At 69.2% G+C, this 54,795-nt stretch carries 57 protein-coding genes and 1 pseudogene (1 of these 58 cut by a window edge); 38 read left to right on the top strand and 20 right to left on the bottom strand.

The annotated features are described in order from the left end of the window. A protein-coding gene (locus ACWGO6_RS08470) for a glycosyltransferase (protein WP_452326440.1) crosses the window boundary here: on the top strand, positions 1 to 1,121 show its 3' portion. 193 nt of this gene lie to the left of the window's left edge; only the last 1,121 of its 1,314 coding nucleotides appear in the window; its start codon lies off the left edge, out of view; the stop codon is at positions 1,119 to 1,121. A gap of 237 nt (positions 1,122 to 1,358) precedes the next feature. On the opposite strand, the gene ACWGO6_RS08465 is transcribed toward ACWGO6_RS08470, so the two are convergent. After that, complete coding sequence (locus ACWGO6_RS08465; protein ID WP_452326439.1) at positions 1,359 to 2,462, bottom strand: hypothetical protein; 1,104 nt, start codon at positions 2,460 to 2,462, stop codon at positions 1,359 to 1,361. Further along, the gene (locus tag ACWGO6_RS08460) at positions 2,459 to 3,427 is read right to left on the bottom strand and encodes a hypothetical protein (RefSeq protein ID WP_452326438.1); all 969 of its coding nucleotides are present in this window, start codon (positions 3,425 to 3,427) and stop codon (positions 2,459 to 2,461) included. The genes ACWGO6_RS08465 and ACWGO6_RS08460 overlap by 4 nt, the downstream gene beginning before the upstream one ends. Positions 3,428 to 3,488: 61 nt before the next feature. Here ACWGO6_RS08460 and ACWGO6_RS08455 point away from each other — a divergent pair, with 61 nt between their 5' ends. Further along, positions 3,489 to 4,091: a GNAT family N-acetyltransferase gene (locus ACWGO6_RS08455; protein ID WP_452326437.1), complete on the top strand. Its 603-nt coding sequence runs from the start codon at positions 3,489 to 3,491 to the stop codon at positions 4,089 to 4,091. Between the two features lie 23 nt (positions 4,092 to 4,114). After that, positions 4,115 to 4,474 (top strand): hypothetical protein, encoded by a 360-nt coding sequence (locus tag ACWGO6_RS08450; protein WP_240745106.1) that lies wholly within the window; start codon positions 4,115 to 4,117, stop codon positions 4,472 to 4,474. Positions 4,475 to 4,621: 147 nt separating this feature from the next. Here the strand turns inward: ACWGO6_RS08450 and ACWGO6_RS08445 are convergent, their stop codons facing one another. Continuing rightward, a complete protein-coding gene (locus tag ACWGO6_RS08445) occupies positions 4,622 to 5,209 on the bottom strand; it encodes an Lrp/AsnC family transcriptional regulator (protein ID WP_237682566.1) in 588 nt (195 codons plus the stop codon). 150 nt (positions 5,210 to 5,359) lie between these two features. On the opposite strand from ACWGO6_RS08445, the gene ACWGO6_RS08440 reads away from it, so the two are divergent. From ACWGO6_RS08440 to ACWGO6_RS08420, 5 genes are read left to right on the top strand one after another with little or no spacing between them, the layout of a single operon-like run. Next, positions 5,360 to 6,946, top strand: a complete 1,587-nt coding sequence (locus ACWGO6_RS08440; RefSeq protein ID WP_452326436.1) for an ABC transporter substrate-binding protein — start codon at positions 5,360 to 5,362, stop codon at positions 6,944 to 6,946. Positions 6,947 to 6,957: 11 nt separating this feature from the next. Further along, a complete protein-coding gene (locus ACWGO6_RS08435) occupies positions 6,958 to 8,019 on the top strand; it encodes an ABC transporter permease (protein ID WP_452326435.1) in 1,062 nt (353 codons plus the stop codon). Continuing rightward, on the top strand, positions 8,016 to 8,927 hold the full coding sequence (locus ACWGO6_RS08430) for an ABC transporter permease (protein ID WP_136042509.1): 912 nt from the start codon (positions 8,016 to 8,018) through the stop codon (positions 8,925 to 8,927). The genes ACWGO6_RS08435 and ACWGO6_RS08430 overlap by 4 nt, the downstream gene beginning before the upstream one ends. Further along, positions 8,924 to 9,745, top strand: coding sequence for an ABC transporter ATP-binding protein (locus tag ACWGO6_RS08425; RefSeq protein WP_136042508.1), 822 nt, complete (start codon positions 8,924 to 8,926; stop codon positions 9,743 to 9,745). Before ACWGO6_RS08430 ends, ACWGO6_RS08425 begins: the two co-directional genes overlap by 4 nt. After that, positions 9,738 to 10,577 carry an ABC transporter ATP-binding protein gene (locus ACWGO6_RS08420; RefSeq protein ID WP_136042507.1) on the top strand — a complete coding sequence of 280 codons (840 nt, stop codon included), beginning with the start codon at positions 9,738 to 9,740 and terminating at the stop codon, positions 10,575 to 10,577. The genes ACWGO6_RS08425 and ACWGO6_RS08420 overlap by 8 nt, the downstream gene beginning before the upstream one ends. Before the next feature lie 189 nt (positions 10,578 to 10,766). Here ACWGO6_RS08420 and ACWGO6_RS08415 read toward each other — a convergent pair whose 3' ends face one another. Beyond that, positions 10,767 to 11,471: a hypothetical protein gene (locus ACWGO6_RS08415; RefSeq protein ID WP_452326434.1), complete on the bottom strand. Its 705-nt coding sequence runs from the start codon at positions 11,469 to 11,471 to the stop codon at positions 10,767 to 10,769. Positions 11,472 to 11,696: 225 nt separating this feature from the next. On the opposite strand from ACWGO6_RS08415, the gene rpsF reads away from it, so the two are divergent. From rpsF to ACWGO6_RS08385, 6 genes are all read left to right on the top strand, one after another. After that, a complete protein-coding gene (gene rpsF, locus ACWGO6_RS08410) occupies positions 11,697 to 12,065 on the top strand; it encodes a 30S ribosomal protein S6 (protein WP_029264265.1) in 369 nt (122 codons plus the stop codon). A gap of 5 nt (positions 12,066 to 12,070) precedes the next feature. Next, positions 12,071 to 12,577: a single-stranded DNA-binding protein gene (locus ACWGO6_RS08405; RefSeq protein WP_136042504.1), complete on the top strand. Its 507-nt coding sequence runs from the start codon at positions 12,071 to 12,073 to the stop codon at positions 12,575 to 12,577. Between the two features lie 77 nt (positions 12,578 to 12,654). Further along, entirely contained in the window at positions 12,655 to 12,909 is a 255-nt protein-coding gene (rpsR, locus tag ACWGO6_RS08400) for a 30S ribosomal protein S18 (RefSeq protein WP_017829850.1), read from the top strand. Positions 12,910 to 12,920: 11 nt separating this feature from the next. Then, positions 12,921 to 13,373: a 50S ribosomal protein L9 gene (rplI, locus tag ACWGO6_RS08395; protein WP_136042503.1), complete on the top strand. Its 453-nt coding sequence runs from the start codon at positions 12,921 to 12,923 to the stop codon at positions 13,371 to 13,373. Between the two features lie 364 nt (positions 13,374 to 13,737). After that, positions 13,738 to 14,469, top strand: coding sequence for a GntR family transcriptional regulator (locus ACWGO6_RS08390; RefSeq protein ID WP_136042502.1), 732 nt, complete (start codon positions 13,738 to 13,740; stop codon positions 14,467 to 14,469). An 89-nt stretch (positions 14,470 to 14,558) separates the two neighbouring features. Next, positions 14,559 to 15,425: a DUF6414 family protein gene (locus tag ACWGO6_RS08385; RefSeq protein WP_452326433.1), complete on the top strand. Its 867-nt coding sequence runs from the start codon at positions 14,559 to 14,561 to the stop codon at positions 15,423 to 15,425. A 46-nt stretch (positions 15,426 to 15,471) separates the two neighbouring features. Here the strand turns inward: ACWGO6_RS08385 and kynU are convergent, their stop codons facing one another. The 9 genes from kynU to ACWGO6_RS08340 are packed head-to-tail and all read right to left on the bottom strand — an operon-like array spanning position 15,472 to position 23,888. Continuing rightward, a complete protein-coding gene (gene kynU / locus ACWGO6_RS08380; protein ID WP_136042500.1) occupies positions 15,472 to 16,746 on the bottom strand; it encodes a kynureninase in 1,275 nt (424 codons plus the stop codon). Positions 16,747 to 16,772: 26 nt separating this feature from the next. Further along, the gene (locus ACWGO6_RS08375) at positions 16,773 to 17,765 is read right to left on the bottom strand and encodes an amidohydrolase family protein (RefSeq protein ID WP_136042499.1); all 993 of its coding nucleotides are present in this window, start codon (positions 17,763 to 17,765) and stop codon (positions 16,773 to 16,775) included. 6 nt (positions 17,766 to 17,771) lie between these two features. After that, on the bottom strand, positions 17,772 to 18,308 hold the full coding sequence (locus ACWGO6_RS08370; protein ID WP_136042498.1) for a 3-hydroxyanthranilate 3,4-dioxygenase: 537 nt from the start codon (positions 18,306 to 18,308) through the stop codon (positions 17,772 to 17,774). Further along, positions 18,305 to 18,775, bottom strand: coding sequence for a RidA family protein (locus ACWGO6_RS08365; RefSeq protein ID WP_136042497.1), 471 nt, complete (start codon positions 18,773 to 18,775; stop codon positions 18,305 to 18,307). Before ACWGO6_RS08365 ends, ACWGO6_RS08370 begins: the two co-directional genes overlap by 4 nt. Next, positions 18,772 to 19,578, bottom strand: a complete 807-nt coding sequence (locus ACWGO6_RS08360) for a 2-keto-4-pentenoate hydratase (protein WP_136042496.1) — start codon at positions 19,576 to 19,578, stop codon at positions 18,772 to 18,774. Before ACWGO6_RS08360 ends, ACWGO6_RS08365 begins: the two co-directional genes overlap by 4 nt. Then, the gene (dmpG, locus tag ACWGO6_RS08355; protein ID WP_136042495.1) at positions 19,575 to 20,609 is read right to left on the bottom strand and encodes a 4-hydroxy-2-oxovalerate aldolase; all 1,035 of its coding nucleotides are present in this window, start codon (positions 20,607 to 20,609) and stop codon (positions 19,575 to 19,577) included. The genes ACWGO6_RS08360 and dmpG overlap by 4 nt, the downstream gene beginning before the upstream one ends. Further along, positions 20,606 to 21,544, bottom strand: coding sequence for an acetaldehyde dehydrogenase (acetylating) (locus tag ACWGO6_RS08350; protein WP_136042494.1), 939 nt, complete (start codon positions 21,542 to 21,544; stop codon positions 20,606 to 20,608). The genes dmpG and ACWGO6_RS08350 overlap by 4 nt, the downstream gene beginning before the upstream one ends. Then, a complete protein-coding gene (locus ACWGO6_RS08345) occupies positions 21,541 to 22,383 on the bottom strand; it encodes a 2-keto-4-pentenoate hydratase (RefSeq protein WP_205820343.1) in 843 nt (280 codons plus the stop codon). The genes ACWGO6_RS08350 and ACWGO6_RS08345 overlap by 4 nt, the downstream gene beginning before the upstream one ends. Beyond that, positions 22,380 to 23,888, bottom strand: coding sequence for a 2-hydroxymuconic semialdehyde dehydrogenase (locus ACWGO6_RS08340; protein WP_240745105.1), 1,509 nt, complete (start codon positions 23,886 to 23,888; stop codon positions 22,380 to 22,382). The genes ACWGO6_RS08345 and ACWGO6_RS08340 overlap by 4 nt, the downstream gene beginning before the upstream one ends. An 83-nt stretch (positions 23,889 to 23,971) precedes the next feature. Between ACWGO6_RS08340 and ACWGO6_RS08335 the strand changes: the two genes are divergently transcribed. From ACWGO6_RS08335 to ACWGO6_RS08275, 13 genes are all read left to right on the top strand, one after another. Beyond that, positions 23,972 to 24,940 (top strand): LysR substrate-binding domain-containing protein, encoded by a 969-nt coding sequence (locus tag ACWGO6_RS08335; RefSeq protein WP_136042492.1) that lies wholly within the window; start codon positions 23,972 to 23,974, stop codon positions 24,938 to 24,940. A 123-nt stretch (positions 24,941 to 25,063) separates the two neighbouring features. After that, positions 25,064 to 26,677, top strand: a complete 1,614-nt coding sequence (locus tag ACWGO6_RS08330) for an LVIVD repeat-containing protein (RefSeq protein WP_168429609.1) — start codon at positions 25,064 to 25,066, stop codon at positions 26,675 to 26,677. Positions 26,678 to 26,774: 97 nt separating this feature from the next. Continuing rightward, a complete protein-coding gene (locus ACWGO6_RS08325) occupies positions 26,775 to 28,265 on the top strand; it encodes a DHA2 family efflux MFS transporter permease subunit (RefSeq protein ID WP_136042490.1) in 1,491 nt (496 codons plus the stop codon). A gap of 56 nt (positions 28,266 to 28,321) precedes the next feature. Beyond that, positions 28,322 to 29,446, top strand: a complete 1,125-nt coding sequence (locus tag ACWGO6_RS08320; RefSeq protein WP_168429608.1) for an ABC transporter ATP-binding protein — start codon at positions 28,322 to 28,324, stop codon at positions 29,444 to 29,446. A gap of 57 nt (positions 29,447 to 29,503) precedes the next feature. After that, positions 29,504 to 30,664 carry an ABC transporter substrate-binding protein gene (locus tag ACWGO6_RS08315; protein ID WP_136042488.1) on the top strand — a complete coding sequence of 387 codons (1,161 nt, stop codon included), beginning with the start codon at positions 29,504 to 29,506 and terminating at the stop codon, positions 30,662 to 30,664. Positions 30,665 to 30,666: 2 nt separating this feature from the next. After that, complete coding sequence (locus tag ACWGO6_RS08310) at positions 30,667 to 32,529, top strand: ABC transporter permease (RefSeq protein ID WP_136042487.1); 1,863 nt, start codon at positions 30,667 to 30,669, stop codon at positions 32,527 to 32,529. A gap of 254 nt (positions 32,530 to 32,783) precedes the next feature. Continuing rightward, positions 32,784 to 33,776 (top strand): TIGR03557 family F420-dependent LLM class oxidoreductase, encoded by a 993-nt coding sequence (locus ACWGO6_RS08305; protein ID WP_136042486.1) that lies wholly within the window; start codon positions 32,784 to 32,786, stop codon positions 33,774 to 33,776. Beyond that, positions 33,773 to 34,573, top strand: coding sequence for a coenzyme F420-0:L-glutamate ligase (gene cofE / locus ACWGO6_RS08300; protein WP_136042485.1), 801 nt, complete (start codon positions 33,773 to 33,775; stop codon positions 34,571 to 34,573). The genes ACWGO6_RS08305 and cofE overlap by 4 nt, the downstream gene beginning before the upstream one ends. After that, positions 34,570 to 35,595 carry a glucose-6-phosphate dehydrogenase (coenzyme-F420) gene (gene fgd, locus ACWGO6_RS08295; RefSeq protein ID WP_136042484.1) on the top strand — a complete coding sequence of 342 codons (1,026 nt, stop codon included), beginning with the start codon at positions 34,570 to 34,572 and terminating at the stop codon, positions 35,593 to 35,595. Before cofE ends, fgd begins: the two co-directional genes overlap by 4 nt. A 9-nt stretch (positions 35,596 to 35,604) precedes the next feature. After that, positions 35,605 to 36,276, top strand: coding sequence for a 2-phospho-L-lactate guanylyltransferase (gene cofC / locus ACWGO6_RS08290; RefSeq protein ID WP_136042483.1), 672 nt, complete (start codon positions 35,605 to 35,607; stop codon positions 36,274 to 36,276). Then, positions 36,273 to 37,484 carry a 2-phospho-L-lactate transferase gene (cofD, locus tag ACWGO6_RS08285; protein ID WP_136042482.1) on the top strand — a complete coding sequence of 404 codons (1,212 nt, stop codon included), beginning with the start codon at positions 36,273 to 36,275 and terminating at the stop codon, positions 37,482 to 37,484. The genes cofC and cofD overlap by 4 nt, the downstream gene beginning before the upstream one ends. A 124-nt stretch (positions 37,485 to 37,608) precedes the next feature. After that, positions 37,609 to 38,091: a hypothetical protein gene (locus tag ACWGO6_RS08280; RefSeq protein WP_136042481.1), complete on the top strand. Its 483-nt coding sequence runs from the start codon at positions 37,609 to 37,611 to the stop codon at positions 38,089 to 38,091. Positions 38,092 to 38,204: 113 nt separating this feature from the next. Beyond that, the gene (locus ACWGO6_RS08275) at positions 38,205 to 38,576 is read left to right on the top strand and encodes a hypothetical protein (RefSeq protein WP_136042480.1); all 372 of its coding nucleotides are present in this window, start codon (positions 38,205 to 38,207) and stop codon (positions 38,574 to 38,576) included. Positions 38,577 to 38,602: 26 nt separating this feature from the next. Here the strand turns inward: ACWGO6_RS08275 and ACWGO6_RS08270 are convergent, their stop codons facing one another. From ACWGO6_RS08270 to ACWGO6_RS08260, 3 genes are read right to left on the bottom strand one after another with little or no spacing between them, the layout of a single operon-like run. Further along, positions 38,603 to 39,418 (bottom strand): ABC transporter ATP-binding protein, encoded by an 816-nt coding sequence (locus tag ACWGO6_RS08270; RefSeq protein WP_136042479.1) that lies wholly within the window; start codon positions 39,416 to 39,418, stop codon positions 38,603 to 38,605. Continuing rightward, positions 39,415 to 40,488, bottom strand: a complete 1,074-nt coding sequence (locus ACWGO6_RS08265) for a putative F420-0 ABC transporter permease subunit (RefSeq protein ID WP_446724423.1) — start codon at positions 40,486 to 40,488, stop codon at positions 39,415 to 39,417. The genes ACWGO6_RS08270 and ACWGO6_RS08265 overlap by 4 nt, the downstream gene beginning before the upstream one ends. After that, positions 40,485 to 41,570 (bottom strand): putative F420-0 ABC transporter substrate-binding protein, encoded by a 1,086-nt coding sequence (locus tag ACWGO6_RS08260; protein ID WP_452326432.1) that lies wholly within the window; start codon positions 41,568 to 41,570, stop codon positions 40,485 to 40,487. The genes ACWGO6_RS08265 and ACWGO6_RS08260 overlap by 4 nt, the downstream gene beginning before the upstream one ends. Positions 41,571 to 41,696: 126 nt before the next feature. Here ACWGO6_RS08260 and ACWGO6_RS08255 point away from each other — a divergent pair, with 126 nt between their 5' ends. From ACWGO6_RS08255 to ACWGO6_RS08230, 6 genes are read left to right on the top strand one after another with little or no spacing between them, the layout of a single operon-like run. After that, positions 41,697 to 42,662, top strand: a complete 966-nt coding sequence (locus ACWGO6_RS08255; protein ID WP_452326431.1) for an alpha/beta hydrolase — start codon at positions 41,697 to 41,699, stop codon at positions 42,660 to 42,662. Beyond that, entirely contained in the window at positions 42,659 to 44,065 is a 1,407-nt protein-coding gene (locus ACWGO6_RS08250; RefSeq protein ID WP_136042477.1) for a dihydroorotase, read from the top strand. Before ACWGO6_RS08255 ends, ACWGO6_RS08250 begins: the two co-directional genes overlap by 4 nt. Before the next feature lies 1 nt (position 44,066). After that, positions 44,067 to 45,041, top strand: a complete 975-nt coding sequence (locus ACWGO6_RS08245; protein WP_452326430.1) for an LLM class flavin-dependent oxidoreductase — start codon at positions 44,067 to 44,069, stop codon at positions 45,039 to 45,041. Positions 45,042 to 45,081: 40 nt separating this feature from the next. Then, a complete protein-coding gene (locus ACWGO6_RS08240; RefSeq protein WP_452326429.1) occupies positions 45,082 to 45,909 on the top strand; it encodes an ABC transporter ATP-binding protein in 828 nt (275 codons plus the stop codon). Further along, positions 45,906 to 46,739: an ABC transporter permease gene (locus tag ACWGO6_RS08235; RefSeq protein ID WP_452326428.1), complete on the top strand. Its 834-nt coding sequence runs from the start codon at positions 45,906 to 45,908 to the stop codon at positions 46,737 to 46,739. The genes ACWGO6_RS08240 and ACWGO6_RS08235 overlap by 4 nt, the downstream gene beginning before the upstream one ends. Beyond that, positions 46,736 to 47,569 (top strand): ABC transporter permease, encoded by an 834-nt coding sequence (locus ACWGO6_RS08230; RefSeq protein ID WP_452326427.1) that lies wholly within the window; start codon positions 46,736 to 46,738, stop codon positions 47,567 to 47,569. The genes ACWGO6_RS08235 and ACWGO6_RS08230 overlap by 4 nt, the downstream gene beginning before the upstream one ends. A 244-nt stretch (positions 47,570 to 47,813) precedes the next feature. On the opposite strand, the gene ACWGO6_RS08225 is transcribed toward ACWGO6_RS08230, so the two are convergent. From ACWGO6_RS08225 to ACWGO6_RS08215, 3 genes are all read right to left on the bottom strand, one after another. Beyond that, positions 47,814 to 48,071 carry a type II toxin-antitoxin system RelE family toxin gene (locus ACWGO6_RS08225; protein ID WP_452326426.1) on the bottom strand — a complete coding sequence of 86 codons (258 nt, stop codon included), beginning with the start codon at positions 48,069 to 48,071 and terminating at the stop codon, positions 47,814 to 47,816. Beyond that, positions 48,068 to 48,337, bottom strand: coding sequence for a type II toxin-antitoxin system Phd/YefM family antitoxin (locus ACWGO6_RS08220; protein WP_452326425.1), 270 nt, complete (start codon positions 48,335 to 48,337; stop codon positions 48,068 to 48,070). The genes ACWGO6_RS08225 and ACWGO6_RS08220 overlap by 4 nt, the downstream gene beginning before the upstream one ends. Before the next feature lie 102 nt (positions 48,338 to 48,439). After that, the gene (locus ACWGO6_RS08215; RefSeq protein ID WP_452326424.1) at positions 48,440 to 49,516 is read right to left on the bottom strand and encodes an ABC transporter substrate-binding protein; all 1,077 of its coding nucleotides are present in this window, start codon (positions 49,514 to 49,516) and stop codon (positions 48,440 to 48,442) included. A 193-nt stretch (positions 49,517 to 49,709) separates the two neighbouring features. Here ACWGO6_RS08215 and ACWGO6_RS08210 point away from each other — a divergent pair, with 193 nt between their 5' ends. Genes ACWGO6_RS08210 through ACWGO6_RS08190 form a run of 5 tightly spaced genes read left to right on the top strand, consistent with a single transcriptional unit; the run spans position 49,710 to position 54,006 of the window. Continuing rightward, the gene (locus ACWGO6_RS08210; RefSeq protein ID WP_136042470.1) at positions 49,710 to 50,714 is read left to right on the top strand and encodes an alcohol dehydrogenase catalytic domain-containing protein; all 1,005 of its coding nucleotides are present in this window, start codon (positions 49,710 to 49,712) and stop codon (positions 50,712 to 50,714) included. 30 nt (positions 50,715 to 50,744) lie between these two features. After that, positions 50,745 to 51,935, top strand: a complete 1,191-nt coding sequence (locus ACWGO6_RS08205) for a CaiB/BaiF CoA transferase family protein (RefSeq protein ID WP_452326423.1) — start codon at positions 50,745 to 50,747, stop codon at positions 51,933 to 51,935. Beyond that, the gene (locus ACWGO6_RS08200; protein ID WP_105712145.1) at positions 51,935 to 52,798 is read left to right on the top strand and encodes an amidohydrolase family protein; all 864 of its coding nucleotides are present in this window, start codon (positions 51,935 to 51,937) and stop codon (positions 52,796 to 52,798) included. The genes ACWGO6_RS08205 and ACWGO6_RS08200 overlap by 1 nt, the downstream gene beginning before the upstream one ends. A gap of 21 nt (positions 52,799 to 52,819) precedes the next feature. Continuing rightward, complete coding sequence (locus ACWGO6_RS08195) at positions 52,820 to 53,662, top strand: DODA-type extradiol aromatic ring-opening family dioxygenase (RefSeq protein WP_452326422.1); 843 nt, start codon at positions 52,820 to 52,822, stop codon at positions 53,660 to 53,662. Continuing rightward, complete coding sequence (locus tag ACWGO6_RS08190; RefSeq protein ID WP_136042467.1) at positions 53,659 to 54,006, top strand: hypothetical protein; 348 nt, start codon at positions 53,659 to 53,661, stop codon at positions 54,004 to 54,006. Before ACWGO6_RS08195 ends, ACWGO6_RS08190 begins: the two co-directional genes overlap by 4 nt. 299 nt (positions 54,007 to 54,305) lie before the next feature. Here ACWGO6_RS08190 and ACWGO6_RS08185 read toward each other — a convergent pair. Then, a pseudogene (locus tag ACWGO6_RS08185) lies at positions 54,306 to 54,795 on the bottom strand (hypothetical protein); the annotation flags it as partial.

The raw sequence follows: 54,795 nt of genomic DNA, 5'->3' as shown, positions 1-54,795 counted from the left end.
CCGACGGCGCCTTCCCCGAGCGCCGCGGGCTCACCGGCCCGGCCGCTCTGCGCTTCGACATGACCAACCTCTTCGTCCGCCCCGGTGCGGCGCAGCTCGCCGCGGTCCGCGCCGAACTCGACGCCCGTCCCGTCGATGCCGTCCTCACCGAGCCGCTCTTCGTCGGCGGCGCGCTCCTGCAGCTGCTGCCCGCAGACGAGAGACCGCCCGTCGTGGTGCTCGGCATCTTCCCGCTCGGGGCGCGCAGCGCGGACACGGCGCCGTTCGGGCTCGGGGTCACCCCGATGCCCGGCCCGCTCGGTCGACTGCGCAACGCCGCCCTGCGCACGGTCGCCGAGCGTGCGATCTTCGGTGGCGTGCAGAAGGAGGCCGACGCGATGGCGCGGCGCGAGGTCGGCCGCGACCTCGGCGGCTTCGTGCTCGACTGGGCCGGCCGCGCCGACGCTTACGTGCAGTTCACGGTGCCCGAGTTCGAGTATCCGCGCGCCGACCTTCCCGCCACCGTGCACTTCGCGGGCCCGCTGCCTCCGTCGCCGTCCGACCCCGTCCTGCCGGAGTGGTGGTCCGACCTCGACGGTTCGCGACCGATCGTGCACGTCACCCAGGGGACCATCGCCAACTCCGACTTCGGTCAGCTCGTGCAGCCGACCATTGCCGCGCTCGCCGCAACCGATGCCCTGGTCGTGGTGTCGACGGGGGGCCGCCCGGTCGAGGCGCTCGCCGGGACGCTGCCCGACAACGTGCGCGTCGCCGAGTACCTCCCGTACGACCGGCTGCTGCCCCTCGTCGATGTGCTGATCACGAACGGCGGTTACGGCGGCGTTCAACAGGCGCTCGCGCACGGGGTCCCGCTCGTGGTCGCCGGGCAGACCGAGGACAAGGTCGAGGTCTGCGCGCGTGTGGGGTGGTCGGGGGCCGGGGTGAATCTGCGCACCAGCACCGCGACGCCGGCGCAGGTCGCGCGCGCGGTGGACCGCGTCCGGTCCGACCCCTCGTATCGGGGGAACGCCGAGCGGATCGGAGCGGCCATGCGCGACGCCGATGCGTGGCGAGCGCTCGACGGTTGCCTCGACGAACTCACCGGTCGCTGGGCCGGCGTGCGCGGGGGATCCCGGGGCTGACTCCGCGGCAGAAAGCGCATTCCGATGCATGGATGCAACGCGTTGCAACCCCATCCGGTATACCATTCCCTTATACGCCCAGCAGTGTCAGTCCCCAGCTGAACGCGGGCGGGGCGGCTCAGCCGCCATGCGGAGGGAGAGTCGATCTTCTTTCGATCCCGAGGGGGGATGGGGTGGGAGTTCGGTCCCCAGCCGACACCCACCCCCACACTCGGACTCCGCCTCAGTCGCTGCGCCTCAGTTCATGCGGCTCAGGAACCAGAACGCGACGAACGCGATCACGACGATCAGCGGCACCCACGTTCCCCCGCGCTTCAGTCGTCGCCCCTGCGGTGCGACTCCCGGCGGCGGCGTGAGCAGGCCTGCCGGCGGAGCGAACGGCAGCGCCTGGTTCGTCACCGTGCTGGATGCCGGTGCCTCCGGGTTCTCGGCGATCAGGCGCTCGTCGCGCCACCGCGCCCACTGATCGAACTTCGTCAACAGCGCGCCGACCGTGCCGAACAGCCACGCCCAGGTCGCGGGATCGAGCGTCGACACCTTGCGCTGCGTGTACAGGAACAGCCAGTCGTCGACGATCTCGACATCGAGTTGTGCCGCGTTGTCGATGAACCGCGCCATGATGTCGGGCGTGAACAGGTAGAGCGCATCGCGTTCGTAGCTGGACGGGCAGTAAAGCGTGAAGTGCTGATCGAAGTCGCCCTCGAGCGACAGCCGCTGCTCCTTGTGGAACGAGGCGGGCAGGTTCGAGCCGAAGCCGTTGTTCCCCTTGGCGTCGAGCACGATGTTCGGCAGCGGCACGTCGAGCTTCACGGCCACGTATCCCCAGCGGTAGGTGGTCGAGTTCTTCCCCGACTGCACCGTGTACTGGTAGTTGCCGAACTCCACGAAGCGCGGCGTCGTGCCCCGGATCAGGTCGGTCGACTGACGCGAACGGCCGAGACTGAAGATCATGCCGGGCAGGGGAGGGTCGGCCACCCTCGGCTCGTACGACATGCCGTTCGCCTGCGCGAAGCGGTGCAGCCGATACCGCGTGGTCTGCGCGTTGCGCACGCCCATCCAGATCATCACGCCGACCGCCGCCAGCAGCAGGACGATCAGCACCAGCGGGATCGCCATGGCCGAGGGGCTACCGCCGAGGCAGGCGATGCTCACGATCACCGTGACCATGATCGGGATCAACACCACGGCGGCGATCGCGACGGCGACGATGCCGATGACGGTGGATGCCGACATGCGCGACGACGGCCGCGAACGCAGCTCCGCGGCGAAGGCCCGCACGGCGGCCGCGTCGACCGGATCGATGAGCGGCCGCGCGTCGAACCTCGTTTGGGGTGAAGTCACCGGTTCACCGTGTCCGCATCCCATGTGAGGTCGGCGCCCTCCGGGATCGCGAAGGCCTCGAGCCGCTCATCCGCGCAGATCGCGTCGACCAGCGCGGGGGAGCCGGCCACGATCGTCGAGTCGAAGTCGACCTCGCTCACCAGCACCCAGGCATGATCCTCCGGCCACAGGAGGCTCGGGCTCTGGGGCGGCCGCGGGAACCCGCGCTCCTCGGCGGCGCGGTCGCGCCACGGAACCTTCCGGTCCCACTCGGGGTCGGCGAAGGCGCGCGGCGGCGCCGAGAACAGCACGTGGTCGCGCATCGGGAGGCGAAGGCGCGGCCCCTCGGAGATCTCGCGCGACAGGATGCCCTCCTGCCAGGTGGGCTTGCGGAAGACGTTGTTGAACGGATCGTGCGTGCTGCGATCGATCATCGCCTGGTGGTTCGGGTCGTCCGTGAAGGTCAGAGAACCGCCGGACGGGGTGATGCCGTAGAAGCCGAACAGATCGCCGCGGCCCTCCCAGAGCGCGGCGAAGCCGGCATCCGGGGTCTGGGTGTGGTCGACGAGGTGCGCGGCGATCGCGGCCAGGTGCTCGGGCGCGAGCTCGCCCTCCAGCGGGGCCGAGAACTCCCGTCCGTCCGGAGCGATCCGCGTGCGCCAATCGTCATCCGCCGGCGTCCGCACGATCCGGTGCCACTGTGCGAGCGGGTGCAGGATCGTGTCGAAGGCGGCGGCCGTCTGCGCCCAGGTGGCGGGCTCGTCGACGAACTGCGCGAGACGTGCATGCTGCTCCGCCTCGGGCAGCCGATCCCACTCCTCCGAGGTCGGCACCGCGCGGTCGGGCAGTGACCGCACGATCGCCGGATGCAGGATGCGCGCATAGGCGGGGAAGCCCCGGGGGACCACCGAGTGCATCGTGTCGAGGCTCGTATCGAGTCGCTCGCGTACCCAGGCCCCCGCCGAGGGATCAGACATCCACTCCATGCGACCACGCTACCGGGGCGGTCGCCCGCTGAGCCGGTCGCGCGGCCGTAGGGTGAAAGCCGTGTCCCCGACAGCCGAGCCGTCCCCGGGTGCTTTCGCCCCGGAATATCCGATCCGTACCGAACGCCTGATCCTGCGCCCGATCGCTCCCGGCGACGCCGCCGCGATGCACGCGTACAAGTCCGACCCGGATTCCGTCCGCTACGTGCCCTATGGCCCGCTGGAGCAGACGGACATCGAGCGGCGCATCGCCACGACGTGGTCGAACACGCGCTTCGACAACGAGGGTGACGCGGTGAGTCTCGCCGTCGAAGAGCGCGCAACAGGCACGCTCGTCGGCGACGTCGTGCTGTTCTGGCGCAGCGAGAAGGACCGTGCGGGCGAGGTGGGCTACATCTTCGACCCCCGCGTCGCCGGACGCGGCTACGCCACCGAGGCCGTGCAGGCCCTCCTCGCGCTCGGCTTCGAGGGGCTCGGGCTGCACCGGATCGCCGCGCGGATCGACGAGCGCAACACCGCATCGGCACGCGTCGTCGAACGACTCGGCTTCCGGCGCGAGGCGCGGTTCGTCGAGAGCGAGTGGTTCAAGGGCGAGTGGGCGACTCTACTGGTCTACGCGCTCCTCGAAGACGAATGGCGCGGGCGCGGGGCGACCGCCGGATGACGGCATCCCGCATAATCGAGGATGTGACTGCGACAGCAACCCTCCCCTCCCTCGACGGCCGCCGCTTCCGGATGGTGTCGTCCACGACCTCCGCGGTCGACCCCGAATCGCCGAGCATCTTCGAGTATTTCGAGCGCGACGGCGCGATCTGGGGCGGATACGAGGGCGACACGGTCACCTTCGGCAAGTTCGTCGGCACCCGCACCGGCGACACGATCTGGGTGTCGTTCGTGCATGTGCTCAAGGCCGACGGCACGGTCGTGACCGGCGACGGCGAGAGCGAGCTCGAACTCACCGACGACGGCGGCATCCGCCTGGTCGAGCACTACGAGATGCACGGACTTCCGCAGCTGAGCGTGTGCGAGGAGATCGCGGCCGCCTGACCCCGCACCCCCCCCGTGCGCCGAGCAGTCGGTCCCGTGCGCTGAGGGGTCAAGACACGCCGTATCACGGCGTGGGGATGCGGCGTTTCCTGACCCTTCGGCGGGGAGCTGGCGGCGAGGAGCGGGAGCGGGGAGCGGGAGCGGGACTCAGCGCGGGGGCAGGGCGTCCCGGCCGGCGGTGGCCGGCGTCCAGCGCGTCATCCCGAGCGGGATCTCGGTGCTGCGCTCGGGCAGATCGGCGGGCAGCAGGTACGGCCGCCGGATGACCTCGTCGAGCACGACGACGCTGACCACGGTGCGCACCTCCGGCAGCTGCGCGATCACGCCGGTGGAGAACTCGTGCACGCCGCTCACGTCGACCGCGCGGATGAGCAGCATCGCGTCGTGCTCTCCGGTGGTGATGGCGCACCACTCGACGTCGGGCATCTCGAGCACGCGTTCGCGGAACGAGGCCCAGGCCTGCGGCATCACCGTGACGAACACGAGCGCGCCGATCGAGAGCCCGGCCTTGGCCTGATCGACCCGGGCGCTGAAGCCCGTGATGACCCCATCGTGCACCAGCGACTCGACCCGCGTGTACGCGCTCGCGCGGGAGATGCCGACCTTGTCGGCGAGGGCGGCGATCGAGACGCGACCGTTATCACGCAGCACATCGAGGATTCTGTATGCCGTCTCGTCCAATGGGGCGGCACTTCGTCCAGAATGCTTCGACTGATCCGCATCCTTGCTGGACATATTGCTCCTCACGACCGACGTTCTGGACAGAGCGTGTCGAGACCACCCACACTCGCTGGACACATCGTCGCATATGATGCGAATCTGATCCCCGGTCGTCCACATCGGTGGCGACTCACCCGAATGTACTCCTCGCCCCTGGAGGTCCTCATGTCGTCACGCCGTATCACGCCGGTCATCGCGCTCGGAGCGGTCGCGATCTTCGCGCTCGCCGGATGCTCGGGAGGGAACTCGGCCGGAAACGGCGGCGACTCCTCCGCCTCCGACTCGCTCGTCATCGACACCGCATTCTCGATCGAGACGACCGACCCGGGTCACACCTACGACCCGACCGGCAACATGATCGCGAAGGCGCTGTACGAGACGCTCGTCGACTTCGAAGGCTCCGACGTCTCCACCCCGGTCCCTGGACTCGCCTCGTGGGAGCAGAACGACGAGGCGACCGAGTTCACCTTCACGCTCGAGGGCGACCGCGTCTTCTCCGACGGTTCGCCGATCGAGGCGAAGGACGTCGTCTTCTCGCTGCAGCGCATCCAGGGCATGGCCGACGCCAAGCCGAACTTCCTGCTCGGCGGCCTCACCATCACCGAGGTCGACGACAAGACGATCCAGTTCACGTCGGAGACCCCGCTGCTGCAGCTGCCGGCGATCCTCGCGAACCCCGCGCTCGGCATCGTCAACTCCGACGTCGTGATCGAGAACGGCGGCACGACCGACGGCACCGACTCGGCGCAGAAGTTCCTCGACGGCGAGTCCGCCGGATCCGGCCCGTTCGTGCTCGACACGCTCGACCTCAGCTCGCAGGTCGTGCTGACGAAGAACGACGAGTACAACGGCGACGAGGAGTCCGACTACAAGCGCGTCGTCGTCCGCAACGTCTCGGAGAGCGCCACCCAGCTCGCCAACCTCAAGGGTGGCGACTCGATGGTCGCGATGGACCTCAACGGAGACCAGGTCGCGGGTCTCGGCGACGACGTCACGGTCGACTCGGTCCCCTCCGGGCAGACGATCTTCCTGCTGCTGAACCAGTCCGAGGCCGTCGCGGGTGAGCTGGCGAACGTCAAGATCGCCGAGGCGATCCGCTACGCGCTCGACTACGACGCGCTGCTCGAGCTCGCCGGTGCCGGCTCCGTGCAGGCGACGGGCGTCATCCCGCCCGGATTCGAGGGTGCTCTCGAGACCGGCGTCGAGCAGGATCTCGACAAGTCCAAGGCTGCGCTCGAAGAGGCCGGCTACACGGGTCAGACCCTGAAGCTGCAGTTCCCGAACGACTACCCGGTCGGCGGCGTGGAGTTCACCCCGCTCGCCGAGCGCGTGCAGGCACAGCTGGAGGATGCCGGCATCGCGGTCGAACTCGCCCCCGCGCCCTTCGCGACCGAGCTCGACGCCTACGTCAACGGCACCGAGGGCTTCGGCCTGTGGTTCTGGGGTCCGGACTACGCGGACTCGGCGAACTTCCTCCCGTTCGGTCCCGGCCTCAAGGTCGGACTCCGCTCCGGCTGGGCCGCCGAGGCCAACCCCGAGATCGCCGGAATCGCCGCCGGTGCCGCGGCAGCGACCGACCCCGAGCAGCGCACGGCCGCGTTCACCGAGTTCGCGGAGGCGATGCAGGCCGAGGGTCCGTTCGTCCCGCTGATCGTCCCGGGTCGCAACATCTCGTCGGCCGACAGCGTGAGCGGTGCGGTGTACAACTCCGTCTGGGAGATGGACATCGCCGAGATCACGCCCGCCGGCTGAACGGACATCCCATGACGACAGTGGCGGTGCAGAGGCAGGCGCAGCGGCGCCGATCGCCTCTGGTCGGATACCTGCTGAGGCGGGCGGGCACCTCCCTGCTCCTGCTGGTGGGTGTGACGATCGTGACGTTCGCGCTCACCAACCTGGTGCCGGGAGACCCGGTCTCGGCGGCGCTCGGTGAGGGCGCCTCGCAGAACCCGGCGACGCGCGAGGCGTTCATCAAGGCGAACGGCCTCGATCAGCCACTGTTCGTGCAGTACTTCATCTATATGGGGAACCTGCTGCGCGGGGACCTCGGCACGTCGCTGGTGACCGGACGCCCGGTCTCCAGCGACCTCGCCACCGCGGTGCCCGCGACCATCGAGATCGCGATCAGCGCGATCATCGTCAGCCTCGCGGTCAGCATCGTGCTCGGCACCCTCGCCGCCTACCGTCGTGGCCTCGTCACCGACCAGGTCATCCGCGTCGTCACCCTCGTCGGGCTGAGCGTGCCGACCTTCTGGCTGGCGCTCGTCAGCTTCTACGTCTTCTTCCTCGAGCTGCGCATCGCCCCGGGATCCGGGCGCATCTCGCCCTCGATCACGCCGCCGCCGCGCGTGACCGGCCTCTACACGGTCGACTACCTCCTGAACGGCGATGCCGTCGGTTTCTTCGACGCCCTCGCGCACCTCGCGCTGCCGGTCATGGTGCTCTCGCTCGTGACGATCGGGCTGCTCACCCGCTTCATCCGCACGTCGGTGCTCGAGGTGCTCGGCAGCGACTACGTGCGCGCCGCCCGCGCCAAGGGGCTTCCCGCCATGCGCGTGATCCTCGACTACGTGCTCCGCGGAGCCTCGCTGCCGATCCTCACCGTGGTGGGCGTCGCTTTCGGGGCCCTGCTCTCCGGAACGGTGCTCGTCGAGTCGGTGTTCGCCTGGCCAGGGCTCGGAACCTACGCCTACAACTCCGCCGCCAACCTCGACCTGCCCGGCATCATGGGCGTCGGTCTCGTGGTCGGCATGATCTACCTCCTCATCAACTTCATCGTCGACATCCTCTACGGCGTGCTCGACCCGAGAGTGAGGATCGCATGAGCCGCATCGCCGCAGCCACGCCGGCCGGCCGCTTCCGCTTCCGCTGGCCCCGCGCCTGGCGCACCCCGCTCGGCATCATCGGCACCGTCATCGCGGGCGCCTGGGTGATCGTGGCCTTCACCGCGCAGTGGTGGGTGCCGTATCCGCCGAACGCCCAGGTGCTGCCCCGCCTGCAAGCGCCCGGCATCGACACGCTGCTCGGCACCGACGGCAACGGCCGCGACATCTTCTCCCGCCTGATGACGGGTGCGACCGTGAGCCTCCCGCTCGCGCTCATGCTCGTGGTCGCCGCCATGATCATCGGCACGGTCATCGGCGCCGTCGCCGGGTACTTCGGCGGTTGGGTCGACGAGACCCTGATGCGCATCACCGACCTGTTCATGGCCTTCCCGACCGTGATCCTCGCGATGGTGGTCGCGGCGTCCCTCGGGCCGTCGCTGTTCAACGCGGTGATCGCGGCGATCGTGGTGTCGTGGCCGCAGTACTCGCGCGTCACTCGCAGCATCGTGCTGGGTCTGCGCGGGCAGAACTACGTGATCGCCGGACGACTGCTCGGCCACTCGCCCGCTCGCACGCTGTTCGTCGACATCCTCCCGAACATCGCAGGCCCCGTCCTGGTGCTCGCGACGCTCGACATCGGTGCGGCGATCCTGCTGCTCTCCGGCCTGTCGTTCCTCGGTCTCGGTGCACAGCCGCCGACCGCCGAGTGGGGCTCGATGATCTCGGGTGCGATGCAGAACTTCGACGCCTGGTGGCTCGGGGTCTTCCCGGGTCTCGCGATCCTGACCGTGGTGCTGGCGTTCAACTTCCTCGGCGACGCGATGCGCGACGTGCTTGACCCGACGGCCGAGATCACGCACGAGAAGGCCGCGGAACACAAGGCCTCGGCGACGGGGGTGGCGGCATGACCTCCGTGCAGGGATCCTCCGTGCTCAGCATCCGCGATCTGACCATCGACATCGGTCGCCCGCTCGTGAAGGGCGTCTCGCTCGAACTCGAGGCGGGTCGCATCCACGGTCTCGCCGGCGAATCCGGATCGGGGAAGACGCTGACCTCGCTCGCCGTGCTGGGGCTGCTGCCCCGCCAGGCGAAGACCGGCGGATCGATCCTGCTCGGCGGCGAAGAGCTCGTCGGCCTGAAGCGCCGCTCCCTCAACCGCGTGCGCGGCAAGCGCATCGCGATGGTGTTCCAGGATCCCTCGGCGTCGCTGCACCCGCAGCTGCCGGTCGGCCGCCAGCTCACCGACCACATGCGCGTGCACCTCGGGCTCAAGGGCGCCGCTGCTCGCGAGCGGGCGATCGAACTGCTCGAGACCGTGCAGGTCCCGAACCCCGCCGAGGCGCTGAAGCGCTATCCGCACCAGTTCTCGGGCGGGCAGCGGCAGCGCATCGCGATCGCGTGCGCCCTCGCGTGCGACCCCGAGGTGCTGCTGGCCGATGAGCCGACCACGGCGCTCGACGTCACGGTGCAGGCCGGCATCCTGAAACTGCTGCGCGACCTCGCGGTGGAGCGGAACCTCGCCGTGCTCCTCGTCACGCACGACCTGGGTGTGATGAGCGCGATCGCCGACAGGGTGGCCGTCATGAAGGACGGACGCGTGGTCGAGCTCGCCGATCGCGAGACGCTGTTCCTCGACCCGCAGCACGACTACACGCGGATGCTGCTCGCGGCCCTGCCGGGTTCGCGCATCGATGAGGCACCGGAAGGGCAGGCCGCAGATGAGTGAGGTCCGAGTCCTCGACGCGCAGGACGTGGTCGTGCGCTACCCCGGCAACCCGCCCGTGATCGCCGTGAACGGCGTGTCCATCAGCGTCGCCGCCGGTGAGACGGTCGCGCTCGTCGGGGAGTCGGGCAGTGGCAAGTCCAGCCTCGCCCGCGCCGTCGTCGGCATCGAGAAGATCGCCGGGGGAACGGTGCTCTTCCGCGATGAGCCCGTGGCGCCGCTCGGCATCCGTCGTCGGCCGACCGCGATGACCGGCATCCAGATGGTGTTCCAGGATCCGGCGACCTCGCTGAACCCCCGCCGCCGCGTGGGCGACCAGATCGCCGATGGCATCGCGACCGCCCGTGCGCGCGGCGCCGAGGGCTCGACCGTCGACGAGTGGCTCGAGCGCGTGGGGCTGCCGACGACGGTCAGCACCCGCTTCCCGCACCAGTTCTCGGGTGGGCAGAAGCAGCGCATCGCGATCGCCAGGGCACTGGCCGCGCGGCCATCGCTCCTCGTCGCGGACGAGCCGATCTCGGCACTCGACGCCTCCACCCAGACCAGCGTCGCGGGGCTCATGCGCGACCTGGTGGCGGAGTCGGGAGCGGGGATGCTCTTCATCTCGCATGACCTCGCCGTGGTCCGCCGCATCGCCGACCGCACGTTCGTGATGTTCGGCGGCCGTGTGCTCGAGTCCGGCCCGACGGATCAGCTCTGGGCCGCGCCGCAGCATCCGTACACCCAGGCCCTGCTGGCCGCGATCCCGGAGCCCGACGGCGCCGGCCGCATCCCCGCCGCGCCCTCGGTCGACGACCGCACCGTATGGGCCGAGATCCCGCCGGTCATGTACTGAGCGCGAGACTCGAAGGAGATATCCCGACTTGAAGGACCGGATCGGGCAGGGGCTCCTTCATAACGCGTGATCTCCTTCATTCCGTGTGACCCGGAGTCCAGTTCATTCCGTGTGACCCGGAGTCCAGCGGGATGACCGAACGCACTGCGGGCCGAGGCAGCAGCCCCGGCCCGCAGCATCCGCTCTGGATCAGAGCGGTGCGACGATGTCCTGCTTCACGTCCCACTCGGTGATCTCCATCGAGATCTCGACGGACTGGCCCTCGACCGAGGCGGTGCTGGTCATTGCGAGGTTGACGTAGTCCGCGGTGACCTCGAAGACGACGTCGACCGCGGTGCCCTGCTGCTCGATCGTGCCGGAGACGAGGTAGACCTCTTCACCCAGGCGCTCGCCGGTGCCGGTCACCGTGAATTCGCCGGTCATGGCCTCGGCTGCCGTCGTCGGGTCGAGCGACGAGATGTCGGAGGCGGCGGCGCTCAGCGCGGCGATGACCGGGTCGCTCGACTTCGGATCGGCGGGCTGCCACTCGCTCGTCGCCGACTTCACCCAGACGTCGTCGCCGATGGCGATCAGCGAACCGGCCGGAGAGGTCGACTCGAGGGCCTTCTCGGACGGGTTGAACTTGGCCGTCGACTCGATGCCCATGACGTTGGTCTTCGCTGCGTAGCCCGCCGTGCCCGACATGGCGTCGGAGATGCAGGTGCTCAGTGCCTTGCCGTCGACGGTGGCGCCGTCCTTGAGCTCAGGGCAGTCCGCGGCCTGCGCCTCGGCCTCCTGCGAAGCGCCGCTGCTGGGCTTCGATTCGGCCGGCTTGTCGGACCCGCCCGCCGAGCATCCGGTGAGCAGCACGGCGGCGGCGAGAATCACGCCGACCCCCCATTTGTTGACGCGCATGGCGTCCCCCCTCTGGTCGAGTGCCGGCGACTGTCACAGGCACGCCCTCCAGCATGCCAAGGGTGAGCTCCGACCCGTGCGGGCGACACGGAGGAATGTCCGCTAGACTGTCGAGGTTGTCTGCCTTCCGGCGTCCATTCGGGATTCCTGGGGCGGGCACGTGCACACACCCTCCTGCTCCCGGGAAAGTCCCGAGAGCCGTTCTAGTCCGAAGGAGGTGGGTAAGTGACGCACCAGTACGAACTCATGGTCATTCTGACTCCCGAGATCGACGAGCGCCAGGTCGCACCTACGCTCGACAAGTTCCTGAAGGTCATCACCAACGATGGTGGCTCGATTGACAAGGTCGACATCTGGGGTAAGCGCCGTCTGGCCTACGAGATCCAGAAGAAGAACGAAGGCATCTACGCCGTCGTCAACTTCACCGCTACCAGCGAGGCCACGCAGGAGCTCGACCGTCAGCTGAAGCTGAACGAGCAGATCATGCGCACCAAGGTCCTCCGCTCGGAAGAGGCTCAGGCGATGGTCGCTTCGGAGGCCAAGCGCTCCGAAGAGAAGGCTGCTCGCAAGGCCGCCAAGGCTGCGAAGGCCTGACGTCCATGGCCGGCGAAACCGTCATCACCGTTGTGGGAAACCTCACGGCCGACCCCGAGCTGCGCTACACGCAGAACGGGCTGCCGGTGGCGAACTTCACCATCGCTTCGACGCCTCGGAACTTCGACCGTGCCGCGAATGAGTGGAAGGACGGCGATGCGCTGTTCCTCCGTGCATCCGTCTGGCGCGAGTTCGCCGAGCACGTGGCGGGTTCGCTGACGAAGGGCATGCGCGTCATCGCGCAGGGCCGTCTGCGTCAGCGCTCCTACCAGGACCGCGAGGGCAACCAGCGCACCGCTATCGAGCTGGAGGTCGACGAGATCGGCCCCTCGCTCCGGTACGCGACCGCGCAGGTCACCCGTGCGGCCTCGACCGGCGGTGCCGGCGGCGGCGGACAGGCTCGCCCGGCGCAGCAGCAGGTGTCGGAAGAGCCGTGGTCGACCCCCGGTTCCTCGACGAGCGCAGATGCCTGGAGCACTCCCGGCAGCTTCGGCGACGACACCCCGTTCTGAACAACTTCTGGCCCTGAGCTCGGCCCCACTTGGGTCCCTGAGCTTGTCGAAGGGCCGCTCATCACTAAGGAAAAACAATGGCTGGAAAGTCGAGCGGCGACCGCCGCAAGCCGCGGAAGGGTGGCAAGCCCACCGCTCCCGCGAAGTCCATCCGGGTCGGTGTCATCGATTACAAGGATGTCGCCACCCTTCGCAAGTTCGTCTCGGAGCGCGGCAAGATCCGTGCCCGTCGTATCACCGGTGTCTCGGTGCAGGAGCAGCGTCTGATCGCCACGGCGATCAAGAACGCGCGCGAAATGGCGCTCCTGCCCTACGCTGGCGCCGGCCGGTAAGGGGTATCGAGATGGCAAAGCTGATTCTCACGAACGAGGTCGTCGGGCTGGGTAGCGCCGGCGACGTTGTCGAGGTCAAGAACGGGTACGCCCGTAACTTCCTCATCCCGCAGGGCTTCGCTACGGCGTGGACCCGCGGTGGCGAAAAGCAGGTCGCTTCGATCCAGGCCGCGCGTCAGGCACGCGCGATCCACGATCGTGACGACGCTGTCGCACTGAAGAACGCTCTCGAGGGCACGAAGGTGCGCCTCACGGTCAAGGCCGGCAAGGAGGGTCGTCTCTTCGGCTCCGTCAAGACCGACCACGTCGCGGATGCTGTCGCAGCCGCCGGCCTGGGTTCGATCGACAAGCGCAAGGTGCACATCCCGTCGCCCATCAAGGTGACCGGTGACCACGAGGCGACCGTGCGTCTGCACGAAGACGTCACCGCAGTCATCACGCTGCAGGTCGTCGCCGCCAAGTAACTCCCCGATGGGCCACTGAGCCCGTCGAAGTGCGCCCCCTGTCCTTCGGGACAGGGGGCGTTCTGTGTGTGCGCTTCGCTCTGGCGGGCCGCGCCGTGCGCCCCGTGTCGTGCCAGGTGCGAGGGTACGGATGTCGGGAGGATGCACGGATGTCGGAGGAAACGCGGCAGTTTCGCCCGACCGGTGTGCGAACTCCCGACATCCGGCACCGGAACGGGACGGGATCGGCATCGGCGCGGCAGTTTCGCCCGGCACGTGTGCGAACTCCCGACATCCGGCACTGGACACCGGGACATCGGACACGACCGAGTGGTTTTGGATCCAGAATGCAGAGTTCGGGGCGCTGATCCGATAACCTCGGCCCATGGTGCAATCAGGGAACGTGGTGTCGCCCAAGGAGCGGGCCGAGGCGCTGCAGAAGCTCGCGCAGCGGCACGGAGCCGGATACCGGTCGGTCGGGGCGATGGCGTACGACATCATCCGCGATGCGATCCTCGACGGAACGCTGCCACCGGGAATGAAGTTGCGGCAGGAGACGCTGGCCGAGTCCATCGGCATCTCCCGGCTGCCGATCCGCTCCGCCCTGATCCAGCTCGAGGCCGACGGGCTCGTGATCTTCCACGCCCGCCGCGGTGCGATGGTGCGTGCGCTCTCGGTCGAGGAGGCCACGGAGGTCTACCACCTGCGCACACTGCTCGAGAAAGAGGCACTGCGCCTGGCGATGGCCGAGATCACGCCCGAGCGGGTCGACCGCCTGCGTGAGCTCGCCAAGACGGCGGACGACATCTCCGAGGGCGGCGAGTTCGTCGAGGCGCGCACCGAGTTCTACGCGACGCTCTACGACGCCGAGTCGCGCCCGCTGATGTGGGAGATGATCGAGCAGCTGCGCCTGAAGCTGGGCCGCTATGTGCTCGGCTGGCGCCTGGTCTCGCCCGGTGCGCACGACCACTCGCACAGTGAACTCATCGACGTGGTCGCGGCCGGCGACGCGGACGAGGCGCTGCGCGTGCTCGAGTCGCACCTGAACCACGTGCGCGACGGTGTCATCGCCCTGCTCGACGCCGCGGCGACCGAGGCTGCGGGCGACAGCGCCTGAGGCGCAACGCGCGAGAGGTGGAGCTGGCGCCTATTTGCGCGAGAGGCGTCAGTTCCGCAGAGAGGAAACAAAGGCGCTAGATTCGAGCGATGAGCGGATACAGGCGGCCCAAGGTTCAGCTTCACAAGGAGTTTCTGTATTTGAACCATGAGACGATCATCAATAGTCTGTCTGCTTTCGAGGCGGGGAAAGTCGATGAGATCCTCGAGAAGGTCAGCGAAGCTCGGGAGGGCGGGCTCGGAGGTACGGTCGGTTACGGTCCAGTAAAGGCCAACGCGTCGAAGAAAAAGGCTTCGAACGTTGAAGAAGAACTTACTCGCTCGCGTACCAACTTTTCTGCCTTCGAGGCCTGGAGCCACCACCTCACCGAAGCAAGCGCTTTCGGCGAGCTGGACGCATGGGACGTCGGTACTCGCAACGAGATCGCCGTGGGAGACACGATCCGGTTCAAAGCCGTTGTGAGCCTTTCGCCCGTCCAACAGCTGTTCCTGACGTTTATTGACTACGCCAACCAGGCGGCCGATCAGAATTCGATCTTCAAGCAGCCCGCCGCTCAGCTGGCCGAGACCAAGAAGCAAGCGAGGATGATGGCGGGCTGGATGAGGGGGCGAGGCGAGGGCAAGAGCATCATGGTGTCTATACAGCCTCTAGGGGTTCCTGCGCCGCGAGTCTCTGCGCGGTTGGACGAGGACTATATCGTCAGCGGCACTCAATCTGTAGAGGGGGAGTTCACCGTTATTGCTCAAGTAGAGTCACTAATCAACGAAGGCGAGGCGATCCCGGCAATTCGTGTGCTCCGAGAGACGCCCCCGACTTCTAAGGAAACGGACGTTATTACCGAAGCGCTGGCGGGCTTCATTGAGCCAGCTGCTGCGCTCGGTGTTGAACTCACCATGGACGACATTACGTTGCGGTATCCCGGAGTAGTGCTGCATCCAATCGCGATCTATCGGTGAAACAGGGCGACGGACCTCTCCTGACCCGCACTTCAGTTGACGGTGTTCAGGTGACGGTGCCGCGGCGGGCGAACCGCGGTTCGCGCCAGACCTCGGTGCGCAGCACATCCTCCAGCACATCGACCGCATCCCACACGTCGGCATACGAGGTGTAGAGCGGCGTGAAGCCGAAGCGGATGAGGTCGGGCGCCCGGAAATCGCCGATGACCCCGCGCTCGATCAGGGCCTGCATCACCGCGTAGCCGTCTTCGTGGCGGAGCGAAACCTGGCTGCCGCGGCGGCTGGACTCCCGAGGAGTGACCGGCTCGATGCCCCAGTGCGGGGTCAGCCGCGTGTCGACGAGGGACATGAAGAGCTCGGTCAGCCGGAGGCTCTTCTCCCGGACGAGCTCCATGTCGACGTCGTCCCAGATGTCGAGGCTGGCTTCGAGCCCGGCGACCGACAGTAGCTGCGGCGTGCCGACGCGGAAGCGCTCGATGCCCGCGGCGGGGGCGTACTCCACGGTGAAGTCGAACGGGCGGACGTGGCCGTGCCAGCCGGTGAGCGCCGGGCGGGCGGCATCGTGGTGGCGGGTGGCCGCCCAGATGAACGACGGCGAGCCGGGACCGCCGTTGAGGTATTTGTAGGTGCAGCCGACCGCGAAGTCGGCATCCGCTCCGTTCAGGTCGATCGGGACCGCACCGGCGCTGTGGCACAGGTCCCAGACCACCAGCGCACCGGCGGCGTGCACCTTGCGCGTGACCTCGGCCATGTCGTGCATCCGTCCGGTGCGGTAGTCGACCTGGGTGAGCACGACGACCGCGACGTGATCGTCGAGCACGTCGTCGAGGGTGGGGCCGTCGTCCGAGATGAGGCGGCGCTCCAGGGGCGTTCCGCCGCCGAGCAGCTCCTGCACGGCCTCCAGCATGTAGAGGTCGGTGGGGAAGTTGCCGCGCTCCGCGACGATCACGCGTCGGCCCGGTCGCAGACGGACAGCGGCGACCGCTGCCTGGAACAGGCTCGCCGAGGTCGAGTCGCCGAGCACGACCTCCCCGGCATCCGCCCCGATCAGCGGCGCGATGCGGTCGCCGACCGTGCGCGGCTTCGCGAACCACCCGGCGTCGTTCCAACTGCGGATGAGCCCCGTGCCCCACTCCTCGGTGATGACGCGCTGCAGGTGCGCGGCCGTGTGACGCGGCAGCACACCGAGCGAGTTGCCGTCGAGGTAGATGACGCCCTCCGGCAGCACGAAGCGGTCGCGCATCGGGGCCAGCGGGTCGGTCTCGTCGAGGGCTGCGCAGGTCGCACGGTCGATGGCGGGGCGGGTGGAGGTGGTGCTCATGAGTGTCCGTTCGGGGTCGGGCGGGGTCAGCGCCCCAGGAAGCGCAGGGCGTTGTCCCGGCGGATGGCGCTCTTCTGCGCCTCGTCGAGGAAGTCGGCGCGGTCGACGACGCTGCCGACGGGCCGCTCGCCCAGCGGGTAGGGATAGTCGCTTCCGACCATCACCTGCGAGGTGCCGAGTGTCTCGACCAGCACCCGCAGCGCGACCGGGTCGAACACGACGCTGTCGACGCTGAACCGGTCGAGGTAGGCCGACGGCGGGCGCTCGCTCACGCCGATGAGGTCGGGTCGCTGCAGCCAGGCGTTCTCGAACCGGCCCAGCCAGAAGGCGAAGGATCCGCCGCCGTGCGCGAACGCCAGGCGCAGCGACGGCGGCACGCGGTCGAAGACACCACCCAGGATGAGGGCGATGATCGACAGGTGCGTCTCGGCGGGCATGCCGGTGAGCCAGCGGGCCATCCACCGGTCGAGCCGCGGCGAGCCCGCCATATCCCACGGATGCACGAAGACGGGGATGCCGCGATCGGCGCAGTGCTGCAGGAACGTCACGGTGCCCTCGTCGTCGAGATCCCGGTCGCCGACGTGGTTGCCGATCTCGACACCCGCATGGCCGGAGGCGATGGCGCGGTCGGCCTCGGCGCACGCCGCATCCGGATCCTGCAGCGGCACCTGCGCGAACGGGATCAGCCGATCGGGTGCGGGAGCGCAGATCTCCAGGGCCAGGTCGTTGAAGATGCGCGCGACCTTGACCGCCTCGTCACCCGACTTGTCGTAGGAGAAGAACACGGGCGTGGGGGAGACGACCTGCATCTCGACGCCGTCGGCATCCATGTCGGCCAGGCGCACCTCGGCATCCCAGCAGTCGTCGCCGATGCGTCGGAACTCGGTCTCGCCGAGCATGATCATCGCCTCGCGCTCGGAGTCCACGCGGAGCGTCGGCCAGAGACCCGGCCCGACCTGCGTGTACAGGTCGGGCCAGGAACTCGGCACGAAGTGGGTGTGGACGTCGATCGTGCCCAAGGGGCTTCAGCCCTTGCCGGGATGGACGGCGCCGCACTCCGGGCAGGTGCGCCCCTCTTCGCTCTCGTAGAAGTCGCGGAACACCGGCGGCAGGTCCTCGACGATGTCACGCACCTGCAGCTCGACCTCGTGCACCTTGGCGTTGCAGTTCGGGCAGAACCAGGCGAACTTCTCGAGCGTGCCCTCTTCGCGGATGCGCTCGATCACGATGCCGATGGAACCCTCTTCGGGGCGCTGCGGCGAGTGGAACACGTTGCCGGGCAGCAGCCACATCTCGCCCTCGCGGATGTCGATGCGCCGCAGGCCCTCGGGCGTCTGGATGTTCACGTGCATGTTGCCGCGGTACTGGTAGAACCACTCCTCGTACGGGTCGAAGTGGAAGTCGGTGCGCTGGTTCGGGCCGCCGACGACCTGCACGATGAAGTCGCCCATCGGCGTCCAGGCGGCCTTGTTGTTGACCGGCGGCTTCAGGAGGTGCTCGTTCTCCTTGATCCACGCGGGGAAATCGATCACGGGTGGGATGACGGGTGTGGTGGTGCTCATTTCTCCTCCTCGAGAGTGGCAGCGGTGTTGTGGTCGGTGGTGGTTACGGGTTCGGGGCGTCGAGCGATCGCCTGGATCTCGATGCGCAGGTGCGGATGGGGCAGGGCGTGCACGGCGACCGTGGTGCGGGCCGGGCCCTGCTCGTCGAAGTACTCGGCCCAGACGGCGTTGTACTCAGCGAAATCGTTCATGTCGACGAGGAAGCTCGTCGCCTGCACGAGGTCGTCGAGCGTGCAGCCGGCGGCGGCCAGCACCTCGCGGATGTTCTCGATGACCGCGCGGGTCTGCACGGCGACATCGAGGCGGGTGGCCCCGAACTCGTCGGCCTCGGCGCCGGCGATGGTGTTGTCGGGGCGCCTGCTCGAGGTTCCGGAGACGAAGACCAGGTCGCCGGAGACCTTGACGTGCGGGAAACGACCTCGCGGGGTTGCCTTGCCCTCGACGAGGATGCCGCCTGATCCGGTCATTGTGATCCCTCCTGCGCGAGGCTGTGAGCCCCGTCGTGCGTACGGATGCCGACGCGGCCGAGCCCTGTGATGGTCGCCTCGACGACGCCATGGTCAGGCAGGGGGATGGCGGCGGTCGCGGCGCCGGCGAGCAGCACCGTGCCGGCGCGGAGCGTGAATCCGTGGCGGGCGGCGAGGCGTTCAGCCGCGGCGATGGCGCGGGCCGGGTTGCCGAGGATGGCGGCCGTGGAACCCGTTGCGCTGACCCTGCCGTCGACCTCGAGCCGCACGGCCCTGTTGTCGAGGGCACCGGCCTGGGCCAACGGAATCCACGGGCCGATGACGTACGCGGCGGCCGAGGTGTTGTCGGCCACGACGTCGGCGAGGCTGAAGCGGAAGTCGCGGTACCGCGAGTCGATGATCTCCAGCGCGGGAGCGACCGCGGCGACGACGTCCGCCAGCGGACGACCGGCCTCGGACCCGTCGATGTCGGCCGCCAGAAGGTAGGCGACCTCGGGCTCGATGCGCGGGTGGATGGCGGAGCGGCGGTCGAACTCCGCTCCGTCGTCGAGGCGCATGGCATCGGTGAGGGTGCCCATGATCACGTCGTGCACGCCCATCTGCTGCGCCTTCGCCTGGCTCGTGAAGCCGAGCTTGAGACCCGTGATGCGCTCGCCGCGGGCGAGTCGGCGGGCGATCAGAGCGTGCTGCGTGGCGTAGGCGGTGTCGAGGCCGACGTCTTCGGTCGAGGAGAGCTGGCTGATCGGGCTCGCGGTGCGCTGCGCGGTGTCGAGCGCGGCGGCGAACACGGCATCCGCGGTCATGAGGTCACCCCCGAGCGGGCGGCGACGAGGTCGAGGGCCACGTCGACGATCATGTCTTCCTGGCCGCCCACCATCCGGCGGCGACCGAGCTCCACGAGGATGTCGCGGGCGTCGAGACCGTGCTTGTCGGCCGCCCGCTCGGCGTGCAGCAGGAAGCTCGAGTACACCCCTGCGTAGCCGAGCGTGAGGGTCTCGCGGTCGACGCGGACGGGACGGCGCTGCAGCGGACGCACGAGCTCTTCCGCCGCATCCTGCAGCGCGAACAGGTCGCAGCCGTGCTCCCAGCCGAGCAGGTCGGCCACCGCGATGAACGCCTCGATCGGGCAGTTGCCCGCCCCGGCGCCCTGTCCTGCGAGCGAGGCGTCGACCCGGTACACGCCGTGCTCGACCGCCGTGACGCTGTTGGCCACGCTCAAGGAGAGGTTCTCGTGCGCGTGGATGCCGATCTGCGTGCCCGGATCGAGCACGTCGCGGTAGGCGTCGACGCGGTCGGCGACGTCGCGCATGGTGAGGCGCCCGCCCGAGTCGGTGACGTACACGCAGTGCGCGCCGGCCGCCTCCATGATCTTCGCCTGTTCGGCCAGGCCCCGCGGGTCGTTGAGGTGGCTCATCATCAGGAAGCCGGAGACGTCCATGCCGTGCTCGCGCGCCCAGGTGATGTGCTGGATCGCGACGTCGGCCTCGGTGCAGTGCGTCGCGACCCGGACGCTCGCGACACCGAGGTCACGGGCACGGGCGAGGTCGTCGATCGTGCCGATGCCGGGCAGGATCAGGGTGGTCAGGACGGCGCGGTCCAGCACCTCGGCCGCCGCCTCGATCCACTGCCAGTCTGTGTGCGCGCCCTGGCCGTAGGCGACGCTGGACCCGCCGAGGCCGTCGCCGTGCGCGACCTCGATGGCATCGACCCCCGCGGTTTCGAGAGCTCGGGCGATGTCACGCACCTGTTCGGTCGTGTAGCCGTGGCCGATGGCGTGCATGCCGTCGCGGAGGGTGACGTCTTGCACGTACACACGGGGAGATGAGGCGGTCATGCGGGAACCCCTGTCCGTTCGGCGACGAGTCGCTCGGCCGTGCGCAGGGCGGCCGAGGTCATGATGTCGAGATTGCCCGCGTACTCCGGAAGATAGTGCCCGGCGCCGGCCACCTCCAGCAGCACGCTCACGCGCGTGCCGCGGAACGGCCGGTCGAGCGCGGGCACGTAGGCCTCGTCGACCGCATCGAACTGCACCTGCTGCTTGAGTCGGTAGCCGCCGACGTAGGCCTGCACTGCGGCGACCATATCGGCGACCGAGGCGCTGACGGCCTCCCGATCCAGTGCGTCCGGGTCGCCCTCGACCAGGCAGAAGACAGTGTCGCGCATGATGAGCGGCGGGTCGGCGGGGTTGAGCACGATGATCGCCTTGCCGTGGTCGGCGCCGCCGATCACCTCCAACGCGCGGGCCGTCGTCTCGGTGAACTCGTCGATGTTCGCGCGCGTGCCGGGGCCGGCGGACTTCGAGGCGATCGACGCGACGATCTCGGCGTATGCCACCGGGGCGACGCGCGACACCGCGGCCACCATCGGCACCGTGGCCTGGCCACCGCACGTCACCATGTTCACGTTCGTCGCACCGAGGTGCGCCTCGAGGTTCACGACCGGCACGACGTAGGGGCCGATGGCCGCGGGGGTCAGGTCGACCATCACTCGACCGGCGTTGCGCACGAGCGCGTCGTTGCGGGCGTGGGCGCCGGCCGAGGTCGCGTCGAACACCAGCTCGACATCGGCGAACTCGGGCATCGCGATGAGTCCGTCCACGCCCTCGTGAGTGGTGGCGACACCGAGCCGGCGTGCACGGGCGAGCCCGTCGGACTGCTCGTCGATGCCGGCCATCGCGACCACATGCAGCGTGGTCGAGAGCCGCTTGACCTTGATGAGCAGGTCGGTGCCGATGTTGCCCGAGCCGATGATGGCGATGCCGACGGTCATGCCGCAGCCCCTTCCGATGACGTGCTCGATGCTGTTCCGGATGCCGCACCGAAGAAGTCGGCACGCACCTCGCCGAGCCCGTCGAGTCGGGCGCGGTACACCCCGGCGGCCGCATCGACCATGGGGCCGAGCGCGCCGGAGAGGATGACCTCGCCCGCGCGCAGGGGTTCTCCGCGTCGGGCGACCTCGCGTGCCAGCCAGGCCACCGCGATCACCGGGCTCCCGAGGCACGCGGCCCCTGATCCCGTCGAGACCGGGTGGCCCTCGCGGTCGAGGGTCATGCCGAGCGCGGTCAGGTCGAACCCGTCGAGGCGGCAGGGCGTGGTGCCGAGCACGACCGCTCCGCTGGAGGCGTTGTCGGCGATGGTGTCGGTGATGCGGATGTCCCACCCGGCCACGCGGCAGTCGACGACCTCGATCGCCGGCAGCACGAACTCGGTGGCCCGGATCACATCGGCGACATGGGTGGTGGGGGAGTCGAGGTCGCGGCCGAGCACGAAGGCGACCTCGGCCTCGGCGCGTGGCTGCAGGAAGCGCGCGAGGTCGATCGGCTCACGGTCGGCGAACATCATGTCGTCGAGCAGCACGCCGTAGTCGGGGCTGTCGACACCGAGCTGCGTCTGCACGGCGGGCGAGGTGAGGCCGATCTTGCGGCCGACGACCCGGCGGCCCCCTTCGAGGCGCCGGGCGATGCCGAGCGACTGCACCGCGTACGCGGCATCTTGATCCGTCTCGCCGAGGAGGTCGCGCACCGGGGTGCACGGGCGCCCGGATTCGGCCGCGCGCCGCAGCCGCTCGTCCGCCGCACGGACAGCATCCGAATCGTGGATGCCGGTCACAGCTGCACGCACACGTTCGTCGGCTCGGTGTAGAACTCGAGCGAGTGGTGCCCGCCCTCGCGGCCGATGCCGGAGAGGCCGACGCCGCCGAAGGGGCTGCGCAGGTCGCGCAGATACCAGGTGTTGACCCACGACATACCCGTGCGCATCTGCTGCGCCACGCGGTGTCCGCGGGTGAGGTCGGTGGTCCAGGTGACGGCGGCGAGGCCGTAGTCGGTGTCGTTCGCCAGCGCGATCGCCTCCTCCTCGGTGTCGAAGGGGATGAGAGCGGCGACCGGACCGAACACCTCTTCACGCACGGTGCGGTGGCTGTTGTCGAGGCCCGTCCACAGGGTCGGCTCGATCCACGATCCGCCGTCGAGTCCGTCGCCGAGGGTCGGGATGCCACCGCCGGCGAGCACGGTCGCGCCCTCGGCGACGGCGAGGTCGAAGTAGGAGCGCACCTTGTCGCGGTGCGCCTGCGAGATGAGGGGGCCGGTGGTCGTGGCCGGATCCTCGGGGCGACCCAGACGCAGGCGGGAGGCGTGCTCGGCGAGGCCGGCCGCGACATCGTCGAAGACCGCACGCTGCACATAGATGCGCTCGGTGCACAGGCACACCTGGCCGGTGTTGAGGTAGGTGGAGCGGGCGAGACCGGCGACGGCGGCGTCGAGGTCGGCATCCGCGAACACGAGAGCGGCGTTCTTGCCGCCGAGCTCGAACGAGACGGGGCGCACGCGGGGCGAGACCGCCCGCATGATGGCGGATCCGGTGGACGATTCTCCGGTGAAGGTGACGCCGTCGATGCCCGGGTGCTTCGTGAGCGCCTCGCCCGCGGAGTCGGCACCGAAACCGTGCACGACGTTGACGACCCCGGCGGGGACGCCGGCGTCGACGAGGATCTCGGCCAGCAGGGTGGCCGACGACGGCGTCTCCTCCGAGGGCTTGATCACGACCGTGTTGCCGGTGGCGAGAGCCGGGGCGAGCTTCCACGTGAGCAGCAGCAGCGGGAGGTTCCACGGCACGATCACGGCGACGACCCCGAGCGGCTTGCGCACCGCGTAGTTCAGGGCGCGACGCCCGTCCGGCAGCTCGGTCAGGAAGGAGTCGAGTCCGGCCGACGAGACCGTGTCGGCGAAGGAGCGGAAGTTGGCGGCGGCCCGCGCCACATCGAGGTCGCGGGCGAGGGCTTCGGGCTTGCCCGTGTCGCCGACCTCTGCCGCGACGAGCTCTTCGGCGCGGCGGTCGATCGCATCGGCCACCCCGCGCAGCAGACGGGCGCGCTCGGCCACCGTCATCCGCCCCCAGGGTCCGTCGAACGCCGCCCGGGCAGCGGCCACGGCGCGGTCGACCTGCTCGGTGCCGGCCTCGTGCACCTCGGCGATGATCGAGCCGTCGACCGGGCTGATCTTCTGGAAGGTGGCGACGCCCTCCACGCGCTCGCCGGCGATCATGTTGTGGATCGCGCGCGGCGCCCGTCCCGCCTCGGCGGCACGGAGGGGAGGCGTCATCGTCTCGGAAGGCATGGGCTCAGGCTAGGAAGGTTCGAGGGATGCCGACAAATACTCTCTTGATGCACTGCCATGCCCATACGGCTATAGTCCGGATCATGGTCACCGATCGACTGCTCGACGGACGGGTGAAGATCCGTCACCTCGTCCTCGTCACCGCCATCGCCGACGAAGGCACCCTGGTGCGCGCCGCCGAGTCGCTGCACATCACCCAGCCCGTGGTCACCCGCGGCCTCCGCGAGGTCGAGGAGGTGTTGGGCGTGCCGCTGTTCGAACGGCTGCCCCGCGGGGTCAGGCCCACGCAGTACGGGCACTCGTTCATCGAGCGCGCCCGCTCCGTGCTCGCCGAGCTGCGCGCCGCCGGGGAGGAGGTGCGGCTGCTGCAGTCGGGGCAGCTCGGCACCGTCACGGTCGGCACCCACCTCGCCGGCTCGAACCTGCTGCTGCCGCGGGCCATCGCCGCGCTGAAGGCCGAGTATCCGCGGCTGACCGTCGTCGTTCGCGAGGGCACGCCCGACACCCTGCAACAGCTGCTGCTCGCCGGCGACCTCGACCTCACGGTCGGGCGCCTGTCGCCCACCGTGCCGGTGCGGCTCGAGCAGGAGCGCCTGCACCAGGAGCCGATCCGCCTGGTCGCGCGAGCCGGGCATCCGGTGCTCGGTGGCATCAAGGCCAACTCGCTCGCCGAGCTGATCTCGTATCCGTGGATCTTCCCCGTCGCCCAGACGGCCCTGCGTGCCGAGCTCGAGGCCGTCTTCTTCCACGAGGGACTGCCGCTGCCGCCCGACCGCGTCGAGTGCACCTCGATGCTGACGTTGCGGACCCTGCTCATCTCGACCGACGTGATCGCGGCGCTGCCGATGTTCATCGCCGTCGACGATCGTGAGCTGCGGATCCTGCCGACGCCGCTGAGCTCCATCCGCCGCTCTGTCGGTGTGACGGTGCCGAAGGACCGGGCGCCGTCGCCCGCCGCATCCGCGCTGCTCGCCCACCTGCGCGAAGAGGGTGCACGTCTGGCCGAACTCGAGCGCGAGTATGCGCAGACGGAGCCGCGCTTCGCCGGCTGATATGTCCGAATGGTCATAGCTCTGACCCGTATGGATATTGGACAGCATCGCTCCCGCAGGGTGAACCTGATGAGACGACACGACGTCGTGACGATCTCACCCGATTCAGCCAATGGAGGCGACATGGCCGGCTCTCCCTACGTGCCCGACGCGAAGAAGTACCGCCCGGAGGATTTCCCGCGCGTCGAGGGCGAACCGGCCGATCCCGACCCCTCCAGCTGGGGCATGCAGCCCGACGGCACCTTCCTGCCGCCGGAGCACACGCCGTCGGTGCCGCGCGACGTCTTCGTCGACTGGCCCGGCCAGCTCGACTACCGCGACCCCGAGACATACTCGCTCAACGCGACCGCCGAGGCGTTCTACCCGATCGTGGTGAACACGAGCCACTCGTGGCAGTGCATCTACGACTGGGACGGCCGCCGGCTCATGCTGCACTACGGCGGCGGCAACCACTGGAAGCTCTACGACATCACCGACCCGCGCGACCTCACCATCGTCGACGAGGAGCAGTGGGGCTGGGACGACCCGCGCCCGCAGTTCGGCGCCACCACGGTGCAGTGGAACCAGAAGCTCGGCAAGCACATCGCCATCCAGGCGAGCGAGACCCCGCGGTACTTCCTCAAGGGGCGCGTCGCCAACAAGTGGATCGACGACACCGTCGAGGGGCAGCTGAAGGAGTGGGAAGGCCTGCGCGGCTTCCGCACCTGGGAGATGAACGGCCCGAGCCCCCGCGACTGGACCCTCATCACCGAGGTCTCGACCGACCCGAACCACGGACCGGACGAGATCCAGGAGGGCAACGGCGTGCTCGACCTGCCGGTCTACTACGGAGACAAGTACCTCTTCGTGGCGACCGCGCCCGACAACACCTTCACCAACCAGCCGTACAAGACCACGCTGTGGACGGCGGGGCACGCCGCCTACGACGTGTCGGACCCCGCGAAGCCCGAACTGCTCTCGAACTGGTGGGTGCCCGGCTCCCGCGCCGGCGAGGAGGCGGACTCCGAGTACCTCGCCGACAACGAGCGCTGGAACAACAAGACCTCGTGGTTCGGTTCGCGCATGGGCATCTTCATGCCGCGCTCGGTCGAGTCCGGGTGGAAGTACGGCTATGCGGCGCAGGGTGGCCAGGGCCTATTCGTGCTCGATGTATCCGATCCCACGAACATCCACCACGTCGGCTGGTGCCACCTCCCGGTCAGCGTCGCGGGCACCGAGGGCGACAACGTCGACACCACCCAGGTCGAGGAGACCGGCTACGTCTACGTCTCGGGCTACCCGATGAACACCGACTGCTACGAGCCGGCCAAGGAGATCTACCAGATCGACGTGAGCGACCCGACGAACCCGCGGGTCGTGCGCACGCTGCCCCGGCCGACGCCGCCGGCAGAGGCCGCGTTCACGGACTGGGCGCAGCGCCGCGGATCGTTCGGTCCCAAGCGCTCGGGGTACTTCACCAACACGGGCACCCCACACGGCGGAGTGATCCCCTACGCGTTCTACGCGGCGGGGCTGCAGATCTTCGACGTGCGCGACCCGGAGAACCCGAAGGTGGGCGCGTACTTCGTGCCGCCGATGGGGCTCAAGGACGACGATGACCTCGCCGCACCCGTGCACGGCATCTTCGTCGAGTGGGACCGCAACGTGATCTGGCTCTTCGCCAACCACGGCATCTACGCGGTCTCCACCCCGCTGCTGGGTGAGGTCGTCACCGGCATCCCCGCCACCGACGGCTGAGCTCTTCCCGGAAACTCCGGTGTCCGTCCTCCACATCAGGGGCTGAGTGGACGGACACCGGCTCCCGACCCATGACGATCCCTCCCGAAAGAGATCCATGAACCAGAACGTCCGACCGTGGCCGGCCCTGTGGGCGCTGTGCATCGGCTTCTTCATGATCCTCGTCGACACGACGATCGTGGCGATCGCCAACCCGGTCATCCTCGCGGCCTTCGACGCCGACCTCACCACGGTGATCTGGGTCACGAGCGCCTACCTGCTCGCCTATGCGGTCCCGCTGCTGGTGACCGGCCGGCTCGGTGACCGGTTCGGCCCCAAGCGGGTCTACCTCATGGGCCTCGTGGTCTTCACCCTCGCTTCGCTGGCGTGCGGGTTGGCCGGCAGCATCGAGATGCTCATCGCGGCGCGCGCCGTGCAGGGTTTCGGCGCCGCGCTGATGACGCCGCAGACCATGGCGATCATCGCCCGGGTCTTCCCGCCGCGCGGTCGCGGTCAGGCCATGGGGGCGTGGGGCGCGGTCGGCGGACTGGCGACGCTCGTGGGGCCGATCCTCGGCGGCGTGCTCACCGACACCGTGGGCTGGGAGTGGATCTTCTTCGTCAACGTGCCCGTCGGGATCATCGCCTTCGTCGTCGCCTGGCGGCTGGTGCCGAACCTGGAGGGACACCCGCACCGCTTCGACTTCCTCGGCGTCGCCCTCTCCGGACTCGGACTGTTCCTGCTGGTGTTCGGCATCCAGGAGGGCGAGGTCTACGACTGGGGTGTGATCCTCGCTCCGATCACGGTGTGGGGCGTGATCGTCACCGGCGTCGTGCTGCTCGTGCTCTTCGTCGTGTGGCAGCGCGTCAATCGCGCCGAGCCCCTCATGCCCCTCGCGCTCTTCCGCGACCGCAACTTCTCGGTCGCGAACGTCACGATCTTCCTCGTCGGGGTCGGCATCACCGCGATGCCCGTGCCGCTCGCCTTCTACTTCCAGGTCGCCCGGGGCCTCGACCCGACGCTCGCAGCGCTGATGCTGGCGCCGATGGCGGTCGTCTCGGGCGCGCTCGGGCCGTTCGTCGGCAAGCTGAGCGACCGGATCGGCCCGCGCTGGGTGACCTTCGCGGCCTTCGTCATCTCGGCCGCGGCCATGGTCTGGTACGCGGCGACCATGACCCTCGATGCTCCGTTCTGGCTCCTGCTGCTGCCCTCTACCCTGCTGGGTGTGGGCGTCTCCGGGATGTTCGGCCCGCTCGCGTCGACGGCCACGCGGAACCTCCCGCACACGCAGGCGGGAGCGGGATCGGGCGTCTATTCGACGACCAGGCAGATGGGGTCGGTGATCGGATCGGCGCTGCTGGCCGTGCTGATGAACGTGACGCTCGCCGCGCACATCACCGGTTTCGTCCCCGGCGCGATCCACCCGGGGACCGAGCTGTCGGCGAAGGACGGCAGCGGACTCGCCGCGGCCATGTCGCAGTCCCTGCTTCTTTCGGCCATCGCCTTCGCGGTGTGCGCGATCGTCGTGGTGTTCTTCGAGAAGCCGCGACCCTGGGGCGCACCGGCCGCCCCGCAGACGGTGAGCTCGGTCGTGAGAGAGGGACGATGATGACGGCAGTCGCAGTGGATCCAACATCCAGAACCAGGAAGCAGGCGAAGGCTCCCATGACCGAGAGATCCGGAGGCGGCCGACTCGTCGTCGACGCCCTGAAGAAGGATTACGAGCTCGACGGTGCCGCCGTCCCCGTGGTCAAGGACGTCACCTTCACGATCGAGCCGGGGACGTTCTACTCGCTCCTCGGACCGTCGGGGTGCGGCAAGACGACGACGCTGCGCTGTGTCGCCGGGCTCGAGCGGAGCAACGGCGGGGTCATCTCGCTCGACGGCGCCGTGCTCTCGACCGGCACCGAGCACGTGTCGCCCGACAAGCGCGACATCGGCATGGTGTTCCAGAACTACGCGATCTGGCCGCACATGACCGTGTTCGCCAACGCGATCTTCCCGCTGCAGGTCGCGGGCTCGAAGCTGCCGAAGCAGGAGGCGCGCAAGCGGGCGATGGAGGCGCTGGAGCTGGTGCAGCTCGACCACCTCGCGCAGCGTCCGGCCACCGCGCTGTCGGGCGGCCAGCAGCAGCGGCTCGCCCTCGCCCGGGCCCTCGCTCACCGCCCGCGGCTGCTGCTGCTCGACGAGCCGCTGTCGAACCTCGACGCCAAGCTGCGCGACACCATGCGCAACGAGCTGCGAAGCCTGCAGCGCACCCTCGGCATCAGCGCCCTGTACGTGACGCACGACCAGTCCGAGGCGCTGTCGATGTCCGATCGGGTCGCCGTCATGAACGGCGGACGCATCGTGCAGGAGGCCACACCCCGGGAGCTCTACGACCAGCCGGCCGACCGCTTCGTGGCGAACTTCGTCGGCCGCGCGAACATGATCCCCGCCGTGGTGATCGAGCGCGACGGCGGCGGCGACGCGGTGGTCGAGGCCCTGGGCACCCGGCTGCGGACGCCCGTGCCCGACGGCGTCTCCGCGGGCGACGAGGTCACGCTCACCTTCCGCCCAGAGACCGTGCGCTGGCACGAGACCGACGTCGAGCGCCCCAACGTGCTCCCCGTGCGCATCGTGCGTGTGGAGTTCCTCGGCGAGATCGTCGAGTACGAGGCCGAGGTGCTCACCGAGGGTGAGCCCGTCGCCACGATCGTCGGCCGCGGAGCACCGCTAGCGACACCCCCCGAGGGCGGCAGGGTCTTCCTCGAACTGGTCCCGCACGCCTGCCGCGTGCTGGGCGCCTGATCCATCCCGCACCACACCCGCAATCACACACCTGATGTCAGAGAGGACATTCAGATCATGAAGAGAACACTGGGAGCTGTCGCCGTCACGGCGACGTTCGCGCTCGCCCTGACCGGCTGCGGCACGCAGAGCGAGGCCGCCTCCGGCGACAGCGCGCTCAAGGGCGATGCCGCCTCGGCTGTCTGCGACGCCGTCGAAGTCGGCGCGATCACCCGCTGCGAGAACTTCTACGACGACTACTGGCCCGAGATCGACAAGCAGCTCGACGCCCTCTACGAAGAGGCGAAGAAGGCCGACGACGGCACGCTGGTCATCTGGGACTGGTATGAGCTGTCGCCGGATGTCATCGCACAGTTCAACGAGCGCTTCCCCGACATCAAGGTCGAGACCCGCGGTCTGACCTACAACCTCTCGTCGGCGATCATCTCGGCCAAGGCCACGGGGTCGCGCAACACCGACGTGGTGTCCGGCTCGATCACCTCGATGGCCGCGATGTACGACGAGGGCTTCTGGGAGAAGGTCGACTGGGCGAGCTTCGGCGTGCCCGAGGAGTACCTCACCATCGGCGCCCCCGAGCTCATGCCCGACAGCATCAACGGCACCCTCATCCAGTACAACACCGAGAAGGTGGATGCCGTTCCGGAAACGCTCGACGGTCTGCTCGCCCCCGAGTACAAGGACAAGGTCTCGGTCGCCGGGTACAACGCGGTGGTCTTCGCCGGGTACGGTATGGCCGAGGGCGAAGACAAGATGGTCGACCTGATCGACGAGCTGATGTCGTCGGGCAACCTGAAGCTGCTCGAGGACCAGGGCGCCCCGCTGTCGAGCGGAGACGTGCCCATCGCGCTGAACCAGACGTTGTTCAACCCGAACCCGGCGCTGCAGGTCTCGCCGTTCGAGCACGCGGGGGTCTGGGCGCAGTTCTCCGGCGTGAACTCCGATGGGAAGAACAAGCCCGGCGCCGCACTGTGGACGCTGTGGAACGCGTTCGACCCCGACTGGATCAGCCTCCGCATGACGGACGAGCGCTTCGCCAGCACGCAGGTGCCGTTCGCCGGGCTCCCCGCCGAGACGTTCGCCGAGTCCACCGGACTCATGAAGACGAACTCCGACGCGCTGCTGCTCGGCCTCGAAAGCGGCGCCGAGACCGAGACGCAGGCCACTCGTGACGACTGGCAGGCCATGATCAACGCCGCCGACAAGGCGCTGAACGGATAACCATGTTCAAGGCAGGACGGACCACGGGGCGAAAGCGCCCCACCTCGATGACGATCGCCATGGTCGTCTCGGGTGCGGTCATCTTCATCCTTCTCGCGGTACCGCTGATCGTCCAGGTGATCACCGCGTTCCGTGGTCCGTTCCTGCCCTTCGGCGTCTCATCGGCCCAGTGGGGTGTCGAGAACTTCGTCACCCTGTGGCAGTTGCGCGAGGACTTCTGGGGCGTGCTCGGTGCGACCGGCGCCTTCGTCGGCGGTTCCACGCTGCTCACACTCCTGATGGCGTTCGGTCTCGCGTGGGTCACCGTGCGGACGGATGCTCCGTGGCGTCGCCTCATCTCGGTGCTGGTGATCGTGCCGTACATCATCCCGCCGATCGTGAAGGCGCAGGCCTACCTGCTGATGCTGTCGCCCGAGTCGGGCGTGCTCAACCAGATGCTGCGGCTGCTGCCCTTCGCGAGTGACGTGCCGATCGACCCCTACGCGTTCCCGACCATGATCTTCATCCAGGCGCTCACGAACGTCACATTCCCGTACCTGATGATCGTGCCCATCCTGACCAACATGGACGGCTCGCTCGAGGAGTCGGCGCGGGTGTCGGGAGCCTCGTGGCCGCAGACCCTGCGCCGCGTGACGCTACCGATGCTGTGGCCGGGCCTGCTCGGGGTGACCGTGCTCACCTTCATCCTGGGCCTCGGCAGTCTCGAGGTGCCGCTGTTGTTCGGCCAGGAGTCGGGGCGCGACATCTTCGCCCTCAAACTCTGGACGCTCATCAGCTCCAACGCGGGCGAGCTGCCGCAGTACGGGCTGGCCGCCGCGTGGGGACTGGTGTTCCTCGTAATCACGACCATCGCGTTCGCGGTCTATCTGCGGGCGACCCGCAACGCCGAGCGCAGAGCCTCGGTGTCGGGCAAGGGCTTCCGGCCGTCGACCATGCGCATGGGGCCGTGGAAGATCCCGGTCATGGTGCTGGTCGCCGTGTTCGTGCTGCTCACCGGCATCCTTCCGCTGCTCGCCCTGCTGTGGGCGGCGATCACGCCCTACCCCGTGGCGTTCTCGATCGACGCGCTGCTCGGCAACACCGACTTCGGGGCGTTCGGCACGGTGCTCGCCGACTCGGAGTTCTGGGTGTCGCTCGGGCGCACGGTCATCATCGCGGGCGGCAGCGCCACGATCGCGGTCGTCTTCGCCACGGTGCTCGCCTACGGCATCGCGCGCAGCAAGAAGACCTGGTGGGTGAAGGCGATGGACCTGTTCGCGTCGTCGTCGGTCGCGATCCCCGCGACCATCGCCGGTTTCGCGATGTTCCTCACCTTCATGGTGATCAACCCGTACATCCCGATCGCGGGCACGCTGCTGGCGCTCGTCATCGCGTACTCGTACCGGGTGTCGATCGCCTACCGCTCGTCGTACAGCGCGACGCTGCAGATCCGCCCCGAGCTGGAGGAGGCCGCTCTCACCAGTGGAGCCAGTCGGTTCGAGGGGTTCCGTCGCATCATCGCCCCGCTGCTGATGCCCACCGTGATGGCCGTGTGGATCCAGATGTTCATCCTCGGCACCAACGAGTTCACGCTCCCGGCGTTCCTGGCGACCCCGTCGTCGCGTCCGCTGTCGATGTACATCTACGCGATGATCAACCCGCGATCCGCGCAGCTGTATGCGCCGGATCAGGGGGCCGCGATGGCGCTGATCTTCACGCTGATGGTGTTCGCGATCGGGTACGGGCTGCAGTGGGCGCTGTCCCGCCGCGCGATCGGTCGGGCCCGCAAGCCCGTCGCCGCCGGTCTCCCCGCCCTCGCCGCCCCGCCGGTTCCCGCCGCCGATTCCGCGACGGTGACCCTGGCGGTGCAGCGCCAGAAGCGCTGAGCCCCGCGCCGGCGCCGCACCCCGCGCGCGCCCGCACATCCCGCCCGCGCCCGTCCATGGGTTGACGAGTGCACGGCTTCGCGACGAGTGCACGGCTTCTCGACGTGAAGAGCCCGTGCACTCGGCAGGATGCCGTGCGCTCGGGGTGGGCAGGGGTGGAAGCGGGGGAACGCGGGCGCGGGTGTGTGCTCGAGGTATTGACTTTTGGATCCAGTATCCATTCAATGGAGACAACAGCAGCGTGAGGAGGCGACATGCAGATCGGGTACGCCGCGATGCTCGAGCACGTCGAGCCCACCGCCGTGATCGAGAACTGCGTGCTCGCCGAGGCGCACGGGTTCCGCGGCATCATGGCGACCGACCACTTCCAGCCCTGGCTCCCGCGGCACCGGGCCGCCGCCCACGTGTGGACCATGCTCGGCGCGATCGGCGCGCACACGACCGGCGACCTCGGCCCCGGCGTCACGACACCCGGGTTCCGCACGCATCCGGCCGTCGTCGCTCAGGCCGCCGCGACCCTCGCGACCCTCTACCCGGGGCGCGCCTGGCTCGGGGTCGGCTCGGGGGAGGCGCTGAACGAGCACATCGTCGGCGACTATTGGCCGGAGCCGGCCGAGCGCATCGACCGCATGTTCGAAGCCGTCGACCTGATCCGCAAGCTCTTCACCGCGTCGCTCGCCGGCCGCGACACCCGCCACCGCGGCGAGCACTTCCGCATGGAATCGACCCGGCTGTGGACCATGCCGCCGACCGCTCCACCGGTCTATGTCGCCACGGCCGGCCCCGCCACCGCCCGACGCGCCGGGCGCAACGCTGACGGCCTCATCACCACCTCGGCCGAAACGGAGCGCCTCGCCCCACTGCTCGCACGCTTCGCAGAAGGAGCGCGGGAGGCGGGGCATGACCCCGACTCCCTGCCGAAGGTGCTCCAGCTGCGGGTGTCGTGGGCGCCGACCGACGAGCAGGCCCTCGAGAACGCGCTCGCCGAATGGCCGATCGCCGGGCTCCGGATGCGCCGTGGCGACGTGCGGTCGCCGTACGACTTCGAGCAGCTGGTGCGCGGGGTCACCCCCGACGACGTGCGGGCGGGGATGCTCATCTCGGCCGACCCCGATGTGCACCGCGCGCAGATCCAGCGCTATGCCGATCTCGGCTTCACACGCATCTACTTGCACAACGTCGGGCCGGACCAGCGGCAGTTCGTCGAGGTCTTCGGTCGCGACGTGCTCCCGAAGGTGCACGCATGAGTGCCCCGGCGATCACCGTCTTCGCACTCACCGGGATCGGCGAGGTGCGCCCTGGCGACGACCTCGTGACACTGATCCTCGCGACCGGCGTCGAACTCGTCGACGGCGACATCCTCGTCGTCACCTCGAAGATCGTGTCGAAGGCGGAGGACCGCTACGTGCAGGCCGCCGACCGCGAGGCCGCGATCACCGCCGAGACCGTGCGCCTGGTGGCCTCGCGCACCTTCGACGGCCACACCATGCGCATCGTCGAGAACCGCCTCGGCATGGTCGCCGCTGCCGCCGGGGTCGACGCCAGCAACACCCCGGACGGCTGGGTGCTGCTGCTGCCGGAAGACCCTGATCGTTCGGCGAGGGAGATCGCCGCGGAGCTCAGAGCCGCGACCGGTGCCGAGGTCGGTGTGATCCTCAGCGACACCCTCGGTCGGCCCTGGCGTGAGGGCCAGACCGACGTCGCGATCGGCGGCGGAGGCGTGCGCATGATCGCCGACCTCCGCGGCACGACCGACCAGGCGGGCAAGGTGCTCAGCGTCACGACCCCGTGCGTCGCAGACGAGCTGGCCGCGGCATCCGATCTGGTCAAGGGCAAGGCGAGCGGCAACCCGGTCGCAGTGGTGCGTGGGCGCGCCGACCTCGTCGGCCCCCTCGACCTGCCAGGCGCCACGAGCATCGTGCGCTCCTCGGAGCGCGACCTCTTCTGGCTGGGCACGGCCGAAGCACTCGACCAGGGATACCGCGACGGCTATGCCGCCGCCCTGGCAGACATCAGACAACGACAACAGAAGGATGCGACATGACACTGACCCTCGGATACAAGGCCAGCGCAGAGCAGTTCGACCCCCGGGAGCTCGTCGAGATCTCGGTCGCTGCGGAGGCGCACGGCATGCAGTCGGTGTTCGCCAGCGACCACTTCCAACCCTGGCGGCACACCGGCGGCCACGCCCCGTTCTCGCTCACCTGGATGGCGGCGGTCGGCGAGCGCACGTCGAGCATCCGCATCGGCACCTCGGTGCTGACCCCGACGTTCCGCTACAACCCGGCGGTGCTCGCGCAGGCGTTCGCGAGCCTGGGCTGCCTGTACCAGGACCGCATCATCCTCGGCGTCGGCTCCGGTGAGGCGCTGAACGAGATCGCGACCGGTTTCCGTGGCGCGGGCGAGCAGGAATGGCCCGAGTTCAAGGAGCGCTATGCGCGGCTGCGCGAATCGGTGCGTCTGATGCGGGCGCTGTGGTCGGGCGACCGCGTGAACTTCGACGGCGAGTACTACTCGACGCACGACGCCTCGATCTACGACCGCCCCGAGGGTGGCATCCCGATCTACATCGCCGCGGGTGGACCGATGGTGGCGCGCTACGCCGGCCGCGCGGGCGACGGCTTCATCTGCACCTCGGGCAAGGGGCAGGAGCTCTACGTCGACCAGCTGCTCCCCGCCGTGAAGGAGGGGCTGGCGCAGTCGGAGCGCTCGTTCGACACGTACGACCGGATGATCGAGATCAAGCTGTCGTACGAGGAGACCCGGGAGGCGGCGCTGGAGAACACCCGCTTCTGGTCGCCGCTGTCGCTCTCGAAGGAGCAGAAGCACGACATCACCGATCCGGTCGAGATGGAGAAGGCCGCCGACGCGCTGCCGCTGGAGACCATCGCGAAGCGCTGGATCGTCGGGAACGACCCGGATGCCGTGGCCGCCGAGATCCAGCAGTACATCGACTGGGGCTTCAACCACCTCGTCTTCCACGCGCCCGGGCACGACCAGCGCCGCTTCCTGCAGCTCTTCGAGCGCGACATCGCGCCCCGGCTGCGCGATACGGCCCGCGGCTAGGCGTCCGACATGATCCGGGGTTCGGGGGTCGGGGTGCCGCTGCCGGGTGCGCCGGTGCGGGAATGGGTCGTGGTGATCCCGGTGAAGCGCGCCGAGATCGGCAAGTCGCGACTGCGGATCCCCGGCGTGGATCGCGAGCCCCTCGCCCGCGCGATCGCACTCGACACGGTCGAGGCCGCGGCCGCGTGCGAGCGGGTCGCCCAAGTCATCGTGGTGACGAGGGACGAGGTCACGGCGACCGCGCTGCGGCTGTTGCCCCGGGTGCGTCTGGTGCGCGACCGCAGCGAGGGTCTCACGGCGGCGATCGAGCAGGGAGTGGGAGCGGCACCGGGTGACCGGCCGCGAGCGGTGCTGCTCGGCGACCTTCCCGCGCTACGTCCGGACGAGCTCGCCAGGGCACTCGCGTTCGCCTCGTCGCATCCGCGGGCGTTCGTGCCGGATGCGGAGGGCACAGGCACCGTGCTCGCCACCGCACGTGCCGGTGTCGAGCTGCGCACCTGCTTCGGCGGGGATTCGGCAGCCGCTCATCGCGCCGCCGGTTTCTCTGAAGTGGGGCTTCCGGTGCTGAGCGGACTTCGTCGCGACCTCGATCACGCCGAGCATCTCCGCGACGCACGTCGCGCCGGTCTGGGACCTCGCACGTCCGCCCTCCTCGATCGCCCCCTGGTCCTCGCCTCATGACGGCGACCGATGCCCCTCGGATCGTCGTGCTCGCGGGCGGCGTGGGCGGGTCGAAGTTCGTCGTCGGAGTGCGCGAAGCAGCGCGACGGCAGTGGCCGGATGCCGCAGGCGGCACCCGCGCCGAGATCACGGTCATCGCCAACACCGGTGACGACCTGTGGTTGAGTGGCCTGCGGCTGCAGCCCGACGTCGACTCGATGATCTACGCGCTCGCCGGAGTGAACGACACCGAGCGCGGCTGGGGGCGCACGGGGGAGTCGGAGCGCGTCGCCGCCGAACTGCACGCGTGGGGTGCCGGGTGGCCGTGGTTCACACTCGGCGACCTCGACCTGGGCGCCCACATCGCGCGCACGGGCTGGCTGCGCGATGGTGCCTCCGTCACCGAGGTCGTCGCCCGGCTCGCGTCACGCTGGCCGCTCGGGGTGCGGCTGCTGCCCATGACGGATGCCGAGGTCGACACGCACGTGACGACCGACCACGGCCGCATGCACTTCCAGGAGTGGTGGACCCGGCACCGGGCATCGCTTCCGGCGCAGAGCTTCGACTGGCCGGGCGTCGAGCACTCCGCGCCGGCGCCGGGTGTGCTCGAAGCGATCGCGGCGGCCGACGTCATCCTGTTCGCGCCGTCGAATCCGGTGGTCTCGGTCGGCCCGATCCTCACCGTGCCCGGCATCGCCGACGCGGTCCGTGCGGCATCCGGAACCGTGGTCGGGGTGTCGCCGATCATCGCGGGTGCTCCGGTGCGCGGCATGGCCGACGCCTGCCTGGCCGCCGTCGGCATTCCCGCCACGGCGGATGCCGTCGGGCGACACTACGGCGTGCGCGCCGCCCGGAGCCTGTTCGACGCCCGCGGCACAACTTCGGAGATCGCGGCCGACACGCCGCGGCATCCGTCCAGCCCCCGGGGTGTCGAGCCCGATCTCCGAAGTTGTGCTCGGGAAGGGGGTGTCGAGCCCGATCTCCGAAGTTGTGCTCGGGAGGTCGGGGCGGGCGGTCTGCTCGACGCGTGGCTCATCGGCGAGGAGGATGCCGCACTTGCCGAGGTGCTTGAAGGGGAAGGGCTCTGTGCGCCGGTGCGTCCGCTGTGGATGCGCGACCTCGACACCTCGGCGCGGCTGGCCGCGGATGCCCTCGCGGTCGGACTCTCCGCCGGCCCGGGTCACAATGACCGGGTCCTCCACGCGGCCCCGACAGGCCAAAGGTCGTAGACCGCCGCGGGAAGACTGGACGAAGGTTTCGGCCTTTCGGCGTAATGACCGGACCATCGGCACCGTCTCTCCCCGTGAGGGAATGTTCGGCCGAAAGGGGGCCGGACTGCAGGAGGGGTGAGTCATGATGAATGATCGACGCCGCGTGGATCGGCTGTTCGAAGAGCTGGAGGCCGAATGCGGCACCAGCGTGGAGTGCCTCGCCGATCGGGTGTCGGCGCTGACCGGCATGGACATCGAGATCGAGGTCCTCGACGATGCGGAGTGGATGACGGTCGCGCCGTTCATCCTCGCCGAGGGTGATCGCGTGCGGATACCCGTGCGCGGTTCCGATCCGCGGTGGTTTCGGCTGCACACCGTCACCCATGAGCTCGCGCACGTGCTCTGCGGGCACGCGCGATGCGAGACCCTGCCGATGACTTTCGACCAGCTGCGGACTCCGGCCCGGTCCTGCGCTCTCGCCGGTGTCGGCGGAGGGTCGGGTGTTGTTCCTCCCGAGGTCTCGGCGGCCGCGGCGGAGGCCGACCACGAGGCCGAGGCCGAAGCCGAAGCACTCTCGCTGCGACTGAGCGCATTCGTCCGCGCGCCGAGCCTGGCGCACGCCTAGGTTCCGCTCCGCGGACCGCCGACGGCAGCCTCCACGACCGCCGTCTTCGCGTCGGATGCCCCGAATAGACTGACGCTCCCGGTGCGCAGCGGCTCCGGGAGGACGGGGACGCCATGGGGAAGCGCAAGACGCCGGAGCAGCTCGCCGACGAGGAACGCCGTTACAGGTTGGCACGGGGTGCGCACACGCCGGAGGAATTCGCACAGCTCGTCGACGACCCGAATCAGGGAATCCGCGCGGCGGCCGCTCACAATCCGGATGCCGACGCGCAGGCTCTCGCCCGCTTCGCCACCGACCGGTTCTGGGGTGTGCGGATCGAGGTCGCCCATCACCCGAACGCCACCCGCGAGATCGTGCTCGGTCTGCTCGAGGTCGACCCGCGCAAGCGCGGCGTCGTGCATCATGCCGCCCGTGAGCGTCTGATCGCCGAGGGCGTCGTGTTCGATGAAGAGGGCCTGGCCGTCGTCGACCGAGACGTCGACTGAGGCGTCGACTGAGTCGACCGAGCCTCTCAGCGACCGGACGTCGGAGCCATCGCGGCGTCGAAGACGATCAGCGGTCGATCGCTCCCCGGACGCGTGAGCACCTCCGCGTCGACACGCCACACGCGAGCGATGAGCTCGCGCGTCAGCACATCCTGCGGCGGCCCGGCCGCCTGCACATGCCCGTCGGCGACCACCACGACCCGGTCGGCGAATGCCGCCGCGTGATTGAGGTCGTGCAGCGCGGCGAACACGGTCATGCCCTCGCGGGAGAGGGAGCGCAGCAGCACGAGCGCGTCGAGCTGCGCCCGGATGTCGAGGTGGTTCGTCGGTTCGTCGCACAGCAGCAGTGACGGACGCTGAGCCAGCGCCCGCGCGAGGTTCACGCGCTGGCGCTCGCCGCCGGACAGGGTCGCGGCGTCACGGTCGGCGAACTCGAGCGCACCGGCGCGTGCCAGGGCCGCATCCGTGGCCGTGGCATCCGCCTCCTCGCCCTCGAACGACAACCATCCCCGGTGCGGGAGCAGCCCGAGTCCGACGATGTCGCGGCCGGTCATGCCCTCGGCCGCCGACCATTCCTGCTCGACCAGTGCCACCCGCTGCGCGCGTTCGCGTCGTCGCAGCGCCGGGAGCGGGGCTCCGTCGAGGGTGAGGGCCTCGACCTCGCCGCGCAGGGTGCCGGCGATCAGGCGCAGCAGCGTGCTCTTGCCCGAGCCGTTGGGGCCGAGCAGCGCGGTCACCGCGCCGCCGGGAGCCGCGATGTGCATGCCGTCGATGATCAGCCGGTCGCCGTGGCCGAACCGGATGCGGCGGGCGTCGAGGCCGCTCGCCCGCACGCCGGTCATGCCCGACCCTTCCGCATGCGCAGCATCAGCAGCGCGAACACAGGGCCGCCGATCAGGGCCGTGACGATCCCCACCGGCAGCTCACGAGGCTCGAACACGGTGCGGGCGATGGTGTCGGCCCAGATGAGGAACACCGCCCCCGCGAGGAACGAGACCGGCAGCAGCGCGCGATGCGGGGCGCCGACGACCGCGCGGACGGCGTGCGGCAGGATCAGCCCGACGAAGCCGATCGATCCGCTCACCGCGACGAGGGCTCCGGTCAGCAGCGCCGTGCACACGAAGAGCAGCACCCGCAGGCGGGTGACCGGGATGCCGAGCGCCTCGGCCGCGGTGTCGCCGAGCACGAGGCTGTCGAGAGGGCGCGCCGAGGCGAGCAGGGGGACCGCGCACACGACCACGGCGACCCCGGCGAGAGCGGCATCCGCCCAGTCCGCACCGCCGAGCGAGCCGAGCAGCCAGCTGAGGATCTCGCGGTAGCTGTCGTTCGTCGCACTCCAGAAGATCACGAGGCTCGTCAGCGCGGCGAGCACGGCCGACACGGCGAGACCCGCGAGCACCACGGCGGTCGGTCCCGCAGAACCGGCGGCGCGGGCGAGGCCGAGCGTCAGCACGAGAGCGAGCAGCGCACCGGCGAACGCGGCGAACGGCAGCGCCACCGCGGCGCCCAGGACGATCACGATCACCGCACCCGTGGACGCGCCCGACGAGAGCCCGAGCAGATACGGATCGGCGAGCGGGTTGCGGGTGAGCGCCTGCATCACGGCACCGCACAGGGCCAGACCACCACCGACCGCGGCGGCGGTGAGCACGCGGGGCACCCGGCCCTCCCAGATGATCGCGTCGCGGATCGGGGTGAGCCCGCTGGCGGCGCCCGACACATGCGACCACACACTCGCCACGAGTTCGGCGGGCGTGATGTCAGCCGGTCCGATCGCGACCGCCGCGACGACGCTGCCGGTCAGCACGAGCAGCAGCACCGCGACCGCCGAGACCGTGCGCCGCCGTCGCGGGTGAGTGGTCGATGGCGCCGCGACCGGGATCGCCGCCCGCAACGGGACCGTGACGCTCACTGCTCTCCGAGCTGGGTCACGATCGACTCCACGGCGTCGACGTTGCGGATGCCGGCCTCGGTCGCGGGGAAGTCGACGATCACGAACCGTTCGTTCTGCACGGCGTCGAGCTGCGACGTGACCGGGTTCGACGTGAGCAGCGCGATCTTGGATTCCGCGGTGTTCCACGCGGCATCCACCAGCACGATCACGTCGGGGTCGGCTTCGGTGATCAGCTCCCATGAACTCGACGTCCAGGTGTCGTGCACGTCGGCGAACACGTTGTCGAGCCCGGCGGTCGACATGATCATCTGCGGTGCCCCGATGCCGGCGCCGACGAAGGGCTGGTCCGTGCCCGACGAGTACCAGACTGCGGTCAGGCCGCGCTCGTCGGGGGTGATCGCATCGATGGCCGCGCGCTGCTCCTCGACCAGCGCAGCCGCGGCCTTCTCCTCGCCCAGCAGCTCGCCCGCCTCCGCGAACCCGTCGAACACGGTGTCGAACGTGAGGGGATCGGGCATGTACCCCGCGGCCTTGCACGCGGCGGGCGCGACGTAGGTGGTGATGCCGAGGGACTCCAGATTGGCACGCTCGCCGGCGCCGTCGACCGAGAAGTTCGACTCCCAGCCGGCGAACACCAGGTCGGGTTCGAGTTCGAGCACGGCCTCCTTCGACGGCACCTTGTCGGAGACGACGTCGATGTCCTCGGCGCCCGCTGCGAGATCGTCGGGCAGCGGGCCGTCGGAGAAGGCGGAGCCGATGATCCGGTCGCCCGCGCCGAGCGCCAGGGCGAGCTCGAGCGTCGATGACTTGATGGTGAGGATGCGCTGCGGTGCGGCATCCATCGACACCTCGGTGCCGCAGTTGTCGAGCACGACGGGTTTCGGATCGGCGGCAGCGGCGGGAGCGGCGGGGGTGGCGGCGCATCCGCTCAATCCTGCGGCGAGGAGGAGGGCGAGGGCGGGGGCGGCACTGAGGGCGCGGGCGGTGGCGGGCATGGTTCTCCGGGAGACGAGGACGGGAAGGGGCGCAAGAGCGAGCACGTTCGCAGTCCAGGTCGGGACCACCGACGTCGGCCAATCGGGTCGACGTGATGCGGTCATGCTAACGCGGATTCTGGATCCAAATCAATACTGGATTCTGGATCCAAAATAGGTCAAGATGAGAAACGCCCCACCGCAGCGGCACAGTTCGCCGATCGCGACGCCGCGTTCAGCCGAGAGGAACCCATGCAGACCACACCCGTCTCGTACTTCAGCGAGGGTCAGCGCATCTCCGCCGTGTGGCGCACCCCCGACCACGAGGGGCCGTATCGTGCGATCGTGCAGGGGCCCGGCTGGCTCGGGCTCAAGGACGCCAAGCTCTACGTCCGCTACCACGAGGCCCTCGTCGAGGCCGGCTTCGCCGTGCTCGTGATCGACTACCGCGGCTTCGGCGACTCCGAGGGCGACCGCGGCTACCTCTCTCCGGCCTGGCAGTTGCAGGACCTGGTGAACGCCGTGACCTACCTCACCACCCGCGACGACGTGATCGCCGACGCGATCGGGGTGTTCGGCACCGGCGGCACGGGAGGCGGCAACGCGGTGCTCCTCGCCGACGCCGACCCGCGCATCAAGGCCGCGGTCAGCCAGGTGCCGGTCGCCGACGGCGAGGACTGGCTGCACCGCATGCGCAGCGAGTACGAATGGCTCGACTTCCAGAACTCCCTCGCCGAAGACCGCCGTCTGCGCGTCACCACGGGGGAGGGGCGGATCGTGCACCCCCGCGAGGAGATCATGATCCCCACGGCCGAACGCCGTGCCACGAAGATCAAGGCCGACGTCGACGACCGCATCCCTACCGCCGTGCCGCTCGCGTGCGCCGAGGGCATCATCGCCTACCGGCCCATCGAGGCCGCGGCCCGCCTGACCACTCCGCTGCTCGTGATCGGCGTCGAGGGCGACGCGACCACCCCGACCGATCACGCCGAGGCGCTGTACGAGGCCGCGCGCGGCCCGAAGCAGCTGATCATGCAGCGGCACACCACCCACTACGCCGCGTACGACGCGTACTGGGAGCAGACCACCCCGGTGATCGTCGGCTGGTTCGACCAGTACGTGCGGCCGGCACATCTCATCCACCGTTCTTCGCCGTCGCCCGCGATCGGCGAGTCCGTCACCACCGAATCCGTTCAGAAGCAGGAGGTCGCGCCATGAGCGTTGATCTGAAGATCACCGGCGGCACCGTCGTCACCCCCGCAGGCCCGGTCGTCGCCGACCTGCTCGTCGCCGACGGCAAGGTCGCCGGCATCGTGGCCGCCGGCACCGACATCACCGCCGAGCGCACGGTCGACGCCACCGGCAAGCTCGTGCTCCCCGGCATGGTCGACGTGCACGTGCACACCCGCGAACCCGGCTACGAGCACAAGGACGACATCTACACGACGAGCCTGCAGGCCGCGGCCGGCGGCGTCACCACGATGTTCGGGATGCCGAACCTCAAGCCGCCGACCACCGACGTCGCGACCCTGACCGACGTGTTCCACCGGTACGAGGAATCGTCGATCGTCGACTGGAACCACAACCCTGCACCGACCAAGTTCGACGAGATCGCCGGCATGAGCGAGATGGGCATCCGGGCGTACAAGATCTACATGGTCGTCGACACCGGCCGCGACTACCCGCACCCCTCCGGCACCGGCATCCACAACCACGGGCACCTGCTCGAGATCATGGATCACATCGCCCAGACCGGCAAGCGCTTCATCGTGCACCCGCACGACCAGGCGCTCATGGACTACATCGAGGGTGCCTACCTCGCCCGCGGCGAGAACACCCCGGAGGGCTACGCGTCTGCCTACGCCGCCCGCGAGGGAGTGATCTGGGACACCGCGATCGACGTCGTGCTGCGCCTCGCCGAGGCCTCGGGCTGCCCGGTGCACATCGCGCACATCCAGACCCGGCGTTCGATCGAGGCCGTGCGCCGCGCCAAGCAGAACGGCATCGACGTGACCTGCGAGGTCAACCACTGGGCCCCGTTCCTGTCGACCTGGAACGACGTCGAGACCCTCGGCCCCTACGCGCTCAGCTACTGGGTGCCCGACGACAACCGTGCCGCCGTGTGGGAAGGCATGCGCGACGGGACGATCGACATCGCCGCCAGCGACCACGCCCCGCACACCCGCGAGGAGAAGGAGGTCGGCTGGACGCAGATGTGGAGCTCGCACACCGGCACCCCCGGCATCCAGTACTACTACGAGCTCATGCTCGACGCCGTGAACAAAGGCGAGCTCGACCTGCAGCGCGCGATCGACATGGTCGCCCACATCCCCGCCGCCAAGTTCGGCCTCGAAGGCGTCAAGGGTTCGCTCACGATCGGGGCGGATGCCGACATCGTCATCGCCGACCTCGCCGAGGAGTGGACCATCACGAACGACGGCGTGCTGTCGAAGATCGGCTGGACCCCCTACGACGGGCGCACGATCAGCGCCCGCATCCAGCGCACCCTCGTGCGCGGTGTCGACGTCTACGTCGGCGACGAGGTCGTCGGCGATCGCACTTTCGGAAAGCTCGCCGCATCGGCGGAAGACAGGGCGGCATTCGCCGCGGAAGGGAACTGACATGAAATTCGGACTGCTGCTGCCGCACTTCGGCGAGGAGGCGAGCAAGGAGAAGCTCCTGGAGGGGTCGAAGCTCGCCGAGAGTTTCGGATTCGACTCCGTCTGGGTGCGCGACCACCTGGTGTTCGAGCCGCACGGCGAGATGGAGAAGCCGAACCGCACGTTCTACGACGCGCTGACGACCCTCACCGCCATCGGCGCCGTCACCGACAAGATCGAGCTCGGCACCGGATCGCTCATCCCGTTCCGTCACCCGCTGGTCACAGCCCTGATGGCCGGCACCATGACGCAGCTGCTCGGCCCGCGCCTGATCCTCGGCTTCGGCGCCGGCACGTTCGACCACGAGTTCGACGCGATCGGCTGGGGCGACCTCGATCGGGTGGAGATGGTGCGCTCGAACGCCGAGATCCTGCGCCGGGTGTTCACCGAGAACGACGTCACCTACGACGACGGCATCTTCAAGTTCGAGAACGTCACGATCGAGCCCAAGCCCGTCGGCGGACGCATCCCGTTCTGGTACTGCGGCGCGACTCCGCGCTCGGCCCGTCTCGCGGCGGAGTTCGCCGACGGATGGATGCCGGGACGCACGGGGCTGCTCACGATGGAGAAGCGCATCCAGACCATGCGCGAGATGACCGACGAGAACGGCCGTCCGATGCCGACCATCGCCGTCATCCCGCCCACCTCGATCGAGGACACCCGCGAAGAGGCGCTGAAGCACGTGAACATCCCGGGCCTTCTCGCCTGGGCGAACAAGGCCAAGTTCGCCGTGAAGCCGCCGTCCGGCAGCTTCGAGACCGTGGAGGACCTGGAGGGTCAGCTCATCGTGGGCAGCCCCGACGAGGCGGTCGAGCAGATCAAGCGGTTCGAGGAGGTCGGCACCGAGCACCTGGTGTTCGACTTCCGATTCAAGTTCGATCGGTTCTTCGAGCAGATCGAACTCCTCGGCACCGAGGTGCTTCCTAAGCTGCGATAAGCCGCGCACCGACGCGCGGCGATGAGACGAGAGGTCGACGATGACTGACGTGAACGACACCGCACGAGCTTCAGCGGAACCGCTGATCTCGGTCACCGGGCTCTCGGTGAGCTACGACGTCGCGCGGACGGGAAAGAAGCTGATCGCGATCGAGGATGTCGACCTCGACGTGTTCGAGGGCGAGTTCATCACGGTGCTCGGCCCGTCGGGGTGCGGAAAGACGACGTTCATGAACGTCATCGCCGGCCTCGTCGCGCCGAGCACCGGCTCGGTGCTCGTCGATGGGAAGCAGGTCGACGGCCCTGGACCCGACAGGGCCGTCGTCTTCCAGGACTATGCGTTGCTGCCTTGGCGCACCGTGTTCGACAACGTGAAGTTCGGGCTCGAGATGCAGAAGGGCCTGCGCACCGCCGACTGGCGCGCGAAGGTGCAGGAGGCCATCGACATGGTGGGGCTCAAGGGATTCGAGTCGTCATATCCCCGCGAGCTCTCCGGTGGCATGCAGCAGCGCGTCGGCCTCGCCCGCGCGTTCGTCGCCGAGCCGCGCATCCTGCTGATGGACGAGCCGCTGGGCGCCGTCGACGCCCTTACCCGCGAGGTGATGCGCGACGAGATCGAGAAGCTCATCGAGGCGACGGGCAAGACCGTCCTCTTCATCACGCACTCCATCGAGGAGGCGATCCTCCTGGGCGACCGCATCGTCGTCTTCAAGAGCCACCCCGGCGCGATCAAGGAGATCATCACCACCGGCATCCCGCGTCCTCGGTCGGAGCGGTCGGTGCAGCACGATCCGCGCTTCCTCGAACTCCGCGACCACCTCTGGGAGGCGCTGGAAGGTGAGGCCACAGCGGCGGCGGTGTCGAAATGACCGCACTCCTCGCCACCGGTCCCAACCTCGGCCGGGGTGGTGTCGCCGCCTGGCTCGCGGGTCTGAGCGCCCGGGGGAAGGCTGCGGTCATCGCGATCGAGGTCGTCATCCTCCTCGTGCTCTGGCAGCTGGTGGTCGGGGTGTTCGGGTGGATCAGCCCGGTCTTCCTCCCGCCGCCCCTCGCCATCGCACAGGGCTTCGGCGAGATCGTCGCGAACGGCACACTCGCCGCCAACGCCGGCATCTCGGTGCAGGCGTGGCTGACCGGTTTCGCGCTCGCGGTGGTCGTCGGCATCCCCGTCGGGCTTCTCATGGGCGCCTCGCTTCCGGTCGACCGGGTGATCGGCCCGATCGCCTGGACGATCTACGCGACCCCGTCGATCGCCTATCAGCCGCTCGCGAAGGCCTGGTTCGGCTTCGGGATCGGTCCGGTGATCTTCCTCGTGACGATCAGTGCGATCTTCCCGATCCTGCTCAACGTCGCCGCGGGCATGCGCACCACGAACCCCTCGATCATCCGCGCGGCCCGCGTGTACGGCGCCGGACGGATGCGGCTGTACCGCTCGGTGTACCTGCCGTCGACGGTGCCGTTCCTGTTCGCGGGTCTGCGGCAGGCGGTCGTGCTCGCCACGATCGGCATGGTCGTGGCCGAGCTCGCCGGTTCGTCCAGCGGCATGGGCGCGCTCATCATCCGCGCCTCGAACACCTATCAGACCGACCAGGCTTTCGCCGCGATCGCGGTGGTCGTGCTGTGGAGCGTGGGCATGACCCAGGTGGTCACGGCCATCGAACGCGGGGTCGCACCCTGGACGAGGAAGGGCAAGCGATGAGCGTCGTCTCGGCAACCGGAACCGTCCGCATCGTGCGACCGCGGCGAGTGGTGCGCTCCGGTGAGGGCAAGTGGACGCTGCTGCTGATCGGGGTGATCGCCGCCGTGCTGCTCCTGTGGGAGGCGGCCGTCAGCTGGTTCCACTGGATCCCCGAGGCCTTCCTGCCCGCGCCGACCGCGGTGGCGGTCGCGTTCGGGCAGCTCATGGTTGATCCGGAATTCTGGAGCGCCTTCGCGTTCAGCGTCACCAACCTCCTGATCGGCCTCGCGATCGCGATCGTCGTGGGTGTCGTCGTCGGTCTCGCGGTCGGCTGGTCGCCGGTGCTGCGCTTCATGGTGGCGCCGTTCCTGTGGGTGCTGTATTCGACGCCCAAGGTCGCACTCGCGCCGCTGTTCATCCTCGGGCTCGGGCTCGGCAGCGAGTCGAAGATCGCGCTCGTGATCCTGCTGGCGGTGTTCCCGATCCTGCTGAACACGATGGAGGGCGCCGTCACCGTGAACCCGTCGCTCGTCAATGCGGCCCGGGTGTACGGCGCGAAGGGGGTCGGGCTCGGATGGAAGGTGATCTTCCCCGCCACGCTGCCGTACAGCCTCTCCGGCATCCAGCGCGGTGCGGCTCTGGGCTTCACGGGAGAGGTGCTCGGAGAGTTCCTCGGCGGCACTGGCGGCCTCGGCCACCTGCTCGAGTTCGCGGCGTATCAGTTCCGCATGGACGAGGCGATCGCGATGGTCGTGGTGATGGTGATCATCGCGAACCTCACGCTGCTGCTCATCTCCGTGCTCCGCCGCCGGCTCGCGCCCTGGTACGACGAGCGCAAGATCGTCGGCTGACCGGCACCATCCGCCCGAGCCCCACCGACTCCCGACCCCCGTCTCATGCGCGACGGGGGTCGGGTCTTTGCCCCCACCTGAGGGGTCAAGACACGCCGTAGGCGCACCCGTGCACGCGGCGTGTTCTGACTCCTCGCGCGTGGGGGCGTGCGGTGGAGGTGATGGTTCCCGTCGTCTGGCGCAGCTTCGATGACGACGCTGAGGCGGTGCCACTGTATCCCGCCGGAGTCATGGAGCTGTTCGCTCAGCGATAGATCTCGCGGCGATGCCCGGCGGCGAGCACGAGCACGACCAGACGATCGTCTTCGATGTCGTAGATCACCCGGTAGTCGCCCACGCGGACGCGCCACGCGCCATCGCTGTTGATGAGCATCTTCGCCGCAGGCGGTCGAGGCTCTTCGGCCAGGAGTTCGATCGCCGCTTGCACGCGACGCCGGGCCTGCGGATCCAGCTTCCGCAACTGCCGCTGTGCCGGCGCAGCGACGTCGATCCGGTAGCTCACACGAGCCCCAGTTCCGCCTTCACTTCCTCCCACGGTACGGGGATCGCTTCGGTTTCTTCAGCCTCGCGGCGTGCGGCGACGGCGGCGGCCGCGTCCTCCGCGTCCTCAGCGAGCTCCCGCAGGCGATCGAATTCATCTGCATCGACGATGGCGACGACGCGGCGTCCGCGGCGGGAGAGGAACACCGGCTCGTGCATGAGGTGGGCGCGATCGACGAGCGCGCCGAGCTGGCGCTTGGCATCGGAGACGGGCAGCACATCAGTCATGGACTAACAGTACCAAACGATCAAAACGATCGGTTGGTCTATACACAGAAGAGGCCCCACCGCCATGCGCAACGGTGGGGCCTCTCTTGTGAGTCAGCGGCGTCAGGGGTACGTCAGCGTCGCCGGGCCCTCGTTGTCGAGGCCCAGGAGCTCCTGCGCCTTGAACAGGTAGACGAGCTGGCTGTCGTCGAACTCCAACGGCTCCAGCTTCTGGGTCTCGATGGTGGTGTCCCACGCGTCGCCGTCGAAGTACAGGTTCGGGCAGGCGAGGTGACCGTCGAGGATCCAGACGCTGTCCGACTCCCGCAGCTCCGCGACGTCGAAGTCGTTGGCCTCGTAGATGTCCAGCGCCTCCTCCGCGTTCTCGGGGAACTCGCCGGGCGCGGGCGCCGTCATGAAGTCGGTGCCCTTGAGCGTGGCCCGCAGGAACCGGACCAGGCTGTTCGGGTTCTCCTGCGCCCACCTCGTGCCGGCGATCTGCACGTCGTTGGCCCAGTTGCGCAGCGACTCCACCACGATGTTCGCGCCGTGCTCCTCGAGGGCGGCGCGGTCGTCGGCGTAGAACGGCTGCAGCGTGATCTTGTCGTTGACGAAGAACTCCGTCCACGACTCCGATCCGGGCCCCGGGTAGACGACCTCGGCGTCGATCGACGAGACGTCCCAGCCCTCCTCCTTCAGCACCTGCGCCCGCTGGAACTCGGCGGGGTCACCCGGAGTACCGGCGAGCACGATCGAGGTGCCGTCCAGATCGTCGACGCTCTTCACGTCGGACTGCACCGCGAAGTCGAAGTTCTGCCGGCAGTAGTGGCCGGAAATCAGGTCGATCTCGACGCCGCCGCGGATGGCATCGATCACGGTGCCGGTGGATTCGACGCCGATGTCGGCACTGCCGCTGGCGACCGCGGCCGTGACGTTGTCGGCGGTGATGACCTCGACGGTGAGGCCCTCCTCCTCGTAGTAGCCGAGGTCGCTTGCGAGGGTGAACATCGAGTACATCGTGATGTCGGGGAAGGGGATGGCCACCGTGATGTCGGTGTCTTCGGCGGCTCCGGGTTCGCCGTCGCCGAGGTCGACGGGTTCTGCCGGTGTCGGTGTCGGCGCGGCGCAGGCGGCCAGCAGCGTCAGTGCTGCGGCTCCTCCGGCCACGGCGATGCCGAGTCTGTTTCGTGTCGTGCGCATGACTCTCCATTCGGGCAAGTGCGTGCGACTCCTCCGTGGAGTGGGGCGCCTCACGCGGATTTTGGGATACGGTATCCAATTTGGGATCACGTGTCCACGGTTTGCGGGATATCGTGCTCGAACAGGGTCTAGACGGCCGTGATGAAAATTGGATACAGTATCCCAAACAGATTCCCGCGATGAAGAGGTGAAGATGCGTGCCGCCGTGCTGAGCCGTCATGACCTGGACGGGCTGACCGTCCAGGAGGCGGCCGAGCCGACGCCCGGGGAGGGCGAAGTGCTCGTGCGGGTCGACACCGTCGGCGTGAATCAGCTCGACCTCAACGTCATCGCCGGCATCGGGCCGGGGGCGCAGGCGCAGCTGCCGCGCATCCTCGGCATAGACCCGGCGGGCGAGATCGTCGCCGTCGGGGCGGGTGTCGACCCGAGGCGCATCGGCCAGACCGTCGTCGTCAAGCCGAACATCGCGTGCGGCACCTGCGCGCACTGCCTGGCCGCAGACGAGGCGAACTGCCCGGCACAGACCGTCGTCGGCGTGCACCGCGACGGCGGAGCGGCCGAGTTCGTCACCGTCCCCGCCCGTAACGCGATCGACCGTCACGGCCTCGACGCCGCGCAGGCGACCGCCGTGGTGCACAGCGCGTCCATCGTCATCAACGCCGTCCGCACCGTCGCGCTCGCCGCAGGCGACCGCGTGCTGATCACCGGCGCCGGCGGCACACTCGGACGTGCGGCGGTGGCGATCGCCCTCGCCCGCGGCGCCGATGTGGTCGCCGCGTCACGCCGGGAGATCGCGCCGCTGGGCGACGAGCAGATCATCCACGCGACGGATGCGGCCGCTCTGGCGACGGCGCTCGACGGGGGAGAGGGCTTCGATGTCGTGCTGGACGTGTCCGGGCATGCCCCCACCCTGAGCGCGGGGATCTCCGCGCTCCGCTGGGGCGGCAGGGCCGTGTTCTGCGCGGCATCCGTCGACAGCGACCTGCGCATCGACTCCCGCGACTTCTACCTGCGCCGCAAGCAGCTGTTCGGTGTCGCCAGCGCGCGCTACGCCGACGTGGCCGAAGCGCTCGCGCTCGCCGGGTCGGGGGCGCTGCCCTCGCTCGTCGGCACCCGCTACGCGTTGGACGACATCGCCACGGCGTATCGCGATTTCCCCCGCAAGGGCGACGGGAAGGTCGTCGTCGATGTGCGCTGACCGCCCTCGGTATCGAAGAGGAGACCTGAAGTGACGATTTCTGCATCACCCGGCGCGGGAGCGCTGGCCGGGATCCGCGTGGTCGAGCTGGGCCAGTACATCTCCGGCCCGTTCGCCGCCAAGCTGCTCGCCGACCTCGGGGCCGACGTCGTCAAGGTCGAGTCGCCCGAGGGCGACCCGATGCGCCGCTGGGAGGGCCGCGCGACGATGAGTCCGCAGTTCGCCGCCTACAACCGGGGCAAGCGCGGGGTGGTGCTCGACCTCAAGAGCGCCGAGGGGCTCGCTGCACTGTTCGGCCTGGTAGACGACGCCGACATCGTGCTCGACAACTTCCGCCCCGGAGTGGCCGAGCGGCTCGGCTTCGGTCCCGAGGCGCTGCATGCCCGCAACCCGCGGGTGATCACGTGCTCGATCACCGGGTTCGGCCCGACCGGTCCCGCCGCGAAGCGGCCCGCGTACGACACCGTCATCTCCGCCACCGGCGGCATGTACAGCCAGGTGGTCCCGGCATCGACCATCCGTCCGCTCGGACCGGCGTTCTCCGATCTGCTGTCGGGGATGTCGGCCGTGCAGGCCGTGCTCGCCGCCCTCCACGCCCGAGATGTGAGCGGGGTGGGGGAGCACGTCGAGGTGACGATGGTGGGGGCGCTGCTCGACTTCCTCACCGAGTCGGCGTCGGCATTCCTCGAGACCGGCCAGGTCTCCTCGCCCGACTCGCGCCCGCGCCGCGCGCAGGCCTACGCCTGCCGCGGGTCGGACGACAAGGCATTCGTGATCCACATGTCGGTGCCCGAGAAGTTCTGGACCGGCCTGCTCGACGTGCTCGAGCGGTCCGACCTCGCCGACGACCCCCGCTTCTCGACCCGCGAGGGGCGCGTGCGCAACTACGACGAGCTCGACGTCGTGCTCAAGGAGATCGCCGCCACCAGGCCCCGCCAGTACTGGCTCGACCGGCTCGCCGCGCACGACATCCCGCACGGCCCGTTGAACACGATGGGCGACCTGTTCGACGATCCGCAGATCGCGAGCATGGGGCTGGTGGAGGAGATCGACGGGCCGGACGGCGCTCTGCGCGTGCCGGTGCCCAGCATCCGATTCCAGCGTTCCGGTCGGCCGGAGCTGCGGTACGCGCCCGGGCTCGGCGCCGACACCGAAGCGTTGACCGGATTGCGGTCCGGATCCGATCCCGAACCCGCACGAGCGAAGGAAGGGGCAGCCTGATGCCCGGTATCGACGACCTCGTCGCGATCGACGTCCACACCCACCCGCAGACCGAGGAGTTCATCGCGGCGATGGGCCAGCGGCACTCGCAGATGTCGGCGCACTTCGGGCGGGAGCGGCCGGTCGTGTCGTTCGCCGAGCAGGCCGACCAGTACCGCGACCGCAAGATGATGGCCGTGATCGTGAACTCCGACTCCGAGACCACGAGCGGCATCAAGGGTGCACCGAACGACCTCCTCGGCAAGGCGCAGCAGGACCACCCCGACGTGTTCCTCGCCTTCGCCGGCATCGACCCGTGGAAGGGCGAGGCCGCGGTCGCCGAGATCCGTCGGATGCACGCCGAATACGGCATCAAGGGCGTCGGCGAGCTCAACCCTTCGCGGCAGAAGTTCCTGGCGAACGATCGGCGGTTCTTCCCGATCTGGGAGACCTGCGCCGAACTCGGACTCGTGGTCATGTTCCACTCCGGATTCCCCGGGGCCGGTGCGGGCACTCCCGGCGGCGGCGGGTATCGGCTCGAGAACGCGCGGCCCGTGCCGTACATCGACGACGTGGCCGCGGAGTTCCCCGAGCTGAACATCATCAGCGCGCACCCGGCGTGGCCGTGGCACCTCGAGAATCTGGCGATGGTGTGGCACAAGTCGAACGTGTACCTCGACCTGTCCGGCTGGGCGCCGAAGTATCTGCCGCCCGAGGTGGTCCGCTACGCCGACTCGCTGATCTCCGACCGGGTGCTGTTCGGGTCGGACTGGCCGGTGATGACCGCCGACCGCTGGATGGCCGAGTTCGACGAGCTCGGGCTCAAGGAGGAGTCGCGCCGGAAGATCCTGCTCGACAACGCACGCAAGCTGTTCCGGCTGTGAGCGCGATGGAAGGAGCCGATCGTGGCTGAACTGGTGATGGCCGCGGCGACCCCGCACAATCCGCTGCTGTGGCGGGCGATGCGCGAGCCGATGCCCGACGATCTCGTGCAGGTGGAGGCGAACTTCCGCCGCATCCGCGAGGCGATCACGGATGCCGGAGTCGACACGCTCATCGTGCTCGGCACCGATCACGTGCGGCAGTTCTTCTCCGACAATTCGCCCGCGTTCATCGTCGGCAAGGCGGCGTCGTACCACGGCACCTATGAGAACGAGGTGCGCACCTTCGGCATGGAGTTCGCCGAGCTGACCGGCAACCCGGAGTTGGCGACGCAGATCACAGGCCGCGAGGTGCTGCCCGAGACGATCGACTTCTCGGTCTCGCACGAGTGGCGGCTCGACCACAGCTTCGTGCTGCCGCTGCAGTACGTGCGGCCCGAGCTCGACCTGCCGATCGTGCCGATCCACGCGAACTCGATCCTGCCGCCGCTGCCGACCGCCGCACGCTTCGCCGCTCTCGGACACCACCTGCGCACCGCGGTCGATTCCTGGGACAGCGACGCCAGGGTGGGACTGCTCACCTCGGGGCACATGGCCACGGATGTCGGCGGGCCGCGCACGTTCAACGGCTCGCCCGACCCGGAGTTCGACGCCGAAGCGGTGGGGTGGATGCGCGACGGCGACCTCGACGGAGCCATCGCCGGATGCCGCTACGACCGCATCATGGCGGCCGGCAACGTCACCTATCAGTACGTGAACATCGTGGCCGCGCTCGCCGCGATGCAGGGGCGTCCGGCCGAGCTCGCGGAGGCGACGACTTCGCGCTTCGCCTCCAGTCCGTTCTTCCTGTGGAGGGCCGCATCGTGAGCCGGTACATGATGAACAAGTTCATCCGCGCTGTCGAGATGAGCACCGCGAACGTCGACGCCTACGTCGCCGACACCGAGGGATTCGTCCACGCCTGGCTCGCCGGGGGAGCGGGGCCCGACGCGGTCACCGACGACCGGATGCTGACGCCCGAAGAGCGCGAGGCGTTCGTGAACCGCGACTACGGTGCGCTGTACGGGCTCGGAGCGCACCCCTATCTGCTGTGGCACTTCACCGAAGCGGTCTACGAGCACGAGTACACCGAGGGCTTCGGCTGGCGTGACCTCGTCGAGCGGTACCGCGCCGCGATCATCCCGCACGGCGAGGTCGACGACATCCCCTGATCCGTTCCGGGCGCTCCCGGGCCCGGCACTCCGTCGGGCCCGGCGGTTCCGTCGGAGATTCGCAGCTCCCTCGGCCACTTTCCCGCAGAGAGGCCGAGGGAACTGCTGTTCTCCGAGCGGACTGCGGCCGCGGGGAGGGCGCGACGGATGCCCCGTGGTGGGGTCCACGGGGCATCCGCCCTTGTGGCGCCGGCGTCGAGCGACGAGCTGGGGACCCGTCGGAGTGGGGATGGACGCGGCGGCGCACCGGCGGTGCGGGGTCTCCTCCCCCGAGGACGACCGCACCACCGGCGTCTTCGCTACGCCATCAGCCGACGGCGTCGCAGGAGTCCCGCGCCTCCGAGGAGGAGCGGGGCTGCGGCGAGAGCGATCAGTCCTTCCGAGGGAGCTCCACCGGTCATGGCGAGTCCTTCCGCCTGCCCGGCGGTCACCGCGCCAGAAGCGGCGGTGGCGGCACCGGACGACGTGCCCGGGTTCGTGCCGGGGTCAGTTCCCGGGTCCGTGCCGGGGTCGGTTCCCGGGTCGGTCCCGGGGTCGGTTCCCGGGTCCGTTCCGGGATCAGTACCGGGGTCGGTCCCCGGACCGGTGCCCGGACCGGTCACCGTCGCCTCGCCGACCACCGAGATGGCGTTCCCACCGATCGTGATCGGCAGCGTCACGGGCAGTCCCAGCTGGGTGCCGCCGAGGATGCCGTCGTCTCCGGTGGTGGTGTTGCCTCCGGTGGGGGTGGTGGGTGCCGCGGTTCCGCCGGTGCCGGTGCCGGTGACGGTGGCGTCGTCGAGGGCGGAG

The sequence above is a fragment of the Microbacterium sp. NPDC055665 genome, from assembly GCF_053618035.1.
The sequence above is the reverse complement of the archived record's forward strand: the minus strand, read 5'-3'. Positions and strand labels throughout refer to the sequence as shown.

Excerpts from the sequence above, each read along its gene's own strand:
- ACWGO6_RS08240 (WP_452326429.1), top strand. The coding sequence starts at position 45,082 with ATGACTGACGTGAACGACACCGCACGAGCTTCAGCGGAACCGCTGATC.
- ACWGO6_RS08460 (WP_452326438.1), bottom strand. The coding sequence starts at position 3,427 with ATGGAGTGGATGTCTGATCCCTCGGCGGGGGCCTGGGTACGCGAGCGA.
- ACWGO6_RS08405 (WP_136042504.1), top strand. The coding sequence starts at position 12,071 with ATGGCCGGCGAAACCGTCATCACCGTTGTGGGAAACCTCACGGCCGAC.
- ACWGO6_RS08275 (WP_136042480.1), top strand. The coding sequence starts at position 38,205 with ATGGGGAAGCGCAAGACGCCGGAGCAGCTCGCCGACGAGGAACGCCGT.
- ACWGO6_RS08270 (WP_136042479.1), bottom strand. The coding sequence starts at position 39,418 with ATGACCGGCGTGCGGGCGAGCGGCCTCGACGCCCGCCGCATCCGGTTC.
- rpsR (WP_017829850.1), top strand. The coding sequence starts at position 12,655 with ATGGCTGGAAAGTCGAGCGGCGACCGCCGCAAGCCGCGGAAGGGTGGC.
- ACWGO6_RS08245 (WP_452326430.1), top strand. The coding sequence starts at position 44,067 with ATGAAATTCGGACTGCTGCTGCCGCACTTCGGCGAGGAGGCGAGCAAG.
- ACWGO6_RS08235 (WP_452326428.1), top strand. The coding sequence starts at position 45,906 with ATGACCGCACTCCTCGCCACCGGTCCCAACCTCGGCCGGGGTGGTGTC.
- ACWGO6_RS08420 (WP_136042507.1), top strand. The coding sequence starts at position 9,738 with ATGAGTGAGGTCCGAGTCCTCGACGCGCAGGACGTGGTCGTGCGCTAC.
- ACWGO6_RS08430 (WP_136042509.1), top strand. The coding sequence starts at position 8,016 with ATGAGCCGCATCGCCGCAGCCACGCCGGCCGGCCGCTTCCGCTTCCGC.
- ACWGO6_RS08215 (WP_452326424.1), bottom strand. The coding sequence starts at position 49,516 with ATGCGCACGACACGAAACAGACTCGGCATCGCCGTGGCCGGAGGAGCC.
- ACWGO6_RS08385 (WP_452326433.1), top strand. The coding sequence starts at position 14,559 with ATGAGCGGATACAGGCGGCCCAAGGTTCAGCTTCACAAGGAGTTTCTG.
- ACWGO6_RS08305 (WP_136042486.1), top strand. The coding sequence starts at position 32,784 with ATGCAGATCGGGTACGCCGCGATGCTCGAGCACGTCGAGCCCACCGCC.
- ACWGO6_RS08435 (WP_452326435.1), top strand. The coding sequence starts at position 6,958 with ATGACGACAGTGGCGGTGCAGAGGCAGGCGCAGCGGCGCCGATCGCCT.
- ACWGO6_RS08220 (WP_452326425.1), bottom strand. The coding sequence starts at position 48,337 with ATGACTGATGTGCTGCCCGTCTCCGATGCCAAGCGCCAGCTCGGCGCG.
- fgd (WP_136042484.1), top strand. The coding sequence starts at position 34,570 with ATGACACTGACCCTCGGATACAAGGCCAGCGCAGAGCAGTTCGACCCC.
- rplI (WP_136042503.1), top strand. The coding sequence starts at position 12,921 with ATGGCAAAGCTGATTCTCACGAACGAGGTCGTCGGGCTGGGTAGCGCC.
- ACWGO6_RS08335 (WP_136042492.1), top strand. The coding sequence starts at position 23,972 with ATGGTCACCGATCGACTGCTCGACGGACGGGTGAAGATCCGTCACCTC.
- cofD (WP_136042482.1), top strand. The coding sequence starts at position 36,273 with ATGACGGCGACCGATGCCCCTCGGATCGTCGTGCTCGCGGGCGGCGTG.
- ACWGO6_RS08425 (WP_136042508.1), top strand. The coding sequence starts at position 8,924 with ATGACCTCCGTGCAGGGATCCTCCGTGCTCAGCATCCGCGATCTGACC.
- ACWGO6_RS08310 (WP_136042487.1), top strand. The coding sequence starts at position 30,667 with ATGTTCAAGGCAGGACGGACCACGGGGCGAAAGCGCCCCACCTCGATG.
- ACWGO6_RS08360 (WP_136042496.1), bottom strand. The coding sequence starts at position 19,578 with ATGACCGCGGATGCCGTGTTCGCCGCCGCGCTCGACACCGCGCAGCGC.
- ACWGO6_RS08280 (WP_136042481.1), top strand. The coding sequence starts at position 37,609 with ATGATGAATGATCGACGCCGCGTGGATCGGCTGTTCGAAGAGCTGGAG.
- ACWGO6_RS08255 (WP_452326431.1), top strand. The coding sequence starts at position 41,697 with ATGCAGACCACACCCGTCTCGTACTTCAGCGAGGGTCAGCGCATCTCC.
- ACWGO6_RS08330 (WP_168429609.1), top strand. The coding sequence starts at position 25,064 with ATGGCCGGCTCTCCCTACGTGCCCGACGCGAAGAAGTACCGCCCGGAG.
- cofE (WP_136042485.1), top strand. The coding sequence starts at position 33,773 with ATGAGTGCCCCGGCGATCACCGTCTTCGCACTCACCGGGATCGGCGAG.
- ACWGO6_RS08260 (WP_452326432.1), bottom strand. The coding sequence starts at position 41,570 with ATGACCGCATCACGTCGACCCGATTGGCCGACGTCGGTGGTCCCGACC.
- ACWGO6_RS08250 (WP_136042477.1), top strand. The coding sequence starts at position 42,659 with ATGAGCGTTGATCTGAAGATCACCGGCGGCACCGTCGTCACCCCCGCA.
- cofC (WP_136042483.1), top strand. The coding sequence starts at position 35,605 with ATGATCCGGGGTTCGGGGGTCGGGGTGCCGCTGCCGGGTGCGCCGGTG.
- dmpG (WP_136042495.1), bottom strand. The coding sequence starts at position 20,609 with ATGACCGCCTCATCTCCCCGTGTGTACGTGCAAGACGTCACCCTCCGC.
- ACWGO6_RS08365 (WP_136042497.1), bottom strand. The coding sequence starts at position 18,775 with ATGACCGGATCAGGCGGCATCCTCGTCGAGGGCAAGGCAACCCCGCGA.
- ACWGO6_RS08415 (WP_452326434.1), bottom strand. The coding sequence starts at position 11,471 with ATGCGCGTCAACAAATGGGGGGTCGGCGTGATTCTCGCCGCCGCCGTG.
- ACWGO6_RS08200 (WP_105712145.1), top strand. The coding sequence starts at position 51,935 with ATGCCCGGTATCGACGACCTCGTCGCGATCGACGTCCACACCCACCCG.
- ACWGO6_RS08390 (WP_136042502.1), top strand. The coding sequence starts at position 13,738 with ATGGTGCAATCAGGGAACGTGGTGTCGCCCAAGGAGCGGGCCGAGGCG.
- ACWGO6_RS08230 (WP_452326427.1), top strand. The coding sequence starts at position 46,736 with ATGAGCGTCGTCTCGGCAACCGGAACCGTCCGCATCGTGCGACCGCGG.
- ACWGO6_RS08320 (WP_168429608.1), top strand. The coding sequence starts at position 28,322 with ATGACCGAGAGATCCGGAGGCGGCCGACTCGTCGTCGACGCCCTGAAG.
- ACWGO6_RS08370 (WP_136042498.1), bottom strand. The coding sequence starts at position 18,308 with ATGAGCACCACCACACCCGTCATCCCACCCGTGATCGATTTCCCCGCG.
- ACWGO6_RS08350 (WP_136042494.1), bottom strand. The coding sequence starts at position 21,544 with ATGACCGTCGGCATCGCCATCATCGGCTCGGGCAACATCGGCACCGAC.
- ACWGO6_RS08325 (WP_136042490.1), top strand. The coding sequence starts at position 26,775 with ATGAACCAGAACGTCCGACCGTGGCCGGCCCTGTGGGCGCTGTGCATC.
- ACWGO6_RS08440 (WP_452326436.1), top strand. The coding sequence starts at position 5,360 with ATGTCGTCACGCCGTATCACGCCGGTCATCGCGCTCGGAGCGGTCGCG.
- kynU (WP_136042500.1), bottom strand. The coding sequence starts at position 16,746 with ATGAGCACCACCTCCACCCGCCCCGCCATCGACCGTGCGACCTGCGCA.
- ACWGO6_RS08445 (WP_237682566.1), bottom strand. The coding sequence starts at position 5,209 with ATGTCCAGCAAGGATGCGGATCAGTCGAAGCATTCTGGACGAAGTGCC.
- ACWGO6_RS08340 (WP_240745105.1), bottom strand. The coding sequence starts at position 23,888 with ATGCCTTCCGAGACGATGACGCCTCCCCTCCGTGCCGCCGAGGCGGGA.
- ACWGO6_RS08210 (WP_136042470.1), top strand. The coding sequence starts at position 49,710 with ATGCGTGCCGCCGTGCTGAGCCGTCATGACCTGGACGGGCTGACCGTC.
- ACWGO6_RS08315 (WP_136042488.1), top strand. The coding sequence starts at position 29,504 with ATGAAGAGAACACTGGGAGCTGTCGCCGTCACGGCGACGTTCGCGCTC.